Source organism: Streptomyces sp. NPDC048514, from assembly GCF_043199955.1.
Lineage (GTDB): Bacteria > Actinomycetota > Actinomycetes > Streptomycetales > Streptomycetaceae > Streptomyces.
The window spans coordinates 1-57,171 of record NZ_JBICWT010000016.1; the positions used below are offsets into that span (position 1 = coordinate 1).

The following is a 57,171-nucleotide window of genomic DNA, read 5'->3' on the forward strand; positions in this document are numbered from 1 at the left end:
TTTTGTGGCGCGGGGGGGGGGGGGGGCCCCCCGGCGGGGGGGGGCCGGGGGCCGGGGGGGGGGGGGGGGGGCCCCCCCCCCCGGCGACGGTGAGTCCGAGGGACGAGCAGGCAGCTGGCCGACCAGCGCCATCGTCGGCCGGCCGGGAGTCGAGCGGCCGGAGCGGGGCGCCAGGGAAAAGGGCCCGGAGCGTCGACGGCGATCTCGGGATGTGGGGCGGCGGTCAGGGATGTGGGGCGGCGGACTTGCCGGGCGCCGGGGTGGGCCTGGGATCACCGGCCTCGGGATCACCGGTCTCGGGATCACCGGTCTCGGGATCACCGGTCTCGGGATCACCGGTCTTGGGATCACCGGTCTCGGGATCACCGGTCTCGGGATCACCGGTCTCGGGATCACCGGTCTTGGGATCACCGGCCTCGGGAACACCGGCCCCCGTATCACCGGCTCCGGGATCGTCCCCCGGAGCCTCGCGAGCCATGTGTTCCGCCGGACCCACGTGAGGCACTCGTCCCGCCTGCCCCGCGGGTGCTTCCCCTCCCGCCGGATCCCGAGGAGCTGCCGGCCCCACCGGACCCACGGGAGCCACCCCGCCCATCGGACCCACCCGCCGTGCCCGCGCCACTCGATTTGCCCGCGCCACTCGACTTGCCTGCTCCACCGGGTTTGCCTGCGCCGTCCGGCACCCCTCGGGCACCGAGCCCACTCGACCCGACGAGCCCTCCCGGACCGCCGAGCCCGGCGAAGCCGAACCGCCCGGTGCCGACCGGGCCACCGAGACTGCGGAGGCGTTCGATTTCGCGGCGGTCTCGCTTGGTGGGGCGGCCGGCGCCGCGGTCGCGGACACCGGCGGGTCCGACGGCCTCGCGGGGCGGTGGCGGAGGGGAGTTGTCGATGTAGCACTGGGCGGCGACGGGGGCTCCGACCCGCTTGCGGATCAGGCGCTTGACGATCACGATCCGTTCGCGGCCCTCGTTCCGCAGGCGCACCTCGTCGCCGATGCGCACGGAGTACGCGGGCTTCACCCGCTCGCCGTTCACGTGCACATGCCCACCGCGGCAGGCGGCGGCGCCCAGGGAACGTGTCTTGATCAGGCGGACGGCCCAGATCCAGCTGTCGATGCGGACCGTTTCGCCGTTGGCCGGGCCCGCGGCCTCGGCGGCGGCCAGGGCAGCGGCGATGCCGGGATCGAGCGGTCGGGCGACTGAGTCGTCGGTGCCCTCGGCACCCGGGCCGGGGTTCGTCTCGTCCGGCCCGCCGGTCCCACGGTCCAGGTTCTCGTCCGCATCCTCGGAAACCATGCTCCGACCCTAACTCCCGGGGACGCGAGACCGGGACGAAATTCTCCGACGCCGCACCAGCACCCCGTCCCTCCCCACACCCGCGCCTCCGGGGCCTCCCGCTTCCATCACGGCGGTCCCGATCACTCCCCCACAACGGTCGTCCCGAGCCCTCCCGACCACGGTCGTCCCGGCCCCTCCTCACCCCTGGCCGCCCCGCCCCTCGCCCCCCGCTCCCTTCACTTCGTCCCCCGCGTCGGCCGGTCGGGCACAGAACCGCATCGGCTCCCGCGCGCCGGGGCATACGGTGGCGGTATGGACGACAGCAGCGCCCTCGCCCGGCTCGACCGGCGTGTAGCGGGCTGCCGGGCCTGTCCTCGGCTGGTCGAATGGCGTGAGGAGGTGGCCCGGACGAAGCGGGCCGCGTTCGCCGACTGGACGTACTGGGGGCGGCCGGTGCCCGGCTTCGGCCCGGCCGACGCCCGGCTGGTGATCGTCGGGCTGGCTCCCGCCGCGCACGGCGGCAACCGCACGGGCCGGATGTTCACCGGAGACCGGTCCGGCGACGTGCTGTATCAGGCGCTGTACGACGTGGGGCTCGCCTCGCAGCCCACTTCCGTGAGTATCGACGACGGCCTGGAGCTGTACGGCGTCCGGGTCACCGCGCCCGTGCACTGCGCCCCGCCCGCCAACAAGCCGACGCCCGGCGAGCGCGACACCTGCCGCCCCTGGCTGCTCCAGGAGCTGAAGCTGCTGCGTCCGACGCTGCGAGCCGCCGTGGTCCTGGGTGCCTTCGGCTGGCAGGCCGCGCTGCCCGCGTTCGACGGGGCGGGCTGGACCGTGCCCCGCCCCCGCCCGGCCTTCGCCCACGGTGCTCGGATCACCCTGGAGGCCACCGACGGCTCTGCGGCCCTGGGTGCCTCGGGTGCCGCGGGTGCCTCGGACGGTTCGGGTGCCGCGGGTGCCTCGGACGGCTTGGGTGCCGCGGGTGCCTCGGACGGCTCGGGTGCCTCGGGTGGTCTGGACGTCTTCGGCTGCTTTCACGTCAGTCAGCGCAACACCTTCACCGGCCGGCTCACCACCGAGATGCTGCGCGAGGTACTGCGCACGGCGGCGGACCAGGCAGGCCTGCCGTAGGCCGCACCGCACCCCCCCCCCGCACCTCGACCGGATCGCAGCTGACCGAGCCGCACCTGACCGAACCCGTCCCGTCCCGTTCCGTCCCCACGAGGCCGTTGCCGCCGGTGCCGTCAGGGGTGCCAGACGTAGCGCACGTCGGGCTCCCGCTCCTCGTTGCCGCCGCCGTCGGTGAACTCCACGGCGGCGAAGCCGTGCCGCTCGTAGAAGCGGTGGGCGGGCTTGTTGACCTGGAAGGTCCACAGGGCCAGCCCGCCAGGGCTGCGCTCCTTGGCCAGCGCGACGAGCCGGTCCCCGAGGCCACGCCCTCGCCAATCGGGAGCCAGGTACAGCTGTGACAGCGTTTCGCCGTCGAGGACCATCAGGCCGACGATCCCGGACCCGGACGCCTCCGCGACCCAGGTCTCCCGCACGGGCACCACGACGTCCCGGAAGTACTCCCGCACCTCGTCGTCGGTGTGCGGCCGGACGACCGTGGGCAGCGCGGCGGCGAACGAGCGCAGCCAGACGTCGGCGGCGGCACGGGCGTCGGCCGCGACGGCCCGGCGGAGTATGACCGCGTCCGTCACCGGTCGTCGTCCTTCTCCGGCACCACGGCCGTCGCCGTGGTCTCCACCAACTGCCCGATGTGGCCGGGGCAGGAGACGTGGAGAAGCTGGGAGGCGTGCGAGCGGGTGGGCGGCGGAAGGGGCCCGGGTGCGGTGGTCACACGTCGGATCATGGCGACTCCTGGGTCGGTTCGGGGAACAGGGCCTCAACTTCCCGATCATCCAGGGGCCGTTCGGCCACGCGCACCCCCTTTTCCGACCGGCGGGCCCCCCATCACCTGTCCGACCGCCGGCCTCGAAGCCCGTGCCACCGTCGGCCCCCTCGCCTGTCCGACCGGCGGGCCCGTCGCCGGCACCCCTCCACGCTTCCCCCCCCGCACGCCCACTCCATGCTCCGCGATCGCACGCCCACTCCATGCTCCCCGCCGGTCAGAATCAAGTCGCCCCCCGCCCGGCCCACCCCCTACGCTCCCTCCTCGCACCCCGACAGGAGGACCGATACATGCCCGACCTCCCCGACCCCGTCTTTCTCTCCACCACCGCCGACCTGCTCGCCGCGCTGCCCACCGTCGAAGCGGTGGCCCTCGGCGGTTCCAGGGCTCAGGGCACCCACCGGCCCGACAGCGACTGGGATCTGGCCGTCTACTACAGAGGCCCCTTCGATCCGGACGATCTGCGGGCCGCCGGCTGGCAGGGCGAGGTCTCCGAGATCGGCGGCTGGGGCGGCGGCGTCTTCAACGGCGGGGCCTGGCTGACCATCGACGGACGCAGGGTCGATGTCCACTACCGGGACCTGGACGGGGTCGAGCACGAGCTGGCGGAGGCGGTGGAGGGGCGGTTCCGGGTGGAGCCGCTGCTGTTCCACCTCGCCGGTATCCCCACCTACCTGATCGTGGCCGAACTGGCCGCCAACCAGGTCCTCCGGGGCACCCTGCCCCGCCCGGCGGAGTACCCGGCGAAGCTGCGCGTCACCGCCGCACGGCACTGGCACGGCACCGCCCAGGCCACGCTCGCCTACGCGAAGGCCAACCACGCCGCCCACGGTCGCCTCACGGAGACCGCCGGAGCCCTCGCCACGGCCACCACCCAGGCCGCACACGCCGTACTCGCGGCACGCGGGGAGTGGGTGACGAACGAGAAGCGGCTGATCGAGCGGGCCGGGCTGCGCAGGATCGACGGCGTGCTGGGTGCACTGCGAGCCACACCCGAGTGCCTCGTGGCCGCGGTGAGCGAGGCCGAGGAGATCGTGGCCGCGGCAGTGCGCCGATGAAGCCACGGCGGCCTTGGGAGGGCGGCTCCGAGAAGGTGCCCACGAGAAGACGACTCCGAGACGGCGGCCTTGGCAAGGAGGCCGGAAGCAAGAGGCCGGAGGCAAGACGCCCGAAGCAAGAGGTTCGGAGCACCGAGGTTGGGAGCACCGAGGCCCGGAGCACCGAGGCCCGGAGCACCGAGGCCCGGAGCACCGAGGCCCGGAGCACCGAGGCCGGTGAAGCCCGTCGGGAGACAGCGGGCGGCACTGCGTTCCTGCGCAGCCATCCGCCGGGGCACCTTTCACCTCCCCGAAACGTGATTCTCCCGTCTGTCCGGGGAACGCGCCCTACGCTGGGCGGCAGACCCCACCGCACCACCCGTGCCCCGTGGGGACTCCGCCCGGCCACCGTCGTCCGAAGGCGCACCCTGCCCTCGTATGAACTGGAGCCCCGTGTCCCGGCCCGCCGTACCCCCCTGGCTCGCCCACGCCCTCCGCGCCCAGCGCGGTCCCGTTCCCTGGAGCGCGATGACCCGGGGCGCGCTCGCCGCCGGACCGCTGCTGCTCGCCGGTGAGCTCGCCGGCCGGACCCCCGTCGGGGTGCTCGCCGCGGTCGCCGCGATGCTCGCCGGGATCAACGACCGGCCCGGCAGCCGACGTGCCTCCGTCAAGCGGCTCGGGGTCCCCGCACTGGCCGGGGCCCTGGGGCTGCTGGTGGGCACGTACGCCGGGCAGGAGATGGCAGCCGTACCGCTGACCCTGGCGCTCACGGCGCTCGGACTGGTCGCCGGAGGCGTCAGCGCGGTCGGCCCCGTCGCCTCCGCCGCGGGCACGCAGCTTCTCGTCGCCGCTGCCCTGGGAGCCGGTATGCCGGCGGCCGAGAGCGGCTGGCAGCGGGCCCTGGCCTTCCTCGCCGGCGCCGGCTGGCTGATCCTGCTTCGGCTGGCCCTGCCCACGCCGGGTTCGCTCACCGGGGACTTCCGCTTCGACGGCGAGCGGGAGGCGGTCGCCGGCGTGTACGAAGCGATCGCCGCACTCCTCGACGCCGTGGGCGGTACGCGGGCCCCGGACCGGAGGGCCGCGCTGACCGCCGCCCTCGACCACGCGCAGGACGCCCTCGCCGGTCCGCGGCTGCGCCGGTACGCAGGCTCCGCCGCCGAGCGCCGGCTGCGTGCCCAGTACGCCGCCGCGCTGCCCCTGGCCGAGGCCGCCACCGCCCTGCACTGGGCGGGGGAGCCCCTCGCGGCGCGCGCGGCTGAAGGGCCCCGGCGGCTCGCCTGCGCCGTCCGCGGCAACACGGGCCCCGGACCGCTCCCCGCCCCGCAGCGGTCCGCGTCCGCGCTGCGCGCCCTCGACGACGCCCTGCTGCGCGCGGCCGAGGCCTTCGACCGCGGCGAGGACGCGCGCCATCGACCGCCGGTCCGCCGCCGGAGTCTGCGCGACGCCGGGCGCGCCGCGTTCGGTGTCGGCGGACGCGAGTACGGGCTGCGGGTCGCCCTCTGCTTCGGCGGCAGTGCGGCCATCGCCCAGGCCCTGCACCACACGCGGTGGTACGGGCACCACGCCCATTGGTACTGGCTGCCCGCCACCGCCGTCTTCCTGGTCAAGCCCGACCTCGGGCCGCTGGCCTCCCGCGTGCTGTGCCGGGCGGCCGGAACCGTGCTGGGCGCGCTGGTCTTCGCGGGCCTTGCCGCGCTGCTGCCCCAGCCGGCGGGGCTGATCGTGCTGGTGGCGCTGTGCGGGGCGGCCATTCCGCTCGCCACCCGGCACTTCGCCGCGCTGACCGCCGTGGTCACGATCCTCGTGCTCGCCCTGCTGATGACCGGCGGGGAGCCGCAGGCCTCCGCCAGCCGGATCGGCGAGACGCTGCTGGCCTGCGCGCTCGTCCTCGTCGTCGGGCATCTGCCGATGCCGGGGCAGCGCGGTGGCGGCGTGCGGGCCCGGCTGTCCGTGGCCGAGGCGGCCGCGCGCGCCTACCTGCTGCACGTCCTCGGCGAGTCCGGTGATCGCGCCGAGCGGTGGGTGCTCCGGCGGGAGGCGTACCGGGCTCTTGCCGAGGCCCGTACCACCATCGCCCTCGCCGCCGCCGAACTCCCCGCCCTCGCCCGGCACACCGAGGGCACGGACGCCGTCGCGGACGTCCTGGAACGGCTCCTGGACACCACCACCGCCTGCGCCGTGCACCTCGACGACACCGGGCGGCTCACCCCCCGGCACGTCCGCCGGCTGCGGGAGGCGCTGGGGGAGCTGGAGATGCGGGGCGTACGGGTTCCGGTGCCGGTGGCGGCGTAGAACACCCTCCGCCGCACCTCCCGCACCGCGAAAGCGGGACCACGGGCGGCGCGTCCAGGAGTACGACACGTTAACCGGACCGGGTACGTCTGCGACGGCACCCCCGCGGCCGGAAAGTGCCGGAGGAACCGCCCCCCGGGGAAAGTGTCGGAAAAAAATCTCCGCGCGCAGCGATGAGTTCCGTATCCGACGGCGGTCACCACCGTGAACCGACCGTCGGACAGGAGGGCCCATGTCGCTACCGGAGATCGTCTCGCGCGAGCAATGGCGCGCGGCGCGCGAGGAGTTACTGCGCAAGGAGGAGGCGGTCAGGCGGGCCCACCAGGTACTGGGTGCCGAGCGGCGCGGGCTGCCCATGGTCGAGGTCGACCCGGAGTACGTCTTCGAGGGCGGCGACGGCAAGGCCACGCTCCTGGACCTCTTCGAGGAGCGGGCCCAACTCGTCGTCCACCACTTCATGTTCGCCCCGGAGTGGGAGGCCGGCTGCCCCTGTTGCGCGGCCTTCCTGGACCAGGTCGGCCACCTCGCCCATCTGCGCGCCCGCAACACCTCGTTCGCGGCCGTCTCCCGGGCGCCGTTCACCCGCATTCTGCCGTTCAAGGCGCGGATGGGCTGGGCCATGCCCTGGTATTCCTCGGCGCACAGCGACTTCAACGCCGACTTCGAGGCCACCGTGGAATCCGGCGGGAAAACGGTCGAACGGCCGGGCGTCAGCTGTTTCCTGCGCGATCGCGACCGCGTCTTCCACACCTATTCGGTGTACGACGACGGGCTGGACGGACTCGGTACCCTCGCCGGGCTTCTCGACCTCACCGCGCTGGGCCGCAGCCCCGTGGGCAGCGACCATCTGCGCCTTCACGACGAGTATGAATAACAGTGCGGAAGGTTACGCATCCTGATTCGGAAGATGAGGTTCGTGTCACCAAGTGAACGGATCCTCACGGTCCGCGCCGGACGGGTGTCGACAATGTCTCAGTACCGTCACCGAGCGAGCCTTTCCCTTCTCCAGAGCGTTGACTCCTTACAAGAGCAACGCTTTCTGGAGGTGCGAGATGGTGAACGGGCGAACAGTGCTCGAACGCTTTTCCGCCGGTGGCCCGCGGGGATCCTGGCCCGCGGAGGAGTTCGCGCACGCGCGGCGGCTGGAAGGCCTGCCCGCGGAGGTCGTCATGGACCTCGCGACGGACACGTTCCTGGTGATCGTGCGCGGAGCCGACGCCGCCGAGTAGCGCACCGAGCCGACGCCGCCGAGTAGCGCACCGAGCCGAGGTGCCGGGCACGGCACCGAGCCGACGCGCCGGGCACGGCACCGAGCCGCCGGGCGGAGGACCGAGCCGACGCGCCGGGCAGGGTGCCGAACCCGCGCCTCTGGACGCCGTGCGGAGCCGCTGCCGCGTGGAACGGCCGCCGGGCGAGGTGCCGGTGGGCGCCGTCGAGCCGGTCAGGCCGGCTTCGGCGCCGGGATCCTCTGGACGTCCGCCGTGAACTGCTGAGCCTGGAGCGCGTACAGCTCCGCGTAGACGCCGCCCTTGGCCAGCAACTCCTCCGGGGCGCCGGACTCCACCAGCCGCCCGTGCTCCAGCACGTGCACCAGATCGGCGTGCCGGACCGACGCCAGCCGGTGGGTGATCAGGACGACCGTCTGCCCGCTGCCGGCCAGCGCCCGGATCTTCTCGAACACCTCCAGCTCGGCCCGCGCGTCCAGCGCCGCGGTCGGCTCGTCCACGATCAGGATGTGCCCGCGCCGGTACGCGGCGCGGGCGATGCCGAGCCGCTGCCACTGGCCGCCGGACAGCTCGTGCCCGCCGCTGAAGACGCGGGCCAGCAACGTGTCCAGGCCGCGCGGCAGATCCGCGACCACGTCCTCGGCGCCCGCCTCGGCGATCGACGCGCTCAGCCGCTCCTCGGTCATGGGCGCGGAGGAGCGGCCGACGGCCACGTTCACCCGGGCGGTGAACGGCCACCTCTTGAAGTCCTGCGCGACCATCGCGACGCGCTCGGCGAGCAGCCGGCGGTCGGCCCGTCCGGCGTCGACCCCGTCCCACAGGATCTGACCCCGGTCCGGTGTGTACAGGCCGGCGAGCAGCTTGACCAGGGTGGTCTTCCCCGAGCCGTTCTCGCCGACGAGGGCGATGATCCGGCCCATCGGGAGCGTGAGGGTGACGTCGTCCAGGGCGGGCCGGGCCGCATCACCCGGGTAGCTGAACGAGACGTTCTCGAACCGGATCTCCTTCGGGTCCTCGGGAAGGGGCACCCCACCCGTCGGAATGGCCCGCTCGGCCGCCTCCACGTACATCCGCTGCAGATCGGCCACGAACAAGGCCTCCTCGTGCAGCTGGTTGATCTCCAGCACCAGCGTGTCCAGGCTCGCCGCGCCGGTACGGATCGCCAGCACCGCCGTACCGGCCACGGACAGGGCCATGGCGCCGGCCAGCAGCAGCGCGCCCAGCGTGGCGTACGTCGCGAGGGTGGCGAGCCCCGTCCACGCCGCGGCTATCAGACCGGTCCGGGCGGCGAGCCGGGACAGCCGGGCCTGCTCCGCCTCCGCCGTCTCCGACATCGAACGGAAGTGGCGCAGCAGGAACGGGCCCACTCCGTGCACCCTGATCTCCGGAGCGGCGCCCGGCTCGGTGAGCAGGTTGCTGATCAGCTGGCCGGCGCGGGCATGCTGCACCCACGTGTGGAACGATTCGTAATGGCGCCGGGCGTTGGTCAGTGCGCTCCAGGCGCTGGGCAGGGTCATGGTCATCAGCAGCGGCAGCAGCGCCGGATGCAGCACGGTGAGCACGCTCGCCGCCGCGATCAGCGAGATCATCGCGTTGATGACCCGGGCGCTGTAGGCGATCATGTGCCGGGCCGAACGGGCGCCGTACTGCGCCGTGTCCAGCAGTTTGTGGAAGGCGTGGTCCTCGATCGCGGCCAGTTCCACGTTCGCCGCGCGCTCCAGATACAGCTCGGTCGCCACCCGTTCCACCTTGGGTTCCAGCCGCCCGGTGGCATAGACGGAGGCGGCCCGCAGCAGGGCGGCCACCAGCATCACCACGGCCACGGCGACCAGGGCGGGGACGGCGGCGTGCAGCCGCTGCGCGATCTCCGGGCCGGTGAGCAGCTTGCCGAGTGCGCTGTTCACGGCCAGCAGGCTCACCGCCTGGGCGGCGCCCCGGCCCACTTCGGCGGCCAGTACGATCCACGCGGCCTGCCGATCGGCCTGCCGGGCCAGCCGCAGGCTCGACACCAGCATGCCGGGCAACCGGGACAACATCGCCCGGAAGTTCAGTTGCATGAAGGCGTCCGCGTGCTTGTTCCAGCCCGTGTCGTACCGCAGCGGCCCCCCGAACAGCAGCCGTTCCGACTCCGACACCGCGGACTCGGCCGCCCCCCGCCTCTTGTTCACCGTGACCTCCCGGACCGTGACGGAACGGCCACTATCGCGGAGCGCACAGCGCCTGGGCAGGGCGCGAGCGGACGCAAACGGGGCGCGGAGGGGGCGCGGTCCCTGGTGGGTGGACCGCCGGGGGCGATCGTTACGCCGACACGGCCCTCGACCAGTCGGGGCTGGTCCCCGTCGCCCGGCACAGGGCCAGGTAGAGCGGAATCGGCGGGGTGTACGGGACCGTGCCGGCCGGCCGGTGGATCAGCTGGGCGGTACCGGTGACCAGGGCGCCGGGCGCGTACTGGGCGGGAGACGGCCAGGGCAGGGCGTAGTCCGAGTCCGCCGGAACGATCCACCACCAGTGGGTGCCGTCCGCGTAGACGCAGCCCAGCCGGGGGAGTCGCGGTGCGATCAGGGGGCCGAGGCGGTCGGGTACCGCGACGGCGTCGCAGCCGAGCGGCGCGGTCATGCCGTCCGGCAGCGGCAGCCGGTGGGGCATGTCCGGCGCGGGGCGCCGGCGCTGCAGCCGCACCAGGGTGTCCAGACCGATCGGCCCTTCCGGACCACCGGGGCCACCACGTCCGGCACCGGTCGCCTCGTACCGGACGGAGCCTGTCCCCGCGCACCGGAAGGAGCCGGACTCGGCGGCCGCACCGCGCCCGTCGCACCAGTCGTACCTGTCATATGCGTCGTCGTGCGCGTAGTGCGCGTCGTGCGCGTCGTAAGGGTCGTGCCCGTCGAAACCGCTGATGCGCGTCATGCCTGCTCCCCGATGTGGTGCTGCTCCGGGGTCCGGCGCAGAGGCTGGGCCGGGGCGCCGAGCAGGGGCTGCTCCGCGCTGCGGCGCCGGTGCGGATCCGGGGCCGCCTGCGGGGACTGGTCGGGTGTTCGGTGCCGGTGGTGGTCCAGGCTTGCGTGACTGCCGTGACTGCCGTGACCACGCTGCTCCGGGGGCCGGTGCGCCGGCTGGCCCGGGCCGCGGTGCCGGTGCTGCTCCGGCGGCCGGCGGCGGGCCTCGGCCGGGTCGTCGTCGCCGGATTCGTCCGGGCGACCCGGCTTGGGGCGGGCCCCCCACCCCAGGTCGTCGCGCGGTTCGGCGGTGTCCTCGGCCACCTCGCTGCGGCGGGCCAACTCGGCCCAGACCAGCAGCCCGGCGCCGTGTTCCTGCGCACCCCAGGCGCGACACAAGGCCCCGACGAGGAGCAACCCCCTCCCGTGCTCCTCGTCGGGCCGCTGCGGGGAGGGGTGAGGTTCGCCGGGGGCACAGCCCTCGTCTCGTACGGCTATGCGCACCATGTCGTCATGGTCGTGCAGCTCGCACACCACGCGACTGCTCGCGGTGTGCACGATCGCGTTGGTGACCAGCTCGGACATGACGAGGGCCGCGCTGTCGCAGGTGTCCGCGCACACCGCCCAGCCGGTCAACCGGGCATGCGCAAGCCGTCTCGCCTGGGCGACGGAACCCGGATGTGCGGCCAGCTCGAAGCGGAACCGGCGCTGGGCGGCAACCCCTTGAGGAGCTGCTCCCGTTGCGGCACCGCGACCGGAACGGTCTGCGGCGGCGTCTGTTCCTAAGGGCGCGGACGGAATCACGCTTGCCACTATCTCCCCGCCGTGAACACTTGGCAAGTGTCACTCTGAAAATTGCAGAGTGCTGTGTGACTCTGCCGGAGGCCGTGGCAGACTGCTCGCAACAGCACCTCGCGCGGCGCCAATTGGGGTCATCGAGGACCGGTCGGTCTTCGAATGTGTCTTCGAATGGCGCCGTAGGGCTGTCAGGAAACTTTTGGTGAGCCGGTGGAGGTGGGAGCGTGAGTGAACCGCGGTCCGCGCCGACCGTGGGCCAGGTGGTCCTCGGCCGGCGCCTGCTGGACCTGCGGGAACGCGCCGGACTCAAGCGCGAGGAGGCCGCCCGTGTCCTCCGTGTCGCGCCCGCCACCGTCCGCCGCATGGAGATGGCCGAGGTCTCCCTCAAGATCCCGTACCTGCAACTGCTGCTGAAGGCCTACGGGGTTCCGGACGACGAGGCCGAGGTCTTCGTCCAACTGGCGGAGGAGGCCAACCGGCCCGGCTGGTGGCAGCGGTTCCACGACATCCTGCCGGGCTGGTTCTCGATGTACGTCAGTCTGGAGGGCGCGGCCGGACTCATCCGCTCCTACGAGCCGCACTTCGTTCCCGGACTGCTCCAGACCGAGGACTACGCGCGCGGTGTGCTCAGGTCCGGTGCCATCGGCCAGACGAGCCCGGAGGACATCGAGCGCCATGTCGCGCTGCGCATGCAGCGCCAGGACCTGCTCACCCGTCCCGACGCCCCCCGCTTCTGGGCCGTGATGGACGAGACCGCCCTGCGCCGCCCGGTCGGCGGACCGGAGGTGATGCGCGCGCAGATCGACAAGTTGCTCGAGGCCACGAAGCTGCCCCATGTGACGCTCCAGGTCGCCCCGTTCGTCAACGGGCCGCACCCGGGGACGTACGGGCCCTTCGTGCTGTTCCGATTCGCCATGTCAGAACTGCCGGACATGGTCTACAGCGAGTACCTGACCGGCGCCGTCTACCTGGACGCGCGCACCGAGGTGGCGACCCACCTGGAGGTCATGGACCGCATGGCGGCGCAGGCCGCTACGGCACAACGCACGAAGGAGATCCTCCGGGATCTCCGCAAGGAGCTGTGAATGGATCGCATCAAGCCGCGCGGCCGCGTCTACAACGGCATGCCCGCGGGGGATTTGGGCAGCGAGGGGTGGCACAAGCCCTGGAGCGGCGGCAACGGCGGGAACTGCCTGGAGGCGATGAAGCTGGCCGACGGCCGGATCGCGGTGCGCCAGTCGACGGACCCGGACGGGCCTGCGCTGATCTACACCATGGACGAGATGACCGCGTTCATCGAGGGCGCCAAGGCGGGGGAGGCCGACTTCCTGCTCTCCTGAACGTGCCGACGGCGCGGCCGACCCGAGCCGGCGGATTTGTCTATGGCTGGTTTGTCCTCCTCATCTTGACCTTGACTGCGACTTGACCCGATCGACGCGTCCGGCACCCACGAAGTGCCGCAGGACGGAACAGGATCCGACGAACACCGAGACCGGCACCGGACGAGTCGGGCACCGGACGGAGCCCGGCTACGGACCGGTGCCGGCCAGCCGTATCCCGCGCGCAATGGGAGCCGCCGGCTCGCAGCCGGAGCGGTCGGGAGCCGCCGGCACGCATCCCGCGCGGTGGGAAGCCGCCGGCTCGCACCCCGCGCGGTGGGAAGCCGCCGGCTCGCATCCCGCGCGGTGGGAAGTCGCCGGCCGCCTCCGATCACGCCACCGCGTCCGTCACTCCGGTGGCAGCACCCCGCACAACGCCTCCAGGGCGGCCTCGTAGGCGTGTTCGGCGGTGGCCGCGTACCCCACCACCACCCCGTCGCCCGCCGTCATGGGCGACTGCGGATGCCGGAACGCGGCGAGGCCGTCGAGCGCGATGCCCTGCCACGCTGCGGCCTTCACGGTGGACCGCTCGGTGCCGGGCGGCAGCCGCAGCACCGCATGCAGCCCGGCCGCGATCCCCGTCGCCTCGATGTGCGGGGTGTGCGCGGCGAGCGCGGCGACGAGCCGGTCACGGCGCCGCCGGTACCGCTGCCGCATACGCCGCACATGGCTGTCGTACGACCCCGAGACCACGAAGTCCGCGAGCGCGAGCTGGTCCGGCACGCTCACCCATGCCTCCCGCTCGCCCTTCGCCGCGAGCACGGACCCCACGTACCGCTCCGGCAGGACCATCCAGCCCAACCGCAGCGCCGGTGACAGGCTCTTGCTGACCGAGCCGATGTGGATCACCCGCTCGGGATCGAGGCCTTGGAGCGCGCCGACGGGCCGCCGGTCGTAGCGGAACTCGCCGTCGTAGTCGTCCTCCAGCACCACCGCCCCCCGCGCACGGGCCCAGTCGATCACCGCGGCTCGGCGCTCCGGATGCAACGGACCGCCGGTGGGGAACTGGTGCGCCGGCGTGAGGAGTACGGCCCGCTCCCGATCGAGCGCGGTCACCCGCGCGCCGTGCTCGTCCAGCGGCAGCGGCACCGTCCGGACACCGGCCGCCGCGAGCAGTCCCCAGTGGAAGCCCAGCCCGTACGCCTCCACCCCCAGCGGACCACGCAGCACTCCACCGGTGCGGGCGGTACCCCCGGCACTGCCGGTGGCGCGCGAACCGCTGGTAGCGCCGGTACCGCCCGTACTGCCGGTACCGCCCGGACTCTGGCCGAAGAGCAGCCGTAGCGCATGAGCGAAGCCCGAACAGATCACGATCCGGTCCGGCTCGGTGCGCACCCCCCGCGCGCGTGCCAGGTATTCGGTCAGCGCCTCCCGCAACTCCCGGCGGCCGGCCGGGTCGCCCGGTCCGAACGCCTCGCTCGGCGCCGCCTGTAGCGCCCGCCGGTACGAGGTGGCCCAGGCGGCACGCGGAAACGCCGACGCGTCCGGCGCGCCCTGGCGCAGGTCGTGCCGCGGCCCGCGTGCGCGGTGAGGCGCCTTCACGGGCGTCCGTCCGGCCGGTCGCAGCGGCTCGGCCCGCGCCGCGACCCGCGTTCCCGAGCCCTGCCGGGCGGTCAGCCAGCCCTCCGCCACGAGTTCCGCGTAGGCGTCGGCGACCGTGTTGCGGGCCACGCCGAGGTCGGCCGCCAGCGAGCGGTACGGCGGCAGCCGGGTGCCCGGAGCCAGGCGCCCGCTGCGCACGGCCTCTCGCAGCGCCCGGATCAGCGCCGCCCGCCGCCCGCCCGGCCCCGGCAGCTCCAGGTGCAGGTCAGCGCCGATCCGCTCGGCGGAATTGACCCATGATTCCGTCATGGAAATGCACCCTACAGCCGGTCTTTGCGCGCCGTAGATTACAGACATGACGACGAACACGACAGCAACTCTCCCGGTCGGCACCACCGTTGCCACCCCCGCCGGCACGCACACCGCGGGCACGAACACCGCCGGCACGACGGCCGTCGACACCACCTCCGCGGTCGCCGCGGCCGACGCGGCCCGGACCCGCCTGGAGCTCGCAAAGGCCGCCCCCAAGGTCTTCCGCGCCCTGATCGGCTTCGACGCCGCCGCTCGCACGGGCCTCGACCCCGCGCTGGTCGAGCTGATCCAGATCCGCGCCTCGCACCTCAACCACTGCGCGTACTGCCTGCACATGCACACCAACGACGCCCGCAAGGCCGGTGAGAGCGAGGACCGGCTCCACATGGTCGCCGTCTGGCGCGAAGCCCGTCACTTCTTCACGCCGAAGGAGCAGGCGGCCCTCGCCCTGACGGAAGCGGTGACGCTGGTCGCCGACGCGGGCGTCCCCGACGCCGTCTACGCAGAGGCCGCCGCCCACTTCGAGGATGAGGAACTGGCCCACGTCCTCGCGCTGATCCTCGCCATCAACACGTGGAACCGGGTGGCCCTGGCGACGGGAAAGGTGGCGGGGACGGACGAGAGGCGCAACTGACCTCGACGCCCCTCCACCCGAAACCGTCCCAGTCACCGGTCCCGGCCGGCCGTCTGTCCCGGCCGGCCACCTGTCCCACCGTCGCGGCCGGTTCCGTGGTTCGGCCGACACGGGACCAGGCGGCCGGCCGCGGCCCCGAACACCGGCTGCGCCAAGTGGCGACCGGGGGACCTGCCGGACCGGAGGTCGCGGTGGGGACCCGCCCCGGAAAAGATCACGGCGCCCGACCCACCGTACCCACCGCTACCGTGCCGGCGCCCTCACACCCTCATCGGCCGATCCCTCGGAGAGACCGGCGCCGGCAGCCGTGAACTCCCCGTGAGATACCGGTCGACGGCCGCGGCCACGGCCCGTCCCTCCGCTATCGCCCACACGATGAGCGACTGCCCACGCGCCGCGTCACCGGCGGCGAACACCCCTGGGACGTTGGTCGCGAAGCCGTCGTCCCGGGCGAGCGTGCCGCGCGGCTCGAGCTTCAGCCCCAACTGCTCGATCAGCCCGTCCTCCTGGTCGGGCCCGGAGAACCCGAGCGCGAGCAGCACGAGGTCGGTGGGGAGCGTCCGCTCGGTGCCCGGCACCGGCACCCGCCGCTCGTCGACCTCCACGAGACGCAGCGACGCGACGTGTCCGCCGTCGTCGCCGGTGAAGTGGAGCGTGGACGCCGCGAACAGCCGCGCGTCCGCGTCCGCCGCCGGTGCCGTACACAGATCGCGCGCCTCTTCGTGCGCGGGCGACAAGCGGTAGATCTTCGGGTACGTCGGCCACGGCTCGGTGTCCTCGTCGCGCCCGGCACCCGGCTGGGCGTAGATGTCCAGCTGGGTCACGGACGCGGCTCCCTCACGCAGCGCCGTCCCCAGACAGTCCGCCCCGGTGTCCCCACCGCCGATGATCACGACGTGCCGGCCGGCCGCCGACAGCGGTGAGGCCTCCAGATCCCCCTCACGCACCCGATTGGCCAGCGGCAGATACTCCATCGCCTGATGTATCCCATGCAACTCCCGGCCCGGCACCGGCAGTTCCCGCCACGCCGTCGCTCCCGTGGCGATCACCACCGCGTCGTATCGTGCCCGCAGATCCGCCGCCGGCAGGTCCCGCCCCACCACCGTCGACGGACGGAACTTGGTCCCCTCGGCCCGCATCTGCTCGATCCGCCGCTCCAGATGCCGTTTCTCCATCTTGAACTCGGGAATGCCGTACCGCATCAGCCCGCCGAGCCGGTCGTCCCTCTCGAACACGGCGACCGTGTGCCCGGCCCGCGTCAGCTGCTGCGCCGCGGCGAGGCCGGTGGGCCCGGATCCGATGACCGCGACCGTCTTCCCCGAAAGCCGCTCGGGCGGCCGCGCCGCGGTGAAGCCCTCCTCCCACGCCCGGTCGGCGATCGCGCACTCGACGTTCTTGATGGTGACGGCAGGCTGGTTGATCGCCAGCACGCACCCCGCCTCACAGGGCGCCGGACACAGCCGCCCGGTGAACTCGGGAAAGTTGTTGGTCGCGTGCAGCCGGTCGCTCGCGTTCCGCCAGTCCTCCCGCGAGACCAGGTCGTTCCATTCGGGAATGAGATTGCCCAGCGGGCAGGCGTCGTGGCAGAAGGGGATGCCGCAGTCCATGCACCGGTCGGCCTGCTTGCTGATGATCGGCAGCAGCGCCCCCGGGACGTACACCTCGTCCCAGTCCCGCACCCGCTCCTCGACCGGCCGCCGTGCCCACTCCTCGCGCGGCGTGGTCATGAACCCCTTGGGATCGGCCATGGTCGTCTTCCTCGCGAACGGGCACCGGTGACACCGGGTGTACGACGGGCCGTGCGTCATCGGGCGGCACTCCTGCGGCCACGATACGTCCGCGCCGACAGCCGCGCAGAAGGGCGGACAGCGGCGAAGATCAGGTGAGTGCCGGCATGCGGACCACGGCGGACGCCGCCGAGGCGACCGTGCCGGCGTGTGGTTCCGGAACGCCCACTCGCGCCCCTACCCGGCCGGTGCACGGCCGCCTCCGGGGCGCCCCCGGCGGCCGGGCAGGCCGGCCACGGGCGGCACGTTCGCGACCGGCGTCGGCACGTCCGGGCCGAACAGACACAGCGCGCCGGCCACCGGCGCTCCACCCTGCCGTCGTCGGGCCGGGCCACGAACGTCACCACCGCGGTCAGCGCGGTCGATACCGCCGAACCGGTGACACCGGCATGAAGGCGGCCCGTGCCGCCGCCACGCCGATCGCGTTCGCCGCCGCCGGACCCCGCCGCCGGACCCCGCCGCCGGACCCCGCCGCCGGACCCCGCCGCCGGACCCCGCCGCCGGACCCCGCGCCGGACCCCGCGCCGGACCCCGCGCCGGACCCCGCGCCGGACCGGCGGCACCGCGGCCGGGCCCCGCATCAGGACGACGAGAGCCCGCGGAAGTCCTCGTCCTCGCCTTCGTCCTGCCCGGCCCCGTGCCAGGCCCGCAGTACGTTCCCCACGGCCGGGGCGATCCGGCGCCGGGCCTCGTAGCGCGACACCCCGCTCATCAGCAGCCGGTCGTACGCCGTGTCCACATGCCGCACGGCCGCCACGACCGCCGAGATCACCGCACTCTCCGACAGCGTCCGCCCGGCCGCGCTGCGCCCGACCCGCCCGCTGCCCCGCTCGGACGCGTGCGCTGCGATCGCGCGGGCCCGCTCGGCCGGGCAGCCCGGAAAGAGCCGGATGATCTCCGAGGCGAACGCCGCCACGAACCGCTCGTCCTCCACTTCCCGTCGCCGCGCGTCCCGCGCCCGCCGACGACGCCGGGCCTCGGCGTCCGCCAGGCACCGCTCCTCGGCCCTGGCCAGCGCCGCCTCCTCCACTAGGACGCCCTGCCGTTCGTAGCGGCTCTTTCGCCGGTTGAACCGGACGACCACCACCGACAGCGTGCTCAGCTCCCGGGACCTGCGGGTCAGCGCCGTGTCACCGCGCGGCAGGAACACCAGATGCCCGAGATCGGCGCAGTCCAGGCAGCGCGGTACCCCGTCCTCCAGCACCAGCAACGACAGCGGGCCGCGCCGGCAACCGGCACAGCGCTTCTTCCTGAGAGGCTGGATGGCGACAAGCCGGCCGGGGGAGTGGGGAGTTGCGGGAAGCGCCATACGCGGTACCTTCCCCGCCGCGGCCCACGTCTCCCATCGTCCCGCGTCGTCTCCCCACCCCCGCCCACGCCCTCTCCCCCCTCCCGCTCGCGCCACCCGGCATCATGGGCGGTGTGCAACTCGAAGCGATCACCTGGGACCGGCTCGCCGAACTGCTCGCCGATCGCCTGACCGGCCTGGAGCCGGCCGACGGGAGTGCCTGGCCGCGCGTCGGCTTCGACGGGGCACCGGCCGCGCGTCCCGGAGACCTCGCCGAGCGGGTCGGGCAGGCACTGCGCGTGCGTGGCCGGCCCTCGCTCGTGATCGGCACCGAGGGATTCCTGCGCCCCGCCTCGCTGCGCCTGGAACACGGCCGGCGGGACGCCGAGTCGTACTACAGCGGATGGTTCGACACCGGAGCCCTGTGGCGCGAGGTCTTCGGCCCGCTCGAACCCGGAGGCAGCGGTCGGCTCCTGCCCGACCTGTGGGATCCGGCCACCGACCGGGCCACCCGTACGCCCTACGTCCGGCTTCCGCCCGGCGGAATCCTGTTGCTCCATGGGCCGCTCCTGCTGCACCACTGGTTTCCGTTCGACCTGACCGTGCACGTCCTCCTGTCCTCGGGCGCGCTCCATCGCCGGACCCCCGAGGCCGACCGCTGGACGCTCCCCGCCTTCGAGCGCTACGAGTCCGAGACCGACCCGGCCGGCACGGCGGACGTCCTGGTGCGCGCCGACGACCCGCGCCACCCCGCGTGGGGCGGCTGACCCGAGGCCGAGTCCGGTCCGCAGCCCCCGGCGACTGTCCGCCCGTCCGCGTCAGAGCCAGCCGTTGCGCCGGAAGCCCCGGTACAGCGTCAGACACGCCCCCGCCATCACGGACATGACCAGCGGGTAGCCGAAACTCAAGTGCAGCTCCGGCATGTGATCGAAGTTCATGCCGTAGACCCCGCACACCATCGTCGGTACGGCGACGACCGCGGCCCAAGCCGTGATCTTGCGCATGTCCTCGTTCTGCGCGACGGTCACCTGCGCCAAGTGGGCCTGCAGAATGGAGTTGAGCAGTTCGTCGAACGCGGCGATCTGGTCCTTGGCCCGTATCAGATGGTCGAGCACGTCCCGGAAGTATGCCTGTATCTCCGGGGCCACGACCCGTATGGGCCGGGTGGCCAGGTCCTCCACCGGCCGGCCCAGCGGCACCACCGCCCGCTTGAGTTCCAGCAGTTCCCGCTTCATCTGGTAGATGCGGCCCGGGTCGAGTCGTGCGCCCATCTCCGAGAACACCTCCGTCTCCACCAGGTCGATGTCGGCCTGTACCGCGTCCGTGACGTTCAGGTAGTCGTCGACGACATGGTCGGCGATCGCGTGCAGCACCGCCGCCGGCCCCTTCGCGAGCTGCCGGGCATCCGACTCCAGCTCCTCCCGCAACGGCCCAAGCGAGCCGTGCCGGCCGTGGCGCACCGTGATCACGAAGTCCTCACCGACGAAGGCCATGATCTCGCCGGTGTCCACCACTTCGCTGGTCGCCGTCAGCTGTTCGTGCTCCACGTAACAGACGGTCTTGAACACCGCGAAGAGCGTGTCCCCGTAGTGCTCCAGCTTCGGACGCTGGTGCGCCTCGACCGCGTCCTCCACGGCCAGCGGATGCAGGTCGAACAGCTCCGCGATACCGGTGAACTCGCGGGCCGTCGGCTCGTGCAGCCCGAGCCAGACGAACCCCTCACCGGTCTTGCGCACGCGCCGCACGGCCTCCACCAGGTCGGCGCAGTCCGGCACGCGCACACCGTCCTGGTACATCACGCAGTTCACCACCGACGAGCCCAGCGGTGACCTGGCGGGGTGGCTCAGGTCCACCCGCGGCCGCCGCCGGGCCAGCCGCGCCACCTTGCGCAGGCCACCGACCCTGCCCAGCCCCGTGACCTTCCGCAGATTCCCTGCCATGGACATCTGGATCTCCTCGCGTGGATCTCCTCGCTCACCGCTTTCGCGCCGTGCCCGGCAAGTCTGCCAGTCCCGGGCGCGGTCCGGGAAAGCCTGTGGGAACAGAGGGTTCCGCTTGGCTGCCGCCTGTGGAAAACGCCTGGACGGCGGGTGAGGGGACAGCCGGGCCGGGGTGATCCGGGCGACTGGAATGATGCGTGGCATGACGCGAGACGACGGATACCTGCTGGACAACCGGCAGAGCGAGGCGGGCCGGCGTTTCGACGCCTTCGCCACCCTCTTCGACCCCACGACCTTCCGGCACATCGAGGCGTCCGGCATCCAACCCGGCTGGCGCTGCTGGGAAGTGGGGGCCGGCGGACCCTCCGTGGTGTCCTGGCTCGCGGCGAAGGCGGGCCCGGCCGGCCAGGTCGTCGCCACCGACATCGACACCTCGAGGCTCGCGCACCTGGCCGATCGGCGGGTGGACGTCCGGGTCCACGACGTGGGGGCCGAGGAACCGCCGGGGGAGGACTTCGACCTGGTCCACGCCCGGCTCGTCCTGGTCCATGTCCCGGACCGGGAGGCGGCGTTGCGGTCCATGGTGCGGGCGCTGCGGCCCGGTGGACGGCTGCTGATCGAGGACGCCGACCCCGCTCTGCAGCCGCTGATCTGCCCCGACGAGCACGGCCCCGAGCAGCGGCTCGCCAACCGGCTTCGCCAGGGCTTCCGCGAACTGCTCGCGGCGCGCGGCGCCGATCTGTCTTACGGCCGCAAGCTCCCGCGGCTGCTGCGTGAGGCCGGGCTGCAGGAGGTCGAGGCCGACGCCCACTTCCCCATGACGTCGCCCGCATGCACCGCACTGGAGGCCGCCACGGTCCGTCAGATCCGCGACCGGCTCGTCACCGCCGGGCTGGCCACGGATGAGGAGATCGACCAGCACCTGGCCCACGTCGAGTCCGGCCGTATGGACCTGGCCACCGCGCCGATGATCTCCGCGTGGGGCAGGAAGGCGTAACCGACGACCGTCCGCAGGTACAGCCGTTCACAGCCCCTTCGTGACCATCCGGCCGTCAGCGCGGCCTCTGCGTCACCGCCCGGCCGTCATCGCCCGGCCGTCATCGCGGCCTCTGCGTCATCGCTCGGCCGTTCATCGCCGCCTGTGCGTCATCGCCCGGCCGTCCCCACCTGCCCGTCCCCACCTGCCCATCACCACCTGCCCATCGACGTATGACCGTCACCGCTCCCCGAGAGCGACGGCCTTCCGCCTACTTGCCGCACCGCCTCCGCCCCGGCCATGCATCCGTGTCGCGCCGCGTCCTCCGGCTCCGCGCCGGAGACCAGGGCGGCGAGGAACGCGCCGGTGAAGGCGTCGCCAGCGCCGGTGGTGTCCCGGGGAGTCGACGGCACGGCCGGAATCCGGGCGCCCACGGTGCCGGAACGCGCCACCAGCGCCCCGTCGGCACCCGCCTTGGCCACCACCAGCGGGACCAGACGGCTCAGCTTGGCCGCGGCGTCCGCCGGGTCCGACAGCCCCGTCAGCAGACAGGCCTCGTCCCGGCTTGGCAGCAGCACGTCAAGCCCCTCCGCGAGCGCCAGGAAACGGTCCACCCCCAGCTCCACCAGGAAGCCCGCCGACGCCGGATCCAGGCTGACCGGCACACCGCGCGCGCGTGCATCCCCGAGCGCCAGCTCGGCGAGCGTCCGGCTGGGCTCGGAGAACAGCAGATAGCCCGACAGGTGCAACCGCGCCATGCCGTCCAGCAACGAGTCCGACCAGTCGCCGGGTTCGAGCCGCAGCGACGCCCCGCTGTCCGTGAGGAACGTGCGCTCGGCCGCCGCGCCCGTGTCGACGAGGCAGATCACCGTCCCGGTCGGGGTCTCCGGGTCGACCACCAGCCGGGGCCGCACCCCGGCCGCCACCAGTTCCCGCTCGTGCCATGCGCCCGCGTCCGCCCCCACCCGCCCCAGCAGCCGTACGTCCGCGCAGCCCGCGTGGGCGGCCCAGCACGCCACGTTGGCGCCCGCGCCCCCCGGCAGTGTCCGGATCGCGGCGGCCGTGTCGGTGCCGGCCGCCAGCGGGCCCCGATGCCGGGCGACCACGTCCGTGACGACGTCCCCGACGACTAGCAGCCCGCCGTTTCCGCCTCCCGCGGTCACCTCCCGGTCCACGCCGCCGCGATCCGGGCCGCCAGCCGGACATTGCCGCGCACGGCCGCCAGGTTGGCGCTCAGTGAGGCACCGTCCGTGTTCCGGACCAGGTGGTCCAGCAGGAAGGGGGTGACCGCCTGCCCGGTGACCCCCTGCTCCGCGCAGGCCGCGAGCGCGTCGGCGAGCACGCGTGCGTGCAGCTCGGGATCGAGCTGTTCCGCCTCCGGAACAGGATGGGCGACGATCAGCGCCGACTCCTGCCCGCCGAGCGCGTCCTGGACGCGCATCACCTCGGCGACCTGCTCGGGACTGCTCAGCGTCCAGTCGACCGGGTGGCCCGAGTCGGACAGGTAGAAGCCGGGGAAGCGGTCCGTGCCGTACCCGGCGACGGCCACGCCCAGCGTCTCCAGCCGCTGCAGGGTCGCCGGCACGTCGAGGATCGACTTCACTCCCGCGCACACCACCGTGATCCGGGTGCGTGCCAGCAGCCCGAGATCGGCGGACTCGTCCTGCGTGACCGTCCACTCCCGGTGCACACCGCCCAGACCGCCCGTGGCGAACACCCGGACACCCGCCAGCGCGGCCAGCTGCGCCGTCGCCGACACCGTGGTCGCCCCGCTCGCTCCCGCCGCCACGGCGAGCGGCAGGTCGCGGTGGCCGAGCTTGCGTATGCCCTCCTCGTTCGCCACCCGCTCGAGCTGCTCCTTGTCCAGGCCGACCCGTGGACGCCCGTCGAGCACGGCGACGGTCGCGGGGACGGCTCCCTCCCGCCGCACCACCTCCTCCAGCTCCAGCGCCACTTGCAGGTTGCGCGGGCGCGGCAGGCCGTGCGCGATGATCGTGGACTCCAGAGCCACCACCGGCCGCCTCGCGCCGATCGCCTCGCGGACTTCTTCCGACACCACCAGCACCACGTGCGCCTCCTGTCCGTCGGTCCCTTCCTCATCTCTGGCGGGCGCCGGCCGCCGTTAAACGCTTGCGCTCGGCCGGGGGAGGCCACCAGCCTGGTCGCATGATGACCATGAACGCACGCCTCGACCACATCGTCCTGTGGGTGGCCGATCCGGCCGCCGCCGCCCGCTTCTACGAAGACGCAGTCGGTCTGGAACCCATCAGGGTCGCCGAGTTCACCGAGGGAAAGGTGTCGTTTCCCTCCGTGCGTGTCAACGAGGAGACGATCATGGACCTGGCCCCGCACACCGCCGCGGAGCTCATGCGGATGCTGCCTGGTTCGGCGGACAGCGCGGGCCACCCCGTCAACCACGTCTGCCTGTCCCTGCCGGCAGACGACTTCGACGCACTGCGCGCCCGTCTTCAGGAACACGACGTCCCCGTGACCGACATCGGCCACGGCGCATTCGGCGCCCGCGGCGCGGCCGAACGCAGCTTCTACTTCCGGGACCCCGACGGCAACGTCTTCGAGGCCCGGCACTACGACGAGTAGCCGGCTCGGGCCCGGTCAGAACAGGGGCTCGGGCAGCACGCCCTCCAGCGCGAGCAGCTTTCGCTTGGTCTCCAGTCCGCCGCCGAAACCGCCGATACCACCATCGCTCTCCACCACCCGGTGACAGGGCACGACCAGCGGCAGCGGATTGGCGCCCATGGCCGCGCCGACCGCCTGCGCACCGCCGGGCTGCCCGACCCGCCCGGCCAGGTCGCCGTACCCCACCACGCTGCCGTACGGCACACCCGACGCCAGCTCACGGAGCACCTGCCGGTTGAACCCGGAGATCAGCGACCAGTCCAGCCGCAGGTCGAAGGCGTGCCGCTCGCCGGCGAAGTACGCCCGCAGCTGGCGTGCCGCCTCGGCCAGCAGGGGCGAGTCCGGGTCCTGCACAGGCTCGCCGCCCAGCCGGCCCGCCAGCCGCTCCAGGGCCCGGTCGCGCACGGCGTCCGTGGCATGGAAGACGACGTTGACCAGGCCGTCGGCGGTCGCCGCCAGCATCAGAGGGCCGATGTCGCTGTCGATCACGGCCCAGACGACCCGCTGTTCATCCTGCCCGGAGCTGTCCATGCGCCCACGGTACGACCCGCCACCGACAACGACCGTCCGGCTCAGCCCGAGCCCACCGCCGACCGCACCACGTCGGGCTTGTTGCTGATGATCCCGTCGACGCCGTACCCGGCGACCTTACGGGCGGTGGCCGCGTCGTTCACCGTCCACGCGAACACGCCGAGGGGCCTGCCGTGCGGCCCCTCGAAGGCGTGCACCGCCGCGACGTAAGCCGTGGACAGCGAGTCGTAAGTGGGGTTGATCAGGTCGATGGACCGGGCGTACCGGTGCAGCTGCGCGACGGTGGGCCTGCCCAGGTAGGCGGTGGTGACCGCAGGCCTCAGATCGTGGACCGTCCGGACGCTGTCGGCGCTGAAGCTCTGCACGACGAGCCGGCCGACGTGGTCGCGGTCCAGCCAGCCCTCGTTGCCGAGCAGTTTCAGCGTCTGCTGCTCGATGCCCGGGTACAGCTCCGGGTTCTTGATCTCCAGGAGGAGTTTTTCGCGATTGTGGTCGACCCGGCGCATGTACTGAGTCAGCGTCGGCACGCGCGTGCCCGCGTACGTGCGGGAGAACCAGCTGCCCGCGTCCAGCCGGGCGATCTCGGCGGCGGTGAAGTCCTTCACCTTCCACGGCGCCCGGCCGGGGAAGAGGGCCTTCACGTTCGTGGTGCGCTGCAGGCTGTCGTCGTGGATGACGACCAGCTCCCCGTCCCTGGTGCGCTGGACATCGTTCTCGACCCAGGTCAGACCCAGCTGCGCCGCCTTGTCGATCGCGGCGAGCGTGTTCTCGGGGGCATAGCCGGAGGCTCCCCGGTGGGCGATCACCGTGGGCCGGCCGGCCTGGGCCGCCTCGCCGGCCCGGACGCCGGAGGCGGGGCTCAGCAGGGGCGCCGCGGTCCCCAGGACCGCGGCGGCCGTGGCGACGACCACGCGCGTGTGCATGCAGACTCCTCGCATCGAGCGAACACCGACAGCAACAGAGTGACAGCAGTACGTCACTGTCGCGTCGGGTGCACGATGGACACACATTGAAGCCGGATGTCCAAGTCCGCTCACCGGTGCCCCACAAGTGGGGCAAGGCCGTGTTTCTTTGCCGGAAAATCGTTCGACCATTCCGGTGGGGGTCATACTCTCTGCGACAACCCTGACCGCCCACGCGGTCCTGGGACGGGGGCACTCAACAGGTATTCCGGGACGCAAGAGGGCGGAAGGGCAGCCGCGCATGCAAGGCACGGTCGAGGGATTCAGCTACGGGGCCGTCACCCCGGTGGTGGCCTATCTCATGGCCTGCATCGGGAGCGCCCTCGGCCTGCGCTGCACCAGCCGCTCCCTGCTGGCCACGCACCCCCGGCGCCCTGTCTGGCTGGCCCTCGGCGCCGCCGCGATCGGCTCCGGCATATGGACGATGCACTTCGTCGCGATGATGGGCTTCACCATCGAGGAGACGTCGATCCACTACGACCAGCCGATCACGTACGCGAGCCTCGCCCTCGCGATCGTCATGGTCGGCGTCGGGATCTTCATCGTCGGCTACCGGGGGGCCACCGGTACCGCCCTGTTCACCGGCGGCACCATCACCGGGCTGGGCGTCGCCTCGATGCACTACCTCGGCATGGCCGGGATGCGTTTTCACGGCCGGTTCACGTACAACACGCTCACCGTCGCCGCCTCGGTCGTCATAGCGGTCGTGGCGGCCACCGCCGCCCTGTGGGCCGCGGGACGGGTCCGGGGCTTCCTGTGGAGCGTGGGCGCGAGCCTCGTCATGGCACTCGCGGTCACCGGCATGCACTACACCGGCATGGTCGCGCTCAGCGTCCAGCTCGACGGCACCTCGCATGCGGCCGGGAGCGGCCCCGAGGCGTCCGTGCTCGTGCCGATGCTGATCGGCCCGCTCGCCTTCCTGCTCCTCGCGGGCGCAGTCGTGGTCTTCGATCCGCTTATGGTCACGGGCCGGCCCGACCGCGCGCCCGTCGAGCGCAAGCCCGGTGTCCCGGCCGCCGCCGTCGCCTCCCACCCCGGTCGCCGCCCGGGCCGTGACCAGGGTCACGGCCCGGTCCGCCAGGCCGCGCCCCACCGCTACCGCACCCCGCAGAATCGCTGATCCGGACCCGTTGTCAGTGCGGGGTCGTACGGTGGATGACATGCGGCCCGTTTCCCACATCGAACGCACGGTGGCGCCCTTCGAGGTCGTCAGCTCCTACCAGCCCAGCGGCGACCAGCCGGCGGCCATCGCCGAGCTGGCCAAGCGCGTCGAGTCCGGCGAGAAGGACGTCGTCCTGCTCGGCGCGACCGGTACCGGCAAGTCCGCCACCACCGCGTGGATGATCGAAAAGCTCCAGCGCCCCACGCTCGTGATGGCGCCGAACAAAACGCTGGCCGCCCAGCTGGCCAACGAGTTCCGCGAGCTTCTGCCGAACAACGCGGTCGAGTACTTCGTCTCGTACTACGACTACTACCAGCCCGAGGCCTACGTCCCGCAGTCGGACACCTACATCGAGAAGGACTCCTCGATCAACGAGGAGGTGGAGCGCCTCCGCCACTCGGCGACGAACTCGCTGCTCACCCGCCGCGACGTCGTGGTGGTCGCCTCGGTGTCCTGCATCTACGGCCTCGGCACGCCGCAGGAGTACGTGGACCGCATGGTCCCCCTCCGGGTCGGCGACGAGATCGACCGGGACGAGCTGCTGCGCCGCTTCGTGGACATCCAGTACACGCGCAACGACATGGCGTTCTCCCGGGGCACCTTCCGGGTCCGCGGCGACACCATCGAGATCTTCCCGGTCTACGAGGAGCTGGCCGTCCGCATCGAGATGTTCGGCGACGAGATCGAGGCGCTCTCCACGCTCCACCCGCTCACCGGCGAGATCATCAGCGACGACCAGCACCTGTACGTCTTCCCCGCCTCGCACTACGTCGCCGGCCCCGAGCGCATGGAGCGGGCCGTCAACGACATCGAGAAGGAGCTGGGGGAGCGGCTGGCCGAGCTGGAGAAGCAGGGCAAGCTCCTGGAGGCCCAGCGCCTGCGGATGCGCACCACGTACGACCTCGAAATGCTGCGCCAGATCGGCACCTGCTCCGGCGTGGAGAACTACTCCATGCACTTCGACGGCCGCCTGCCCGGCTCCCCGCCCAACACCTTGCTGGACTACTTCCCGGACGACTTCCTGCTCGTCATCGACGAGTCGCACGTCACCGTGCCGCAGATCGGAGCCATGTACGAGGGCGACGCCTCCCGCAAGCGCACCCTCGTCGACCACGGCTTCCGTCTGCCGTCGGCCCTGGACAACCGTCCGCTGAAGTGGGAGGAGTTCCAGGGGCGCATCGGGCAGACCGTCTACCTGTCGGCCACCCCGGGCGCCTACGAGCTGTCCCGCTCCGACGGCTTCGTGGAGCAGATCATCCGCCCGACCGGCCTGGTCGACCCGGAGGTCGTGGTCAAGCCCACCGAGGGCCAGATCGACGACCTGGTGCACGAGATCCGCGAGCGCACCGACAAGGACGAGCGCGTCCTGGTCACCACGCTGACCAAGAAGATGGCCGAGGACCTCACCGACTACTTCCTGGAACTCGGCATCCAGGTGCGCTATCTGCACAGCGACGTCGACACCCTGCGCCGTGTCGAGCTGCTGCGTGAACTACGCGCCGGTGAGTACGACGTCCTGGTCGGCATCAACCTCCTGCGTGAGGGTCTCGACCTGCCCGAGGTGTCCCTGGTGGCGATCCTGGACGCCGACAAGGAAGGCTTCCTGCGTTCGGGCACCTCGCTGATCCAGACCATCGGCCGCGCGGCGCGCAACGTCTCCGGTCAGGTCCACATGTATGCCGACAAGATCACTCCCGCGATGGAGAAGGCCATCGACGAGACCAACCGGCGCCGGGAGAAGCAGATCGCGTACAACACGGCCAACGGCATCGACCCGCAGCCGCTGCGGAAGAAGATCAACGACATCGTCGCGCAGATCGCCCGCGAGGAGGTCGACACCGAACAGCTCCTCGGCTCCGGGTATCGCCGGACGAAGGACGGCAAGGGCGCCAAGGCACCCGTTCCGTCGCTCGGCGACAAGGCGGCCAAGGGCGCGAAGGCCGGCAAGGCGGCCAAGGGCGCGAAGGGCAAGACGGTGCCCACGGACCGTCCGGCGGCCGAACTGGCCGAGCAGATCGAGGAGATGACCGAGCGGATGCGTGCCGCCGCCGCGGAGCTGCAGTTCGAGATCGCCGCCCGGCTGCGCGACGAGGTCTCCGAGATGAAGAGGGAACTGCGGCAGATGCGCGAGGCGGGAATCGCCTGAGCCCGCCTCCACCGTGCCGGACCTCGGTATGGGTGCCAAGTGTTGCAACACCGACACAAAGCCCGGACCGGGGTTCGGCACTGTCGGTGCTCCTGCGTAGGGTTCTGGACAACCGTGCAGTGCGCGGCAACAGGGGACGTCGAGAGGGGAACCAGCCGTGTCCGTCAACTTGACCAAGGGTCAGGCCATCAGTCTGGAGAAGAAGGACGGGGCCACCCTGACCGCGGTCCGCATGGGACTCGGCTGGCAGGCGGCGAAGCGGCGCGGCCTGTTCGGCTCCCGCACGCGCGAGATCGACCTGGACGCCTCGGCCGTCCTCTTCGCCGAGAAGCAGCCGGTCGACGTCGTCTTCTTCCGTCACCTGGTGAGCGACGACGGTTCCGTGCGCCACACGGGCGACAACCTGGTGGGCGGCGTCGGCCAGGGCGGGGACGACGAGGCGATCCTCGTCGACCTGCAGCGTGTCCCGGTGCACATCGACCAGATCGTCTTCACCGTGAACTCCTTCACGGGACAGACCTTCCAGGAGGTGGAGAACGCGTTCTGCCGCCTCGTGGACGAGACCAACGGCCAGGAACTCGCTCGCTACACGCTGGCCGGCGGCGGCCAGTACACCGCCCAGATCATGGCCAAGGTGCACCGGGCGGGCTCCAGCTGGACGATGACCGCCCTGGGCGCCCCGGCCAACGGCCGCACCTTCCAGGACCTGATGCCGTCGATCCTCCCGCACCTGTAGGACCAGGACCGCACCGCCCGCCCCTCGAGGGCGGGCGTACGACAGCACGACACGGGGGGCGACGGCGATGACGGCCGAACTGGTGCGGGGACAGAACCACCCGCTGCCCCAGGTCCGGCTGACGATCCGGATCTCGGCCGGGGTGCCGGTCCTGGCCGGAGCCGCACTCGGCGACGAGAACGGCACCGTGCACGGCCCCCAGTGGGTGGCCCACCCCGCGGCCCCCGCACTGCCCGGCGTCGAAGTGTCCCGGCAGGCCGATGCCGAACACCGCCTAGCCGTCGACCTGGCCGCCCTGCCCGAGGGCGTGCACCGCGTCGGCGTGTTCCTCGCGCTGCCCACCGGGACCGCCGGGCCGCTCCGGTTCGGCGGCGCGCCCGCCCCCCACACCACGGTCGAGGGGCCCGACGGTACCGAGCTGGCCAGCTACACCCTCACCGGCCTGGACGCCGAGACCGCCGTGATCGCCCTGGAGGTCTACCGCCGGCAGGACGCCTGGAAGGTCCGGGCGATGGGCCAGGGCTACGCGGGCGGCCTACCCGAGCTCTTCACCGATCAAGGACTGCGCGAGGCCGGAACGCTCGCCGCCGAGGTCCAGGAGGCGGCGGCCCAGAGCCTTGCCAGCGCCGTCCCGGCCCCGCCCCCGGTACCCACCCCGCAGGACGCCACCACGCCCCAGAGCTTCTCCGCGCCCCGGGATTTCCCCGCGTCCCAGGACCCCTCGGCGCCCCGGGGCCTCTCCATGCCCCGGGACCTGCCGGCGCCCCAGGACTTCTCCGCCTCAGGGGCTACCGAGCCGGCGCTCCCGCACGATGCGCCGCTCCCCGGCGATGCTCAGTCCTCGCACGCTCCGCACTCCACGTCCCGCGACGGCCGCAACCCGTACGAGGCCCAGGCCCCCGACGGCGAACCCCGGCCGCAGAGCGCGGACGGCCCGATCGACTACACCCACCCCCGCCGCCACACCGCGCCGCCCCCGCCACCGCCCTCGGCGGCCCCGGCGACCGATGGGCGGCCCGCCCGGCCGGTCGCGGGCGACGCGGTGGGCTGGTCGATGGAGGAACGTCTCTACAACCAGGTGTGGGGCATGTTCGAGGACCTGGCCCGGACCACGGCCGCCTACCGCAGCGCCGTCGACTTCGCCGACTCCCGCCTGGAGAAGGAGATCGACCAGGCCCTCGCCGACCCCCGCCGCCGGCTCGGCACCTCGGGCGAGGTGGCACGGGAGGCCGCGTACGCCCGCCGGACCCAGCTGGTCGACCAGGCACGCGTGGTCTTCGACCGCGACCTCGCCCAGCTCGCCGCCGAGTCGGAGGTGGTCGAGCCCGCGCTGCCGCCCGCGTACGCGGGGTGGGACAGCCCCGTCTGGCACGGCTACCGTCCGCCCGCCGATACACCGATGGCGCTGCGACTGGGGGAACTGCACCTGCCCGAAAGCGCGCCGCTGCGCATCCCGATGCTGGTCAGACTGCCGCTGGAGCGGGGCCTGTGGATCGACAGCGGTCCGGCCGGAGCGCTCGACGACTCCTTCGCGGACTCGGTCGAGCTGCGCCGGCTGGCCCTGGAAGCGGCCGTCGCGGTCGCCGCCCGGCTGCTCGCCGTGCATCCGGCGGGGGAGTTCGCCGTGCACGTCGTCGACCCGGCCGGCGCCGGGACCGGGGCACTTCGGCCGCTGACGGAAGCCGGAGTGCTCGCCGCTCCGCCGGCGAGCGGAGCGGCGGGGGTCACGGAGGTGCTGGAGAGGCTCACCCGGCGCGTCGATCTGGTGCAGATGGCGGTGCGTGGCGGCGCGGCGGGATCGCTGCCGGCCGACGTCGACACCGTCCGGCAGCTCCTGATCGTCAACGACTTCCCGCACGGATTCGACGACCGGTCGGTGACCCGGCTGCGTTACCTCGCGGACGAGGGCCCGGCGGTCGGCGTCCACCTGCTGATGGTCGCGGACCGTGAGGACGCGGCGGCCTACGGCCCCCTGCTCGACCCACTGTGGCGTTCGCTGATGCGACTCACCCCTGTGCCAGACGATCACCTGGCCGATCCCTGGGTCGGTCACGCCTGGACGTACGAACCCTCGCTCGTGCCGACCGGCAGCCATATCGTCCAGCACGTGCTCGCCGAGGTGGCGAGAGCGCAGGTCAAGCACAGGTAAAGACTCCCCGAACAGGCAAGTTGACCTTTTCTTTACCTAACCCTTTACCAATGCTTGGTGATTGAGGTACTGTTTTCCGTGCGGAGGGGAGTACTCCCTGATTGCGGCGCACCCGTCAGTACGGACCGTTCCGGTCCCGGGGCGTCGGCCCCCGTGCGGGTGGAAGAGACCTCCGGCAGCGACGACGCTGACAGTGTTTGCCGTTTCGAATGCCGGAGGAACAGTGGAAGTCACCATGGGCCTGTGGGTCCTGACCATCGTGGGTCTCGCGGCCCTGATCGCCGTCGACTTCTTCATCGGGCGTAAGCCCCACGACGTGTCGATCAAGGAAGCGGGCATCTGGACCGTCGTCTGGATCGCCCTGGCCGGACTCTTCGGCCTGGGTCTCCTCGTCTTCGGCGGTGGGCAGCCCGCCGGTGAGTTCTTCGCCGGCTTCATCACCGAGAAGTCGCTGAGCGTCGACAACCTGTTCGTCTTCGTCCTGATCATGGCGAAGTTCGCGGTACCTACGCAGTACCAGCAGCGTGTCCTGCTCGTCGGCGTTCTCATAGCCCTGGTCCTGCGGGCCGTCTTCATCGCCGCGGGAGCCGCGATCCTCGCCAGCTTCTCCTGGGTGTTCTTCCTGTTCGGCGCCTTCCTGATCTGGACCGCCTGGAAACTCGTCCAGGAGGCCCGCGCCGACCACGAGGACGAGGAGTACGAGGAGAACAAGCTGCTGAAGGCCGCCGAGCGCAGGTTCGGCGTGGCCGACCGGTACCACGGCACCAAGCTGTGGGTCGAGCAGAACGGCAAGCGGATCATGACTCCGATGCTGGTCGTGATGCTCGCCATCGGCACCACGGACGTCCTGTTCGCCCTCGACTCCATCCCCGCGATCTTCGGCCTGACCCAGGACCCCTACATCGTCTTCACCGCCAACGCCTTCGCCCTCATGGGGCTGCGTCAGCTGTACTTCCTCATCGGCGGCCTGCTGAAGAAGCTGGTCCACCTGTCGTACGGTCTGTCGATCATCCTCGGCTTCATCGGCGTCAAGCTGGTGCTGCACGCCCTGCACGAGGCCGGCGTCCATGTCCCCGAGATCAGCATCCCGGTCTCGCTCGGCGTGATCTGCGCCGTCCTGATCGTCACCACGATCACCAGCCTGATGGCCACCAGGAAGCAGGCGGCCGCCGAGGCGGGCGGCGACGGCGCGGGCACCCGGAAGAACAGCGTCGACGTCTGACCGAGCCGGGCGCCACGATGCGGGGCCCGGTCCGCCGGAGCTGGGCCCCGCACCGGAGAGGATGAAAGGCATCCGAAAAGAACGGAATGCGAACCCTGTATGTCTCTGCGACGATCACGGCATGATCACTCGCCTGAGGTCACTCACCCGTCGATGGACGACGCTCGTGCCGGTGCTCGCGATGATCCTGCTGGCCTTCACCTGGGGCCGGGACCTGCCCGGCGCGGTCGTCGCCCTGGTGACGCTGGTGCTCGCCGGCTCCGTTCTTGCGGCGGTGCACCACGCCGAGGTGGTCGCCCACCGGGTCGGTGAGCCCTTCGGCTCCCTGGTGCTCGCCATCGCCGTCACGATCATCGAGGTCGCTCTGATCGTGACCCTCATGGCGGACGGCGGCGACAAGAGTTCCACGCTCGCCCGGGACACCGTCTTCGCCGCCGTGATGATCACCTGCAACGGCATCGTCGGGCTCTGTCTGCTCGTCGCCTCCCTGCGGCACGGCACCGCGGTCTTCAACCCGGAGGGCACCGGCGCCGCCCTGGCCACCGTGGCGACGCTGGCCACGCTCAGCCTGGTACTGCCGACCTTCACCACCAGCAAGCCCGGACCCGAGTTCTCCACCGTCCAGCTGACGTTCGCCGCGGTGTCCTCACTGCTCCTGTACGGCCTGTTCGTGGCCACCCAGACGGTGCGCCACCGGGATTACTTCCTGCCGATCACCCGGCAGGGCGACGTCATCACCATCGACGACCACGCCCGGCCCCCGTCCGCGCGCACCGCCCGGATCAGCCTCGGGCTGCTCGGGCTGGCTCTGGTCGGCGTGGTCGGTCTGGCCAAGAGCGTGTCGCCCACCATCGAGTCGGGCGTGAAGGCGGCGGGCCTGAACCAGGCCGTCGTCGGCGTGGTCATCGCCTTGCTCGTCCTGCTTCCCGAGACGATCGCCGCGCTGCGCTCGGCCCGCCGTGACCGGGTGCAGACCAGCCTCAATCTCGCACTCGGCTCGGCCATGGCCAGCATCGGCCTGACCATCCCGGCCGTGGCACTCGCCTCCGTCTGGCTGTCGGGGCCGCTCGTCCTCGGTCTTGGCTCGACCGACATGTTGCTGCTCGCGCTCACCGTCGTCGTCAGCTCCCTGACGGTCGTGCCGGGGCGGGCCACACCCCTGCAGGGCGGTGTCCACCTGGTGCTGTTCGCGGCCTACCTGGAGCTGGCCGTCAATCCGTAGCCGGTCAACCGTGTCCGGTCATCCCGTGGCGGGCTCCGCCGACGGCACGGGGACCGGCCGGGTCTCCGGCAGCAGCGCGAAGCATCCCAGGCTGAGCAGTGCGATGCCCGTGAGATAGACGCCCACACCCCACGGGACGCGCCCGCCCTGGTCCGCGAGTGCCGTGGCGATGATCGGAGTGAGGGCGCCGCCCAGGACCCCGCCGAGGTTGTAGCCGACGGCCGCACCCGTGCAGCGCACCCGCGGCTCATACAACTCCGGCAAGTAGGCGGCGATCACGGCGAACATGGTGACGAAGGCGAGCAGTGCGCCCAGAATGCCGAGGAACATCAGCAGCGGCTCGCCGGTGGCCAGCAGGGCGATCATCGGGAACATCCACAGGGCGCAGGCGGCGCATCCCGTCAGGCACATCGGCCGGCGTCCGTAGCGGTCGCCGAGCAGGGCCATGAGGGGAATGAGCGACGCCTTCACCACCACGGCGGCCATGACGCAGGTCAGCATCACCGTCCGGCTCACCCCGAGCCGTTCCGTGGCGTACGCCAGCGACCAGGTCGTCACCGTGTAGAACACGGCGTACCCGACGGCCAGCGCCCCGGCGGTCAGCAGCACCAGCCGACCGTGGTGCCGCACGACTTCGACGAGGGGCACGCGCGCGTGGTCCTCGATCTCCAGGAACCGAGGGCTCTCGGTGAGCGAGGAGCGCAGCCACAGCCCGGTCAGGGCCAGCGCTCCGGCAGCCCAGAAGGGCACGCGCCATCCCCAGCGCGTGAACTCCGCCTCGGGCAGCGCCGCCGACAGGGCGAGCATCACCCCGTTGGCGAGCACGAAGCCGACCGCGGGCCCCACCTGCGGGAAGCACGACCACAGGGCACGCCGTCCCGGGGGTGCGTGCTCGGCGGTCAGCAGCACGGCCCCGCCCCACTCCCCGCCGAGCCCCAGTCCCTGCAGGAAGCGCAGGACGAGCAGCAGCACGGGCGCAGCGACGCCGATCGTGCCGTAGGACGGCAGACAGCCGACCGCGACCGTCGAGGCGCCGGTCAGCAGCAGCGAGAGCACGAGCACCGGCCGCCGTCCGCGCCGGTCGCCGAGGTGCCCGAACAGCGCCGCGCCCAGCGGACGGGCGACGAAACCCACCCCGAACGTCGCGAACGCCGCCAGCGTCCCCGCCAGCGGGGAGAACGTCGGGAAGAACAGTGGCCCGAGGACCAGGGCGGCGGCCGTCCCGTAGACGAAGAAGTCGTAGAACTCGATCGCGGTCCCGGCGAGGGAGGCGGCCGCGAGCCGGGGCATGGACGGTGCGCTCACTGCGCGTACATCGTGCATGCAGCGTCAACTACCCAAAGTGATCGCCAGTTACGGGGGTGTGCGGTGGTGATCGACTTCTCCGGAGCGCGCGCCCGTGCGGTGGAGCGCGCGGCCCACGGCCCGCTCGGGCCGGCGTGATAGACCGGGTGCGAGCAGCGGTTGTCGACCGACCGCTCCGAACGGACCGGAGGAACCGTGCCCCGCACCCTGGCGAACGCCCCGATCATGATCCTCAACGGGCCCAACCTGAACCTGCTCGGCCGGCGCCAGCCCGAGATCTACGGCAAGGACACGCTGGCCGACGTGGAGGCGATGTGCGCCGAGGCGGCGGCCGCGCACGGCGGCACCGTGGACTTCCGGCAGTCCAACCACGAGGGCGAACTGGTCGACTGGATCCACGAGGCACGCCTGGGCCACTGCGGCATCGTCATCAACCCCGCCGCCTACTCGCACACGTCGGTCGCGATTCTGGACGCACTCAACACCTGTGAGGGGATGCCGGTGCTGGAGGTACACATCTCCAACATCCACCAGCGTGAGTCGTTCCGGCACCACTCCTACGTCTCGCTGCGCGCCGACGGCGTGATCGCGGGCTGCGGAGTGCAGGGCTACGTGTTCGGGGTGGAGCGGGTAGCCGCCCTGGTGGGCGCGGCGCGGGCCGACGCGTAGCCCCGGCCCTACAGGAGGCCGGCCTCCACGACCCGCCGCAGGAAGCGCCGCGTCCGCTCCTGCCCCGGGTCACCGAAGACCTGCTCGGCGGTGCCACGCTCCAGCACCACGCCACCGTCCAGAAAGCAGACCTGGTCGGCGACGTCCCGGGCGAACCCCATCTCGTGCGTCGCCAGCACCATGGTCATGCCCTCGTCCTTCAGGCCCCGGACCATTTCCAGTACCTCGCCCACCAGTTCGGGATCGAGCGCGGCCGTGATCTCGTCCAGCAGCAACAGCCGCGGTCGTACGGCAAGAGCCCGTACGATCGCCACGCGCTGCTGCTGGCCGCCGCTGAGCCGGTCCGGATAGGTGCCCGCCTTTCCGGCCAGCCCGAGCCGTTCCAGCAGCTCCCTGGCCCGCTCCTCGGCCTCCGCGCGCGAGACGCCGTGCACCCGGCGCGGAGCGAGGGTGATGTTGTCCAGCACGGTCATGTGCGGGAAGAGGTTGTACGCCTGGAAGACCGCGCCGATCCGGCGCCGTACCGCGTCCTGGTCGACGCGGGGATCGGTGATCTCCCTGCCGTCCAGCCAGATCGCGCCGTCGTCGATCTCCTCCAGCAGGTTGGCGCAGCGCAGCAGCGTGGACTTGCCCGAGCCGGAGGCGCCGATCAGGGCGGTCACCGTGTGCGGGGCGACCGCCAGATCGACGTCCCGCAGCACGACGGAGCCGCCGAAGGTCTTGCGGACCGATTCCAGGCGCAGGACAGGCGCGTCGCTCATAGCGATCCTCCCTGGGCCCGCTGCCGGTCCATCCGGGCGGTCACCCAGTCCGTGAAGCGGGTCATCGGGATGGTCAGCGCCACGAACACCAGTCCCGCGACGATGTACGGCGTGTAGTTCAGACTGCGGCCCACGATGATGTCGGCCGCCCGTACGGCGTCCACCGCGCCGCCGATCGACACCAGACCGGTGTCCTTTTGCAGTGACACCAGGTCGTTGAGCAGTGGCGGCACCTGCCGGCGTACCGCCTGCGGCAGCACGACGTGGCGCAGGGCCTGCCGGTTGGTCAGGCCCAGCGAGCGTGCCGCCGCCCGCTGGGAGGGATGGACGGACTCGATGCCGGCCCGGAACACCTCCGCCACATACGCCGAGTACGTCAGTGTCAGCGCCGTGCCGCCGAGCAGCACCGGATCGACCGTGACGCCCTGCAGGCGCAGCGCGGGCACGCCGAGGACCACGATCATCAGGTTGATGATCAGCGGCAGTCCGCGGAAGAAGTCGGTGTACGCCGCCGCCAGCACCCGCAGCGGGAAGAACACCGGCCCGCGCAGCGTCCGTGCGACGGCGATCAGCATCCCCAGAACCAGGACGGCGGCGCCGCAGACCAGGAGCAGACGGACGTTCAGCCACAGCCCTTCGAGGACCTTCGGCAACGCCTCGCGCGCGTACTGCGCGCTGAAGAACGTCTCCTTGGTGCGCGGCCACCCCGGCGCGTGGACGACGACCAGGTAGAGCACGACGGCGGTGGCCAGGGTGGACAGCGACGCGACGGCCGTGGCGCGGCGGGCTCGCGTGCGCCGGAGGCGTTCGCGCTCCAGGCGCCGCTCGGAGGGTACGTAGCCGTCGTCGGCCGCGTCCCCGCCGGCGCCGCTCGTCGAGTCGCGCTCGTCGCCCGCTCTCTCCGGCGCCGAGTCGCCCTTGGTGACCGTCATTTGAGCACCGGCGCGTCGACGGCGTCGGAGAGCCATCGCTTCTCGAGCCTCGCCAGGGTGCCGTCCTTGCGCAGGGCGTCGACGGCGCCGGTCACGCACGAGGTGAGCGAGCTGCCCTTGTCCAGCACGAGCCCGAACTGCTCGGCCGTGCCGCCCCGGTTCTCGAACTGGCCGACGATCCTCGCGTCCGTCACCTCGGCCGCAGTGATGTAGAACGCGGTCGGCAGGTCGGTGACGACGGCGTCCACCTGGCCGTTCCTCAGGGCCGACTTGGCCTGGTCGTTCTTGGCGTAGACGGCGGCCTCCCGCTTCGGCTTCACCACGTCGGTGATGTAGTCGAGGCTCGTCGTGCCCACCTGGGCGCCGAGCTTGAGGTCCTTCAGGTCCGCCACGCTCGTCGCCTCGGCGGCCTTGCCGTCCTTGAGCGCGATGACGGCCTGGCGCACGTCGTAGTACCCGGAGGAGAAGTCCACGGCCTTCCTGCGCTCGGCGCTGATCGACACCTGGTTGATGTCGAGGTCGAAGGTCTTCGCGCCGGGGGCGAACGCCTTGTTGAACGGCACGCTCTGCCACACGACCGCGCTCTCGCGGTATCCCAGCCGCTTCGCCACGGCGTATGCGACCGCCGACTCGAAGCCCTTGCCGTTGGCGGGCTTGTCGTCCTGGAACCACGGTGCGTACGCCGGCTCGTCGGTGGCGATCGTCAGCTTGCCGGGCGTTCTGGTGGCCAACTCGCCCTGTCTGCAGCTCCTAGAGGCCGTGCCGGACGGGGCGGCCGACGCCTTCTCCTCGGGTTGCGGAGCGCAGCCGACGGCAGTGGCGAGCAGGACCAGGGCGGCGGCTACCGCGCGGCGCAGGGCGCGGGAGGAAGGATGCATGGCGGGAGAGTCGCAGCGAACGCCCCCTCTGTCCAGGTCACCTCGGCGTTTGTCCGCATGGTGGGAACGGGTGTTGCGGCCGCGTGAACTGCGGCCGTGTCCTGCGTCCAGCCCGGGCCGCCGGCCGAGGGCGGGGTGAGGAGGCCGGCGGCCCGTACCGCGCGGGAGCCGTCGTCCTGCGCGGGGCTGCTGCCAGTTGACCGCTCGGCACCGGGCGGCGGGAGCGCGCACGCGCGTCGAACGCGTGCGAAGCGTTCACACGGGGCGCGCGAACTGTGGTGTGCGCAGGGCGCGAGCGCGGGGCGTGCGCCGGGAGCCGGGAATCGTTCCGGCGGGCTCGGCCGGTTCACCAACCGCGCGCGTGCCACTCCGGCAGATGCGGACGCTCCGCGCCCAGGCTGGTGTCGTCGCCGTGGCCCGGATAGACCCAGGTCTCGTCCGGCAGCACGTCGAAGATCTTCGTCTCCACGTCATGGATCAGGCTGGCGAACGCCTTCGGGTTCTTGCGGGTGTTACCGACGCCCCCCGGGAAGAGGCAGTCACCGGTGAAGACGTGCGGATGGCCGTGCGGGTCGTCGTAGACCAGCGCGATCGAGCCCGGGGTGTGCCCGACGAGGTGGCGCGCGGTGAGTTCCACATGTCCCACCCTGATGACGTCGCCGTCGTCGACGAGGACATCGGTCGGCACGGGAATGCCGGGCGCGTCCTCGCGGCCGGCGTAGGTGCGCGCACCGGTGCCGGCGACGACCGCGGCGAGCGCCTGCCAGTGGTCGCCGTGCTGGTGCGTGGTGACGACGGACGCGATGCCGTCGTCACCGATCATGCCGAGGAGCCTGGCCGCCTCGTCCGCGGCGTCGATCAACAGCTGCTCGTCGGTGGCCCGGCAGCGCAGCAGATAGGCGTTGTTGTCCATCGGGCCGACCGCGATCTTGGTGATCATCAGGTCTTTCAGCTCGTGCACGTCCGCCGGTCCGCCGACCGTGACCTCTCCGGTGTACGTCATGCTGATCAGCCTATAGCGGCGGAGCCCCGGCGGAACGCCGTCCGGCCAGGGCGGCGCGACGCCGTCGCGTCACAGCGCCGGCAGCTTCGGAAGCGCGCCGCCGCGCACGTCCAGGGCCGCACCGTCGCGGCGCCCGGCGAGCCACCCCACCAGTTCGGCGGGCCGGCCGCTGACCGTCACCTCGGGTTCGTCCGCCGTGCGGCCCGTGCGCCACGTGTGCGTGCCGTCCGTGACGAGGGTCGCCGGAACGCCGGCATGCCCGGAGAACCGCCGTGCGAGGAAGTCCGTCTCCCGCCGCGTGAACTCCTCCGGGAGATCCTCCAGCTCGTATCCGATCCCGAGGTCCACGTGATGCAGCTCCACCTCGGCCCAGCGCCGGAACGGCACCCGGGACGCGGAGTCGGTGACTCCGTTGCGCAGCTCCACCGTGCGCGCCCAGTCCGCCGGAGCGTCCCCCACCGCCCTGAAGCGGGCGGCGCTCTCCCGCAGATCGGCGAGCTGCACGTCGAGCGGGCGCGGGGCGTCGCGCTCGATGTCCGCGTCACGGCCCTCGGCGCTCGCGTACATGGGACGGCCCTGCAGGACGTTCACCAGAGCGTCCGCGTTCCGGGCGAGGTGGGCGAGGACATGCCCCCGGCTCCAGCCGGGCAGCCGTGACGGCTCGGCGAGCGAGACGTTGTCCATTTCGGCGACTGCGGTCAGGAGCCCTTCGGTCGCTTCACGTACACATGCCAGGTCATGAGCGTGATCAATCATGGTGCTGACCCTAGCCGGGCCACACCTTCGGGTGAAGGTGGTGAACCTCATCCGCAAATCGAATGCGCGTGCTATACCGTCGAGAGCGGCGTCGGGCATGCTTGATGGCCTGAAGTTGTTATGCGACCGGGCAATCCGACCGGCGTTGTCAGTGGCTCCCCCTAGTGTGAAGAAGCGCGGGGGCCCCGCCCCTGTCACTTCTCTCAAGAAAGGTGCGGACCGGCGTGGCCGACCGTCTCATCGTCCGTGGCGCGCGCGAGCACAATCTCAAGAATGTCTCGCTCGACCTGCCTCGTGACTCGCTCATCGTCTTCACGGGCCTGTCCGGGTCGGGCAAGTCCTCCCTGGCCTTCGACACGATCTTCGCCGAGGGCCAGCGCCGCTACGTGGAGTCACTCTCCTCGTACGCCCGGCAGTTCCTCGGCCAGATGGACAAGCCGGACGTCGACTTCATCGAGGGCCTGTCCCCGGCGGTCTCCATCGACCAGAAGTCGACCTCGCGCAACCCGCGCTCGACCGTCGGCACCATCACCGAGGTCTACGACTACCTGCGCCTGCTCTTCGCGCGCGTCGGCAAGCCGCACTGCCCCGAGTGCCGGCGCCCGATCACGCGCCAGTCGCCGCAGGCCATCGTCGACAGGGTCCTGGAACTGCCGGAGGGGAGCCGTTTCCAGGTGCTCTCGCCGCTGGTGCGCGAGCGCAAGGGTGAGTTCGTCGACCTCTTCGCCGACCTGCAGACCAAGGGCTACTCCCGCGCGCGTGTGGACGGGCAGACCGTCCAGCTCTCCGAGCCGCCGACGCTGAAGAAGCAGGAGAAGCACACCATCGAGGTGGTCGTGGACCGCCTCACGGTGAAGGACTCCGCCAAGCGCCGCCTCACCGACTCCGTGGAGACCGCCCTCGGCCTGTCCGGCGGCATGGTCGTGCTCGACTTCGTGGACCTCGCCGAGGACGACCCCGAGCGCGAGCGCATGTACTCGGAACACCTTTACTGCCCGTACGACGACCTCTCCTTCGAGGAGCTTGAGCCCCGCTCCTTCTCCTTCAACTCGCCCTTCGGCGCCTGCCCCGAGTGCACCGGCATCGGCACGCGCATGGAGGTCGACCCGGAGCTGATCGTCCCGGACCCGGACAAGTCCCTGGACGAGGGCGCCATCCACCCCTGGTCGCACGGGCACACCAAGGACTACTTCGGCCGCCTGATCGGTGCCCTCGCCGACGCGCTCGGCTTCCGCACGGACATCCCCTTCGCGGGCCTGCCGCAGCGCGCCAAGAAGGCACTGCTGCACGGCCACAAGACCCAGATCGAGGTGCGGTACCGCAACCGCTACGGCCGCGAGCGGGTGTACACCACGCCTTTCGAGGGCGCTGTGCCGTTCGTCAAGCGCCGCCACAGCGAGGCCGAGAGCGACGCCAGCCGCGAGCGCTTCGAGGGCTACATGCGCGAGGTGCCCTGCCCCTCCTGCGAGGGCACGCGCCTGAAGCCGATCGTCCTCGCGGTCACGATCATGGAGAAGTCCATCGCCGAGGTCTCCGCCATGTCGATCAGCGACTGCGCGGACTTCCTGGGCAAGCTGAAGCTGAACGCCCGCGACAAGAAGATCGCCGAGCGAGTGCTGAAGGAGGTCAACGAGCGGCTGCGCTTCCTGGTCGACGTCGGCCTGGACTACCTCTCGCTGAACCGCGCGGCCGGTACCCTCTCCGGCGGCGAGGCCCAGCGCATCCGCCTGGCCACGCAGATCGGCTCCGGCCTCGTCGGCGTCCTGTACGTGCTGGACGAGCCGTCCATCGGCCTGCACCAGCGGGACAACCACCGGCTGATCGAGACCCTGGTCCGGCTGCGCGACATGGGCAACACGCTCATCGTCGTGGAGCACGACGAGGACACCATCAAGGTCGCCGACTGGGTCGTCGACATCGGCCCCGGCGCCGGCGAGCACGGCGGCAAGGTCGTGCACAGCGGCTCCCTGAAGGAGCTGCTCGCCAACCCCGAGTCGCAGACCGGTGCCTACCTCTCGGGCCGCAAGGCGATCCCGCTCCCGGACGTGCGCCGGCCCCACGACCCGTCCCGGCGGCTCACCGTGCACGGCGCTCGTGAGAACAACCTGCAGGACATCGACGTGTCCTTCCCCCTGGGCGTGTTCACGGCCGTCACGGGAGTGTCCGGATCCGGCAAGTCGACGCTGGTCAACGACATCCTCTACACGCACCTGGCGCGCGAGCTGAACGGCGCGCGCAGCGTTCCCGGACGCCACACGCGCGTGGACGGCGACGACCTGGTCGACAAGGTCGTGCACGTCGACCAGTCGCCGATCGGCCGCACCCCGCGGTCCAACCCGGCGACGTACACGGGTGTCTTCGACCACGTCCGCAAGCTGTTCGCCGAGACCACCGAGGCGAAGGTCCGCGGCTACCTGCCCGGCCGCTTCTCCTTCAACGTCAAGGGCGGCCGCTGCGAGAACTGCGCGGGCGACGGCACGATCAAGATCGAGATGAACTTCCTCCCGGACGTCTACGTCCCGTGCGAGGTCTGCCACGGTGCCCGGTACAACCGGGAAACCCTGGAGGTCCACTACAAGGGCAAGTCCATCGCCGATGTGCTGAACATGCCGATCGAGGAGGCCACCGACTTCTTCGAGGCCGTCCCGGCCATCTCCCGGCACCTTCGGACGCTCAAGGACGTCGGACTCGGCTATGTCCGCCTCGGCCAGTCCGCGACCACCTTGTCCGGCGGCGAGGCACAGCGGGTGAAGCTCGCCAGCGAGCTGCAGAAGCGATCCACCGGACGCACGGTCTACGTCCTGGACGAGCCGACCACCGGTCTGCACTTCGAGGACATCAGCAAGCTGCTGACGGTCCTCGGCGGCCTGGTCGACAAGGGCAACACGGTCATCGTCATCGAGCACAACCTCGACGTGATCAAGACCGCCGACTGGATCGTGGACATGGGCCCCGAGGGTGGCGCCGGCGGCGGCCTGGTGGTCGCCGAGGGCACCCCCGAGGAGGTGGCCGGAGTCCCGACGAGCCACACCGGAAAGTTCCTGCGCGAGGTCCTCGGCGCCGACCGCATCAGCGACGCGGAGCCCGTGAAGGCCCCGCGCGCCAGGACGGCCGGGAAGACGGCCGCTGCCAGGTCGGCGGCGAAGAAGACGGTGACGGCCAAGGCCGACAACACGGCGACGAAGAAGGCCGCCGCGGCCACGAAGAAGGCGACGCCCGCGAAGAAGACGACGCGGGCCCGCAAGGCCTGAGGCGCGTCCGGCCGCCGGCAGACCTACCGGCGCCGGCAGACCTACCGGCACCAGCAGACCTACCGGCACCGGCAGACCCACCGGCACGGCAGAGCCACCGGCCGCCGGTGGTCACCAGGCACGGGCTGCGCCGGACACCGACGAAGCCCGTGCCTGACACAACATCAAAGAATCGGCGCCCCGCGGGAACTGTCCGCGGGGCGCCGCTCGTTCAACCATCAGCCAGCCCGGCCCGGCGGTCCCGCAGCCCCGACCGCTCGACCGGCCGCACCTTGACAAGACCACAGGGAAGTCGGACCGCTCACCATTCACCCAACTCGGCCGCGTACGGCGGCTCGGCCCCCGCCCGCGCGCAGGTGATCGCCGCCGCGCGTGCCGCGAACCGCAGCAACCGCGCCCAGCCCTCCGTCCCGAGGGCGGCAAGCGCCTGCGGAGACAGCGCGTCCTGGACGGACAGACCGTGCAGCAAGGCCGCGTTCACCGTGTCACCGGCGCCGATGGTGTCCACCACGTCGACCTTCGCACCCGGCACGGAAAGCTCCCCGCCGTCCCGGGTGAACACGGTCAGTCCCTCGCCGCCCCGGGTGACCACGACGGCCGACGGGCCCGCCGCCAGCCACTCGCCGGGAGTGCCGCCCAGCCACCCGGCGTCCTCGGCGGAGAGCTTCAGCAGGGTGACCGAGGGCAGCCAGCTCTTGAAACGCGCCCTGTAGGCGTCCGGATCCGGGATCAGCCCTTCCCGGACATTGGGGTCCAGCGCGGTGAACAGCCCCTGCCCGGCCGCCGTGCGCATCAGTTCCTCATATGCGCTCGCCCCCGGTTCCAGGACGAGCGAGCAGGTACCGAAGGACACCGCGCGGGTGCCGGCGGGAAGCGCGGCCGGGGCGGTGAACAGGCGGTCGGCGGTGCCGTCCACGTAGAAGGAATACGCGGCCGAACCACCCGGGTCGATCGTGGCCACCGCAAGGGTCGTCGGCTCCGGTCCGCGCGCCACCTCCGACACATCGACCCCGGCCCGCCGCAGCCCGTCGAGCAGGGCCTCGCCGAAGGCGTCGGAGGACGTCCGGGAGCAGAACGCGGTGCGGGAGCCGAGCCGGCCCAGGGCCACCGCGGTGTTGTACGGGCCGCCGCCGAGCGCCGGCTTCAGGTCCGCCAGGGCGCCGGGCCCCTGCGGTACCAGGTCGATCAGTGCCTCACCGGCGACGACGATCACGAGACGGTTCCCTTCTCGGACAGTGCTGATGGTGCGGCCGGCCCGGTCGGTTCGGTCCCGGCGCCTTCCTCCGGGCACCCGCACGAGGTGCGGTGCACGAACGTGCTCGCCGCAGATAGCCGACCAGATCGGGAGGTCACCAGGGAGCGGGCCAGGGTGTTGGGCGTGTAGCCGAGGGTGTCGACCGCGTTCAGCACGGCCTGGCGGGTGTGCGGCAGCACGGGGCGCGTGCCGTTGAGCACGTGGGAGACGGTCGCCACCGATACCCCGGCGCAGCGGGCGACGTCCGCCATGGTGGGCATGGTGCTCCCCTCCGGGTCGGGCTGGGCCGTGCTGTTTCGGCCTACGGGCTACTCGGGCCTGCGGGCGGGCGCGCGCGGTCGGCCGAGCGGTTCCGTGGGCTGCCGGCAGGCTCCCGGCGGGGAAGCTATCTCATCGGCCGCTCGCGCGTAAACGCTTACGCGAACGTTGACGTGCGCAGTCTGCGAGACTGACGCGCAGTGCTGGCCCCGACGGAGCGCCTCCGGAGAGTCGCCCGCCAAGAGTCGCCCACCAAGAGTCGCCCTGCCCCTGCGAGGGGGCCCCGCGGGCTGCCCCTGCGAGGGGGCCCCGCGGGTCGGCCCCTCGGCCCGCGTTCACCTCCGGCCGCCCCGAACTCCAGATCAACCCCTGGACCCCTGGGCCCTCGCCCCCTCGGCCCTCGCCCCCTGGACCCCTGAGCCCTCGCCCTCTCAGTCCTCGCCCCTCAGCTCCACACGTCCCGTCCCGCCCCGGACCGACCCGGCCCCATCTGCCCGGGTATCGTCGCCCTGCATACCCCTTGACCTGTGGAGTCTCAGATGCCCGCCCGACCGTCCACCAGCCGCCGCACAGTTCTCCGAGGGGCCGCCGTGGTGCCGGTCGCCGGGCTCGGCCTGGCCGCGTGCGCGGCTCCGGACGGTGGCGCCTCGGCCACCCCGACCGCACCGGTCGACCTCGGTGCGGAGAAGGAGGTGCCGAAGGGCGGCGCCAAGCTCTACCGGGACCACAACGTGGTGGTCAGCCGTGCCGAGGACGGCACCCTGAAGGCGTACAGCACGATCTGCACGCACGCGGGCTGCCCGATCAACAAGCTGCAGGGCACGACGCTGGTCTGTCCCTGCCACGGAAGCCAGTTCGACGCCGTGACGGGCAAGGTGGTCCAGGCGCCGGCCACCGAGCCCTTGACCGTGCTGTCGGTGAAGGCCGCGAACGGCAGGATCGTCGCCGGTCCGGCCACCTGAGCCGGTGACGGCACGGGCCCCGGCCGTGGCCGCTCCACCCTTGAGCGGCAGCCGGGAAGGACGCGCTCTGAGCGGCAGCCGGGAAGGACCCGCCTGAGCGGCAGGTGGGAAAGACCTGCTCACTCCCAGTCCCAGGCGATGCCCACGATGCCGGGCCGGATGCGCGGCTCGACCACGTGGGCGCAGTGGTGCGGCTCCGTGACGGGCAGTTCCCGCCGGCCACTGCGGGGGGCCGCCGGCGACTGCTGGGCGAAGCGGTGGCAGCGGGCCGGCAGCGCGGCCGCGTCGAAGCACACCTGAAGGGCGTACTGCCCGCCGGGAAGGCCGAAACGGTGCAGGTACTCGCGGGAGGCCCCGGCAGTCCCGTCGTCGATGCCGTACCGGAAGAGGAAGGTGTCACCGGAGCGGAGCCGGGTGCCGAAGAGCAGCTCGGTCACCAGTACGCCGGAGTCCTGGTCCCAGCGGACACGGCCCGTGCGGCAGTTCTCCAGCGCCCGTACCCGCATGTCCACCGGGCTGCTGCCGGGGTCGCCGTGGTGCACGGCGACGAAGCGGTCGACGCCGTCGCGGTGGGCCCGCACGATGTGGTGGGCTTCGCGGCCCGCCAGCTCGCGCCGGGCGCCGATCCGGACGCGCTCGTGGTGGCCCAGGGTGTGCAGGCCGTCGTCCGGGGAGCAGTCCAGTTCGGCCCGGAGCCGGTCCAGGATGTCGGAGGCCGCGACCAGGGTGCGGTAGGAGCGGCCCGCCGGGCGGTCGGCCGCCGGCTGCTCGTCGGCCTCGGCGAGCAGCCGGATCAGCGACTCGTCCGGCAGCTGGAGTATCTCCTCCAGTGCCCGCACGGCGCGCAGCGACTCCGGGCGCTGTGGGCGGCGGGCACCCTGCTGCCAGTAACTCAGGCTCGTCACGCCGACTTTGACCCCGTGCCGCGACAGATGGTGCTGGACGCGCTGGAGCGGCAGCCCACGGGCGGCGATCGCGGCGCGCAGCGCCACGTGGAAGGGGCCGCCCCGCAGGGCGGTGCTGAGTTCCGCGGTGGGGAGGTCCGCGTGCTCTGTGGCATGCCGCATGCCGAGGGGCCCTTCTGTGAGGTGTCACTACGGCTGGTCAGACCGTCTGCGCGAGTGTGCGGGGCCACCCCCGTGGGCGCTGTGGACGCTCGTGGCTGCGCACACCGAACCCGTCCGCGTGTGTGTGCACGGCCCCGAGTTCCCGTGCATTGAAGCGTGTTGACCAGACCCCGACAACACCTGTGACTCGGCCGCAGCGCACTCCTGGCCGGACCGTGCCCTCGGGTACGCGGATGACGAGGGCGGTGCGGTCACCCGAGGGCTGCGTCCAGGAGGCTGTGCCGAGGCCGCGTCGAACGATGTCGGATGTCGGGCGGGTGGCGGCCGGAGGGTGGTCGCAGGGGCGGACGGTGAGCGGACGGCGGCCGAGGCGGGGCTCGGGCTCGGGCTCGGCCCGAAGGGACCGGTCGCGGCCAGAACGGACCGGTCGCGCTCCGAACGGACCGGTCGCGGCCCGTACCGTGGCCCCGGCGGGTGACGGAGCGCACACCGTCCACGGCCCGACGTGCCGGTGCGGGGGCCGTACGGGTGTGGGCGTTGTCCACAGGCCCGACGCGCTGTCGGTGCTCGCCAGTAGGGTGTGAGACATGGCCGATCCCTCCAGCTACCGCCCCAGGCCGGGTGAGATCCCGGACTCTCCCGGGGTGTACAGGTTCCGTGACGAGCACCGCCGGGTGATCTACGTCGGAAAGGCGAAGAGCCTCCGCCAGCGCCTGGCGAACTACTTCCAGGACCTGTCGGGCCTGCACCCGCGCACCCGGACGATGGTGACCACCGCCGCGTCCGTGGAGTGGACCGTGGTGTCCACGGAGGTCGAAGCGCTGCAGCTGGAGTACTCCTGGATCAAGGAATACGACCCCCGGTTCAACGTCAAGTACCGCGACGACAAGAGCTACCCGTATCTCGCGGTGACGATGAACGACGAGTTCCCGCGCGTACAGGTGATGCGCGGTCACAAGAAGAAGGGCGTCCGGTACTTCGGTCCGTACGCGCATGCGTGGGCCATCCGGGACACCGTCGATCTGCTGCTGCGCGTCTTCCCGGTGCGCACGTGCTCGGCCGGCGTCTTCAAGAACGCAGCCCGCACCGGCCGCCCCTGCCTGCTCGGCTACATCGGCAAGTGCTCCGCCCCCTGCGTCGGCCGGATCACCCCGGAGGACCACTGGGAGCTGGCCGACGAGTTCTGCGACTTCATGGCCGGCCGGACCGGCACCTACCTCCGCCGTCTGGAGAAGCAGATGGTGGAGGCGGCCGAGGAGATGGAGTACGAACGGGCCGCCCGCCTGCGCGACGACATCGAGGCCCTGAAGAAGGCCATGGAGAAGAACGCGGTCGTCCTCGCCGACGCCACGGACGCCGACCTCATCGCCGTCGCCGAGGACGAGCTGGAGGCGGCCGTGCAGATCTTCCACGTGCGCGGCGGCCGGGTGCGCGGCCAGCGCGGCTGGGTGACCGACAAGGTCGAGGAGGTCACTACGGGCGCCCTGGTCGAGCACGCCCTGCAGCAGTTGTACGGCGAGGAGAGCGGGGACGCGGTGCCGAAGGAGGTCCTGGTCCCGGCGCTCCCCGAGCCGGTCGAGCCGGTCCAGGAGTGGCTGACCGGCCGCCGTGGGTCGATCGTCTCGCTGCGCATTCCGCAGCGGGGCGACAAGAAGGCGCTCATGGAGACCGTGCAGCGCAACGCCCAGCAGGCCCTGGTGCTGCACAAGACCAAGCGCGCCTCCGACCTGACCACGCGGTCACGCGCGCTGGAGGAGATCGCCGAGGCGCTCGACCTGGACAGCGCTCCGCTGCGCATCGAGTGCTACGACATCTCGCACCTCCAGGGGGACGACGTGGTCGCCTCCATGGTGGTCTTCGAGGACGGCCTGCAGCGCAAGAGCGAGTACCGGCGCTTCCAGATCAAGGGGTTCGCCGGGCAGGACGACGTCCGCTCCATGCACGAGGTGATCACCCGCCGCTTCAAGCGTTACCTCGCGGAGAAGCAGAAGACGGGGGAGTGGGCCGAGGGGGCGGACGCGGAGAACGGCCTCACCGCCGTCGACGGCCCCGCCACCGGCGACCAAGCGGCCATCGCCGCCGGCGGCCAAGCGGTCACCGGCGACCAAGCGGCCACCGCCACCGGCGGCCAAGCGGTCATCGGCGACCAAGCGGCCACCGCCACCGGCGGCCAAGCGGTCACCGGCGACCAAGCGATCACCGGCGGCTTGGCGGCCACCGGCGGTCAGGTGCTCACCGACGGGCAGGACGACACCGGGACGCACCGGGTCGACGGCACGGACGGCTTCACCGGGGCGCCTACGGGGGAGGGGGCCACCGGCAGCCTCGAGGAGGACGTAACCCTCGACAGTCCCGGAGAGGACGGGAGCTCCGGTGCTCTCAAGGACGAGGACGGCCGGCCCAAGAAGTTCGCCTACCCGCCTCAGCTCGTGGTCGTCGACGGCGGTCAGCCGCAGGTCGCGGCGGCCCAGCGTGCCCTGGACGAGCTGGGCATCGACGACATCGCCGTCTGCGGTCTCGCCAAGCGCCTGGAGGAGGTCTGGGTACCCGGCGAGGACGACCCGGTGGTCCTGCCGCGCACCAGCGAGGGTCTCTATCTGCTCCAGCGCGTCCGTGACGAGGCCCACCGCTTCGCCATCACCTACCAGCGCACCAAGCGGGCCAAGCGCTTCCGGTCCGGCCCGCTGGACGACGTCCCCGGTCTCGGTGAGACCCGCAAACAGGCGCTCATCAAGCATTTCGGTTCGGTGAAGAGGCTGCGGTCCGCCACAATCGAGCAGATCCAGGAAGTGCCCGGGATAGGCCGGAAGACGGCCGAGACGATCGCCGTGGCCCTCGCCCAGGCGGCCCCGGCCGCACCCGCCGTGAACACGGCGACCGGAGAGATCATTGAGGACGAGGAACCCGATACGACGGGGGGTTCCTCGGGGGAGCCCGTGACCGCGGGCCACCCGGACGAACGACGGGGGCAGGAGACATGAGCGAGCACGACGCACAGCCCACAGCGCGGCGAGATCAGACGCACGGCGACCCGGGCGACGACGTCCTACGGCACGACGCAGGCCAGGACGCCGGCCGGGACACGGGCCAGGACACCGGCCGGGACACGGGCCACGACGCCGTCCACGGCGCGGGCCACGACGCCGGCCAGGACACGGGCCAGGACGACGGAGCACAGGTGAGTACGGGCAGCGACACAGCCGGGGTCCCGGAAGCGGCCATCCCGGAGCTGGTGATCATCTCCGGGATGTCCGGAGCGGGCCGGTCGACGGCCGCCAAGTGTCTGGAGGACCTCGGCTGGTTCGTCGTGGACAACCTCCCGCCCGCGCTCATCCCCACCATGGTGGAGCTGGGCGCCCGCTCCCAGGGCAATGTGGCGCGCATCGCGGTCGTCGTGGACGTGCGGGGCCGCCGCTTCTTCGACAACCTGCGCGAGTCCCTGGCCGATCTGGAGGCGAAGAACGTCACCCGGCGGATCGTCTTCCTGGAGTCCTCCGACGAGGCGCTCGTGCGCCGCTTCGAGTCGGTGCGCCGTCCGCACCCCCTGCAGGGCGACGGCCGCATCGTGGACGGTATCGCCGCGGAGCGCGAGCTGCTGCGCGAGCTGCGCGGGGACGCCGACCTGGTGATCGACACCTCCAGCCTCAACGTGCACGAGCTGCGGGCCAAGATGGACGCCCAGTTCGCCGGTGAGGAGGAGCCCGAGCTGCGGGCCACGGTGATGTCCTTCGGCTTCAAGTACGGCCTGCCGGTCGACGCCGACCTCGTGGCGGACATGCGGTTCCTGCCCAACCCGCACTGGGTCCCCGAGCTGCGTCCGTACACCGGGCTCAACGAGGAGGTCGCGGCCTACGTCTTCAACCAGCCCGGCGCGAAGGAGTTCCTCGACCGGTACGCCGAACTGCTGCGGCTGATCGCCGCCGGCTACCGCCGCGAGGGCAAGCGGTACGTGACCATCGCCATCGGCTGTACCGGCGGCAAGCACCGCTCGGTCGCGATGTCGGAGAAGCTCGCCGCGCGCCTCGCGGCCGAGGGCGTGGAGACGGTGGTCGTGCACCGGGACATGGGACGGGAATGACGGACCGTACACGGCGGCTGAGCAGGCTGCGCCGGGTGGTGCCGGAAGGGCGCGCGGGCCGCGCCGCGGCCGAGGGCGGCGCCGCCAGGCCCGCCGCGGCCCGCGGCGGGCGCGCCCGGCGCCGGGGCGCCCAGCCCAAGGTCGTCGCCCTCGGCGGCGGGATGGGGCTGTCCGCCTCGCTCGCCGCGCTGCGCCGGATCACCGGCGACCTCACCGCCGTCGTCACCGTGGCCGACGACGGCGGCTCCAGCGGCCGGCTGCGCGACGAGCTGGGCGTGTTGCCGCCCGGCGACCTGCGCAAGGCGCTGGCCGCGCTGTGCGGCGACGACGACTGGGGCCAGACCTGGGCCCGGGTCATCCAGCACCGCTTCAAGTCCAAGGGCGACCTGCACGACCACGCGGTGGGAAACGTGCTGATCGTCGCCCTGTGGGAGCAGCTGGGCGACCATGTCCAGGCCCTGGACCTGGTGGGCAAGCTGCTCGGTGCGCACGGACGCGTGCTGCCCATGTCCGCCGTGCCGCTGGAGCTGCAGGCCCTGGTCAAGGGGCACGATCCGGAGCGCCCGGACGACGTGGACACCGTGCGCGGTCAGGCGACCGTCGCGCTCACACCGGGCGAGGTGCAGTCGGTGCACCTCGTGCCCAACGACCCGCCCGCCGTCCCCGAGGCGGTCGCCGCGGTGCTGGACGCGGACTGGGTGGTGCTCGGGCCCGGTTCCTGGTTCTCCTCGGTGATCCCGCACCTTCTCGTGCCGGATCTGCTGGACGCACTGACCGAGACGAAGGCCCGCAAGGTCCTCTCCCTGAACCTCGCTCCCCAGCCCGGAGAAACCGAGGGCTTCTCCCCGCAACGTCATTTGGAGGTTTTGGGGCGACACGCCCCTAAACTCGCCCTGGACGTGGTGCTGGCCGACGAGGCCGCCGTGCCCGACCGCGACTTGCTCACCGAGGCCGCCAAGCGGCTGGGAGCCGCGGTCGAGCTGGCGCCGGTCGCCCGGACCGACGGAAGCCCCCGGCACGACCCGGAGCTGTTGGCCGCCGCGTACGACCGTATTTTTCGGATGCATGGAAGGATCGGCCCATGGCGATGACGGCAGCGGTGAAGGACGAGATCTCTCGGCTCCCCGTCACCCGGACCTGCTGCAGGAAGGCGGAGGTCTCCGCCATTCTGCGGTTCGCCGGCGGCCTCCACCTGGTGAGCGGGCGCATCGTGATCGAGGCGGAGCTGGACACCGCGATGGCCGCCCGCCGCCTCAAGCGGGACATCCTGGAGATCTTCGGCCACAGCTCCGAGCTGATCGTGATGGCGCCCGGCGGCCTGCGCCGCGGCTCGCGGTACGTCGTGCGGGTGGTCGCGGGCGGTGACCAGCTGGCGCGCCAGACGGGCCTGGTGGACGGCCGGGGACGGCCGATCCGCGGGCTGCCCCCGCAGGTGGTCTCCGGGGCCACCTGTGACGCGGAGGCGGCCTGGCGCGGGGCGTTCCTGGCGCACGGTTCGCTGACCGAGCCGGGCCGTTCCTCCTCCCTGGAGGTGACCTGCCCGGGCCCCGAGGCGGCGCTGGCGCTGGTCGGTGCCGCCCGCCGGCTGTCGATCGCCGCCAAGGCCCGCGAGGTCCGCGGTGTGGACCGGGTGGTCGTCCGTGACGGTGACGCGATCGGCGCGCTGCTGACCCGGCTCGGCGCGCACGAGTCCGTGCTGGCCTGGGAGGAGCGCCGGATGCGGCGCGAGGTGCGGGCCACCGCCAACCGGCTCGCCAACTTCGACGACGCCAACCTCCGCCGCTCGGCGCGCGCCGCCGTGGCCGCAGGTGCCCGGGTGCAGCGGGCCCTGGAGATCCTGGGCGAGGAGGTGCCCGAGCACCTCGCCGCCGCCGGGCGGCTGCGCATGGAGCACAAGCAGGCCTCGCTGGAGGAGCTGGGCGCGCTCGCCGACCCGCCGCTGACGAAGGACGCGGTCGCGGGCCGGATCCGCCGGCTGCTGGCGATGGCCGACAAGCGCGCCTCGGACCTGGGCATCCCCAGCACGGAGGCCAACCTCTCGGAGGAGCTGGCGGACAACCTGGCCGGCTGACCGTCCCACGTCGACACGCCGGTGCCGACGGCCACTCGGGCCGTCGGGCACCGGCCCCCCCCGTCCGGCCGAACCTGGTTTGCCTGTCCGCGAGGCGCTCTTGACTCGATCAAGAAGTGACATGAGCCTGGCAACCTGTTCGCCGCTGTGGCGGACCACCGCTAGGGGGGTTCATGCGACACAGAGCGAGATCGATCCTCGCTGTCGGCGCGCTTCTGATCGGCGGAGCGAGCCTTGCACCCGTAGCCCAGGCACAGAGCGTAAACCCGGCGAAGCCCGACCCCGGTGAGGTCAAGGTCTTCCGTGCCGACGTCACGAAACAGCAGGTACCCCTGCTCCTCGAGGCCGGCCAGGACAGCCGTGAACTCGGCGAGCAGGTCAAGGGGGGCGGCAGGACCGAGGTCGAGGTCTACCTCACCGACCGGCAGGCGGCGAACCTCCGAAAGCGGGGCGTCGACCTCACCGAGCACACCCTCGCGGCGAAGGCGAAGGCACGCGCCGAGGACGCCGCCCAGGGCGTGTTCCGGCCGTACAGCGGAAGCGGCGGGCTCCGGGAGGAGATCCTGCGGACGGCCCGGGACAACCCCGGCCTCACCAAGGTCGAGTCCATCGGCAAGACGCTCAAGGGCCAGGACATCCTCGCGCTCAAGCTGACCCGTAACGCGAAGAAGTCCAAAGACGGTTCCAAGCCGTCCGTGCTGTACATGTCCAACCAGCACGCGCGCGAGTGGATCACGCCGGAGATGACCCGGCGGCTGCTCCACTACTACCTGGACCACTACGGGACCGACCGGCGGGTCAAGAAGATCGTCGACTCGACCGAGCTGTGGTTCGTGCTCTCGGCCAACCCGGACGGCTACGACTACACCTTCCAGGACCCGGGCAACCGCCTGTGGCGCAAGAACCTCCGGGACGTCAACGGCGACGGCGTCATCGGCACCGGGGACGGCGTCGACCTGAATCGTAACTTCGCCTACAAGTGGGGTTACGACGACGAGGGTTCGTCCCCCAACCCCACCAGCGAGACCTACCGCGGCGCGAGCCCCGCGTCGGAGCCGGAGACCAGGGCGCTGGACGCCTTCGAGAAGCGCGTCGGCTTCGCCTACGGCATCAACTACCACTCGGCAGCCGAACTCCTCCTCTACGGCGTCGGCTGGCAGGTGGCCACCCCGACCCCGGACGACGTCCTCTACAAGGCGCTCGCCGGCACCCCTGGGAACCCGGCGATCCCGGGCTACCGCTCGCAGGTCTCCTCCGAGCTGTACACCACCAACGGCGAGGCGGACGGCCACGCGTCGAACGTCAACGGGATGGCGATGTTCACCCCCGAGATGTCGACCTGCCAGACCGCCTCGGACATCGACCCGAACGACGCCTGGAAGGCCGGGGACTGCCAGTCGGTCTTCAACTTCCCCGACGACGAGAAGCTGATCCGGCAGGAGTTCGAGAAGAACGTCCCGTTCGCGCTCTCCGTCGCGGAGACCGCGGTACATCCGGACAAGCCGGTCTCCTCCGTCGGCCTGAGCGCCGCCGACTTCACCCCGGCGGCCTTCACCACGTCGTACTCGCGGGGCGCGGACCAGGAGGTCTCGGTCGTCGTCCGCAAGGCGGTCCGGGACAAGGAGCTCAAGTACCGCGTCAACGGCGGCCGTACGCTCGACCAGACGCTCAGGCACTTCAACGGCGGCCGGGTCTACGGCGGTGAGGACGATCTCTACTTCGACGAATACCGGGCCAGGGTGCAGGACGGCGAGCCGGGCGACGAGGTCGAGGTGTGGTTCACGGGCGAGACGAAGGCCGGCAGGAAGGTCTCCAGCGCCCACTTCACCTACACGGTCGCCGAGCGGCCCAAGGCGGACACCCTCGTGGTCGCCGAGGAGGGCACGGCCGCCACGCAGGCGCAGACGTACGTGGACGCGCTGAAGGCGGCCGGGCACCGGGCGATCGTCTGGGACGTGGCCACCCAGGGCGCCCCGGACGCGCTCGGCGTGCTCGCGCACTTCCGCACGGTCGTGCACTACTCCGGCGCCAAGGGCCCGGCCAACCCCACCCAGCTCCAGCTGCGCGCCTACCTCAACGAGGGCGGCGGCCTGATCGAGGCCGGCGAACTGTCCGGCGGCAGCGTCGACCTCGGCGACGGCACCCCGTCGAACGACTTCAGCCAGTACTACCTGGGCGCCTACAGCCGCACGTCGACAAAGGGCGCCACCGGGCTGACCGGCTCCGGCGCGCTGGACGGCTTCGCCGGCGCCCTCGGCGACGCGCCCGGCAACCCGCTGGACAAGGCCGGTACCTACGGCGTCACCTCCGAGGAACTGCCGGTGGCCACCTACCCGCAGTTCAGGAGCGCCGGCGCGGGCCGGTTCGCCGGGACCGTCAACCCCTACGGGCCGTACGCGGGATCCGCGATGGCCGCCGCCGTACACACCGACGACTCCTACAAGCGACTGACCCGCACGATCGACCTCACCGGCGTCGGCGCCGCCGACAAGCCGGCCCTGAGCACCCGGCTGCTGTGGGACACCGAACCCGGCTACGACCACGCGGTGGTGGAGGCGCACACCGTGGGGGCCGACGACTGGACGACCCTGCCCGAGGTCTCGGGCGCCACGAAGACGGCCGTACCGGCCGAGTGCGGCGCCGGATTCCTGATCGGCGAGCACCCCTGGCTCGAGCACTATCTGACCCTCAAGGGCAACGAGTGCACCGCGACCGGCACCACCGGCTCCTGGAACAGCCTCACCGGCAGTTCCGCCGGGTGGCAGCAGGTCGCCTTCGACCTGAACCCCTACGCCGGCAAGTCGGTCGAGGTCTCGATCAGCTACGTCACCGACCCCGGCAGCGGGGGACACGGTGTCCTCGCCGACGACGCCTCGCTGGTCGTCGGCGGCGCGGCGAAGGAGACCGAGGGATTCGAGACGTCCCTCGGTGCCTGGAGGGTGGCCGGCCCGCCCGCCGGCAGCCCGGCGGCCCTGAAGGACTGGACGCGCACCGGGACCCTGTTCCAGACGTACGGAGCGGTCACCACGGAGGACACGGTGCTGCTCGGCTTCGGTCTGGAACAGGTGCCGTCGGCGGCCGATCGGGCGGTCCTGCTGAGGAAGGCGTTCGCCTCCCTCGACAGGTGAGCGGAACCCCCTCTCAACGGTGCAGAGAAGGGGTAGTCGACAGGTGAGCCGACCCGCTCACGAACGAGTGAAAACGCCGTCAGCAAGGGGCGGCATTACATAACAAATACGGGTGAAGCCACTGCCGATCCCTGGCGGTCCGTACCCCTACTGGTGGGTACGGACCGCCTGCCCTCTATGCGGCATCTCGATGTCACTCCGGGGGCCTCAGAGAGGTAGGGTCGGTGGTGGTCGGGGACATCCCAAATACAGCTCGCCGGCACCGCATGGCCGGCGTACCAACGAGGAGATCGGTTCGTGACGATCCGCGTAGGCATCAACGGCTTCGGCCGCATCGGCCGTAACTACTTCCGCGCGCTGCTGGAGCAGGGTGCAGACATCGAGGTTGTGGCTGTCAACGACCTGGGTGACACGGCGACCACCGCCCACCTGCTGAAGTACGACACGATCCTGGGCCGCCTCAAGCAGGAGGTCTCGCACACCGCCGACACGATCACCGTCGACGGCCGCACCATCAAGGTGCTCTCGGAGCGCAACCCGGCCGAGATCCCCTGGGGCGAGCTGGGCGTCGACATCGTCATCGAGTCGACCGGCATCTTCACGAAGAAGGACGACGCCGCGAAGCACATCGCGGGCGGCGCCAAGAAGGTCCTCATCTCGGCTCCGGCCAAGGACGAGGACATCACGATCGTGATGGGCGTCAACCAGG

Annotated in this window: 47 protein-coding genes and 3 pseudogenes (1 of these 50 only partly in view); 26 read left to right on the top strand and 24 right to left on the bottom strand. The window is 71.9% G+C overall.

All coding sequences use genetic code 11. The annotated features are described in order from the left end of the window. Positions 1 to 223 precede the first annotated feature (223 nt). Positions 224 to 478, bottom strand: a complete 255-nt coding sequence (locus ACGFT2_RS30915; RefSeq protein ID WP_393285163.1) for a hypothetical protein — start codon at positions 476 to 478, stop codon at positions 224 to 226. An 85-nt stretch (positions 479 to 563) separates the two neighbouring features. After that, positions 564 to 1,298: pseudogene (locus ACGFT2_RS30920) on the bottom strand (RNA-binding S4 domain-containing protein); the annotation flags it as partial. Positions 1,299 to 1,592: 294 nt separating this feature from the next. Between ACGFT2_RS30920 and ACGFT2_RS30925 the strand changes: the two are divergent. Continuing rightward, a complete protein-coding gene (locus ACGFT2_RS30925; protein ID WP_393284656.1) occupies positions 1,593 to 2,414 on the top strand; it encodes a uracil-DNA glycosylase in 822 nt (273 codons plus the stop codon). A gap of 113 nt (positions 2,415 to 2,527) precedes the next feature. Here ACGFT2_RS30925 and ACGFT2_RS30930 read toward each other — a convergent pair whose 3' ends face one another. Continuing rightward, on the bottom strand, positions 2,528 to 2,983 hold the full coding sequence (locus ACGFT2_RS30930; RefSeq protein WP_393284659.1) for a GNAT family N-acetyltransferase: 456 nt from the start codon (positions 2,981 to 2,983) through the stop codon (positions 2,528 to 2,530). Beyond that, the gene (locus ACGFT2_RS30935) at positions 2,980 to 3,135 is read right to left on the bottom strand and encodes a hypothetical protein (protein WP_393284660.1); all 156 of its coding nucleotides are present in this window, start codon (positions 3,133 to 3,135) and stop codon (positions 2,980 to 2,982) included. Before ACGFT2_RS30935 ends, ACGFT2_RS30930 begins: the two co-directional genes overlap by 4 nt. 329 nt (positions 3,136 to 3,464) lie before the next feature. Here ACGFT2_RS30935 and ACGFT2_RS30940 point away from each other — a divergent pair, with 329 nt between their 5' ends. From ACGFT2_RS30940 to ACGFT2_RS30955, 4 genes are all read left to right on the top strand, one after another. Next, the gene (locus ACGFT2_RS30940) at positions 3,465 to 4,232 is read left to right on the top strand and encodes a nucleotidyltransferase family protein (RefSeq protein WP_393284662.1); all 768 of its coding nucleotides are present in this window, start codon (positions 3,465 to 3,467) and stop codon (positions 4,230 to 4,232) included. Between the two features lie 417 nt (positions 4,233 to 4,649). Then, positions 4,650 to 6,503, top strand: a complete 1,854-nt coding sequence (locus tag ACGFT2_RS30945) for an FUSC family protein (RefSeq protein WP_393284665.1) — start codon at positions 4,650 to 4,652, stop codon at positions 6,501 to 6,503. A 232-nt stretch (positions 6,504 to 6,735) separates the two neighbouring features. Beyond that, a complete protein-coding gene (locus ACGFT2_RS30950) occupies positions 6,736 to 7,377 on the top strand; it encodes a DUF899 domain-containing protein (RefSeq protein WP_393284668.1) in 642 nt (213 codons plus the stop codon). Positions 7,378 to 7,555: 178 nt separating this feature from the next. Further along, positions 7,556 to 7,732 carry a hypothetical protein gene (locus ACGFT2_RS30955; protein ID WP_393284670.1) on the top strand — a complete coding sequence of 59 codons (177 nt, stop codon included), beginning with the start codon at positions 7,556 to 7,558 and terminating at the stop codon, positions 7,730 to 7,732. Between the two features lie 212 nt (positions 7,733 to 7,944). On the opposite strand, the gene ACGFT2_RS30960 is transcribed toward ACGFT2_RS30955, so the two are convergent. The 3 genes and pseudogenes from ACGFT2_RS30960 to ACGFT2_RS30970 all read right to left on the bottom strand — a co-directional run. Further along, positions 7,945 to 9,897 (bottom strand): ABC transporter ATP-binding protein, encoded by a 1,953-nt coding sequence (locus ACGFT2_RS30960; RefSeq protein WP_393284673.1) that lies wholly within the window; start codon positions 9,895 to 9,897, stop codon positions 7,945 to 7,947. Between the two features lie 130 nt (positions 9,898 to 10,027). Beyond that, the gene (locus tag ACGFT2_RS30965) at positions 10,028 to 10,426 is read right to left on the bottom strand and encodes a hypothetical protein (protein WP_393285143.1); all 399 of its coding nucleotides are present in this window, start codon (positions 10,424 to 10,426) and stop codon (positions 10,028 to 10,030) included. A gap of 428 nt (positions 10,427 to 10,854) precedes the next feature. Next, a pseudogene (locus tag ACGFT2_RS30970) lies at positions 10,855 to 11,478 on the bottom strand (ATP-binding protein); the annotation flags it as partial. A gap of 209 nt (positions 11,479 to 11,687) precedes the next feature. On the opposite strand from ACGFT2_RS30970, the gene ACGFT2_RS30975 reads away from it, so the two are divergent. Beyond that, entirely contained in the window at positions 11,688 to 12,548 is an 861-nt protein-coding gene (locus tag ACGFT2_RS30975; protein ID WP_393284676.1) for a helix-turn-helix transcriptional regulator, read from the top strand. Further along, a complete protein-coding gene (locus ACGFT2_RS30980) occupies positions 12,549 to 12,803 on the top strand; it encodes a DUF397 domain-containing protein (RefSeq protein ID WP_393284679.1) in 255 nt (84 codons plus the stop codon). Between the two features lie 387 nt (positions 12,804 to 13,190). Here the strand turns inward: ACGFT2_RS30980 and ACGFT2_RS30985 are convergent, their stop codons facing one another. Next, entirely contained in the window at positions 13,191 to 14,693 is a 1,503-nt protein-coding gene (locus tag ACGFT2_RS30985) for a PLP-dependent aminotransferase family protein (protein WP_393284680.1), read from the bottom strand. A gap of 46 nt (positions 14,694 to 14,739) precedes the next feature. Between ACGFT2_RS30985 and ACGFT2_RS30990 the strand changes: the two genes are divergently transcribed. Then, complete coding sequence (locus tag ACGFT2_RS30990) at positions 14,740 to 15,330, top strand: carboxymuconolactone decarboxylase family protein (protein ID WP_393284683.1); 591 nt, start codon at positions 14,740 to 14,742, stop codon at positions 15,328 to 15,330. A gap of 260 nt (positions 15,331 to 15,590) precedes the next feature. Here ACGFT2_RS30990 and ACGFT2_RS30995 read toward each other — a convergent pair whose 3' ends face one another. Together ACGFT2_RS30995 and ACGFT2_RS31000 are read right to left on the bottom strand one after the other, a co-directional pair. Then, positions 15,591 to 17,078 (bottom strand): glutamate synthase subunit beta, encoded by a 1,488-nt coding sequence (locus ACGFT2_RS30995; protein WP_393284685.1) that lies wholly within the window; start codon positions 17,076 to 17,078, stop codon positions 15,591 to 15,593. Positions 17,079 to 17,697: 619 nt separating this feature from the next. After that, positions 17,698 to 18,426, bottom strand: coding sequence for a DUF2293 domain-containing protein (locus ACGFT2_RS31000; protein ID WP_393284688.1), 729 nt, complete (start codon positions 18,424 to 18,426; stop codon positions 17,698 to 17,700). A 113-nt stretch (positions 18,427 to 18,539) separates the two neighbouring features. Here ACGFT2_RS31000 and ACGFT2_RS31005 point away from each other — a divergent pair, with 113 nt between their 5' ends. Further along, positions 18,540 to 19,172 carry a uridine kinase gene (locus ACGFT2_RS31005; protein WP_393284691.1) on the top strand — a complete coding sequence of 211 codons (633 nt, stop codon included), beginning with the start codon at positions 18,540 to 18,542 and terminating at the stop codon, positions 19,170 to 19,172. 51 nt (positions 19,173 to 19,223) lie between these two features. Here the strand turns inward: ACGFT2_RS31005 and ACGFT2_RS31010 are convergent, their stop codons facing one another. After that, a complete protein-coding gene (locus ACGFT2_RS31010) occupies positions 19,224 to 20,351 on the bottom strand; it encodes a magnesium and cobalt transport protein CorA (RefSeq protein ID WP_393284693.1) in 1,128 nt (375 codons plus the stop codon). 196 nt (positions 20,352 to 20,547) lie between these two features. Between ACGFT2_RS31010 and ACGFT2_RS31015 the strand changes: the two genes are divergently transcribed. Continuing rightward, entirely contained in the window at positions 20,548 to 21,342 is a 795-nt protein-coding gene (locus ACGFT2_RS31015) for a class I SAM-dependent methyltransferase (protein ID WP_393284696.1), read from the top strand. A gap of 191 nt (positions 21,343 to 21,533) precedes the next feature. On the opposite strand, the gene ACGFT2_RS31020 is transcribed toward ACGFT2_RS31015, so the two are convergent. Both ACGFT2_RS31020 and ACGFT2_RS31025 read right to left on the bottom strand, forming a co-directional pair. Continuing rightward, positions 21,534 to 22,496 carry a carbohydrate kinase family protein gene (locus tag ACGFT2_RS31020; protein ID WP_393284699.1) on the bottom strand — a complete coding sequence of 321 codons (963 nt, stop codon included), beginning with the start codon at positions 22,494 to 22,496 and terminating at the stop codon, positions 21,534 to 21,536. Next, positions 22,481 to 23,386 (bottom strand): pseudouridine-5'-phosphate glycosidase, encoded by a 906-nt coding sequence (locus tag ACGFT2_RS31025; protein WP_393285146.1) that lies wholly within the window; start codon positions 23,384 to 23,386, stop codon positions 22,481 to 22,483. The genes ACGFT2_RS31020 and ACGFT2_RS31025 overlap by 16 nt, the downstream gene beginning before the upstream one ends. A gap of 104 nt (positions 23,387 to 23,490) precedes the next feature. Between ACGFT2_RS31025 and ACGFT2_RS31030 the strand changes: the two genes are divergently transcribed. Continuing rightward, positions 23,491 to 23,919 (top strand): VOC family protein, encoded by a 429-nt coding sequence (locus ACGFT2_RS31030; protein ID WP_393285148.1) that lies wholly within the window; start codon positions 23,491 to 23,493, stop codon positions 23,917 to 23,919. A 15-nt stretch (positions 23,920 to 23,934) separates the two neighbouring features. On the opposite strand, the gene ACGFT2_RS31035 is transcribed toward ACGFT2_RS31030, so the two are convergent. Further along, positions 23,935 to 24,489 (bottom strand): methylated-DNA--[protein]-cysteine S-methyltransferase, encoded by a 555-nt coding sequence (locus tag ACGFT2_RS31035; protein ID WP_393284701.1) that lies wholly within the window; start codon positions 24,487 to 24,489, stop codon positions 23,935 to 23,937. A 41-nt stretch (positions 24,490 to 24,530) separates the two neighbouring features. Next, complete coding sequence (locus ACGFT2_RS31040) at positions 24,531 to 25,412, bottom strand: glycerophosphodiester phosphodiesterase (protein WP_393284704.1); 882 nt, start codon at positions 25,410 to 25,412, stop codon at positions 24,531 to 24,533. Positions 25,413 to 25,692: 280 nt separating this feature from the next. On the opposite strand from ACGFT2_RS31040, the gene ACGFT2_RS31045 reads away from it, so the two are divergent. From ACGFT2_RS31045 to ACGFT2_RS31070, 6 genes are all read left to right on the top strand, one after another. After that, the gene (locus ACGFT2_RS31045; RefSeq protein ID WP_393284707.1) at positions 25,693 to 26,571 is read left to right on the top strand and encodes an MHYT domain-containing protein; all 879 of its coding nucleotides are present in this window, start codon (positions 25,693 to 25,695) and stop codon (positions 26,569 to 26,571) included. 40 nt (positions 26,572 to 26,611) lie between these two features. Continuing rightward, positions 26,612 to 28,759: an excinuclease ABC subunit UvrB gene (gene uvrB / locus ACGFT2_RS31050; protein ID WP_393284710.1), complete on the top strand. Its 2,148-nt coding sequence runs from the start codon at positions 26,612 to 26,614 to the stop codon at positions 28,757 to 28,759. Between the two features lie 157 nt (positions 28,760 to 28,916). After that, positions 28,917 to 29,495: a TerD family protein gene (locus ACGFT2_RS31055; RefSeq protein ID WP_393284713.1), complete on the top strand. Its 579-nt coding sequence runs from the start codon at positions 28,917 to 28,919 to the stop codon at positions 29,493 to 29,495. Between the two features lie 67 nt (positions 29,496 to 29,562). Then, positions 29,563 to 31,644: a TerD family protein gene (locus ACGFT2_RS31060; RefSeq protein ID WP_393284716.1), complete on the top strand. Its 2,082-nt coding sequence runs from the start codon at positions 29,563 to 29,565 to the stop codon at positions 31,642 to 31,644. A 223-nt stretch (positions 31,645 to 31,867) separates the two neighbouring features. Next, complete coding sequence (locus ACGFT2_RS31065) at positions 31,868 to 32,866, top strand: TerC family protein (protein WP_393284719.1); 999 nt, start codon at positions 31,868 to 31,870, stop codon at positions 32,864 to 32,866. A gap of 121 nt (positions 32,867 to 32,987) precedes the next feature. Further along, positions 32,988 to 34,088, top strand: coding sequence for a calcium:proton antiporter (locus tag ACGFT2_RS31070; RefSeq protein ID WP_393284722.1), 1,101 nt, complete (start codon positions 32,988 to 32,990; stop codon positions 34,086 to 34,088). A gap of 18 nt (positions 34,089 to 34,106) precedes the next feature. On the opposite strand, the gene ACGFT2_RS31075 is transcribed toward ACGFT2_RS31070, so the two are convergent. Continuing rightward, positions 34,107 to 35,378, bottom strand: coding sequence for an MFS transporter (locus ACGFT2_RS31075; protein ID WP_393285150.1), 1,272 nt, complete (start codon positions 35,376 to 35,378; stop codon positions 34,107 to 34,109). A gap of 210 nt (positions 35,379 to 35,588) precedes the next feature. Between ACGFT2_RS31075 and aroQ the strand changes: the two genes are divergently transcribed. Next, complete coding sequence (gene aroQ / locus ACGFT2_RS31080) at positions 35,589 to 36,062, top strand: type II 3-dehydroquinate dehydratase (RefSeq protein WP_393284725.1); 474 nt, start codon at positions 35,589 to 35,591, stop codon at positions 36,060 to 36,062. Positions 36,063 to 36,070: 8 nt separating this feature from the next. Here the strand turns inward: aroQ and ACGFT2_RS31085 are convergent, their stop codons facing one another. From ACGFT2_RS31085 to ACGFT2_RS31105, 5 genes are all read right to left on the bottom strand, one after another. Continuing rightward, positions 36,071 to 36,823, bottom strand: a complete 753-nt coding sequence (locus ACGFT2_RS31085) for an amino acid ABC transporter ATP-binding protein (RefSeq protein ID WP_393284728.1) — start codon at positions 36,821 to 36,823, stop codon at positions 36,071 to 36,073. Next, positions 36,820 to 37,755 (bottom strand): amino acid ABC transporter permease, encoded by a 936-nt coding sequence (locus tag ACGFT2_RS31090; protein WP_393284730.1) that lies wholly within the window; start codon positions 37,753 to 37,755, stop codon positions 36,820 to 36,822. Before ACGFT2_RS31090 ends, ACGFT2_RS31085 begins: the two co-directional genes overlap by 4 nt. Next, positions 37,752 to 38,633, bottom strand: coding sequence for an ABC transporter substrate-binding protein (locus ACGFT2_RS31095; RefSeq protein ID WP_393284732.1), 882 nt, complete (start codon positions 38,631 to 38,633; stop codon positions 37,752 to 37,754). Before ACGFT2_RS31095 ends, ACGFT2_RS31090 begins: the two co-directional genes overlap by 4 nt. Positions 38,634 to 38,979: 346 nt before the next feature. Further along, complete coding sequence (locus ACGFT2_RS31100) at positions 38,980 to 39,636, bottom strand: MBL fold metallo-hydrolase (RefSeq protein WP_393284734.1); 657 nt, start codon at positions 39,634 to 39,636, stop codon at positions 38,980 to 38,982. Positions 39,637 to 39,705: 69 nt separating this feature from the next. Then, positions 39,706 to 40,392, bottom strand: a complete 687-nt coding sequence (locus ACGFT2_RS31105) for a maleylpyruvate isomerase family mycothiol-dependent enzyme (RefSeq protein ID WP_393284736.1) — start codon at positions 40,390 to 40,392, stop codon at positions 39,706 to 39,708. A gap of 224 nt (positions 40,393 to 40,616) precedes the next feature. Here ACGFT2_RS31105 and uvrA point away from each other — a divergent pair, with 224 nt between their 5' ends. After that, positions 40,617 to 43,643 (top strand): excinuclease ABC subunit UvrA, encoded by a 3,027-nt coding sequence (uvrA, locus tag ACGFT2_RS31110; protein WP_393284738.1) that lies wholly within the window; start codon positions 40,617 to 40,619, stop codon positions 43,641 to 43,643. 301 nt (positions 43,644 to 43,944) lie between these two features. Here the strand turns inward: uvrA and ACGFT2_RS31115 are convergent, their stop codons facing one another. Further along, positions 43,945 to 44,856: a carbohydrate kinase gene (locus ACGFT2_RS31115; RefSeq protein WP_393284741.1), complete on the bottom strand. Its 912-nt coding sequence runs from the start codon at positions 44,854 to 44,856 to the stop codon at positions 43,945 to 43,947. Positions 44,857 to 44,963: 107 nt separating this feature from the next. Further along, positions 44,964 to 45,158, bottom strand: a pseudogene (locus tag ACGFT2_RS31120) (LacI family DNA-binding transcriptional regulator); the annotation flags it as partial. Between the two features lie 537 nt (positions 45,159 to 45,695). Here ACGFT2_RS31120 and ACGFT2_RS31125 point away from each other — a divergent pair. After that, positions 45,696 to 46,118: a Rieske (2Fe-2S) protein gene (locus ACGFT2_RS31125; protein WP_393284744.1), complete on the top strand. Its 423-nt coding sequence runs from the start codon at positions 45,696 to 45,698 to the stop codon at positions 46,116 to 46,118. A gap of 119 nt (positions 46,119 to 46,237) precedes the next feature. Here ACGFT2_RS31125 and ACGFT2_RS31130 read toward each other — a convergent pair whose 3' ends face one another. After that, complete coding sequence (locus ACGFT2_RS31130; RefSeq protein WP_393284747.1) at positions 46,238 to 47,185, bottom strand: hypothetical protein; 948 nt, start codon at positions 47,183 to 47,185, stop codon at positions 46,238 to 46,240. A 587-nt stretch (positions 47,186 to 47,772) separates the two neighbouring features. Here ACGFT2_RS31130 and uvrC point away from each other — a divergent pair. The 6 genes from uvrC to gap all read left to right on the top strand — a co-directional run. Next, a complete protein-coding gene (gene uvrC, locus ACGFT2_RS31135; RefSeq protein ID WP_393284749.1) occupies positions 47,773 to 50,166 on the top strand; it encodes an excinuclease ABC subunit UvrC in 2,394 nt (797 codons plus the stop codon). Beyond that, on the top strand, positions 50,163 to 51,263 hold the full coding sequence (gene rapZ, locus ACGFT2_RS31140) for an RNase adapter RapZ (RefSeq protein ID WP_393284752.1): 1,101 nt from the start codon (positions 50,163 to 50,165) through the stop codon (positions 51,261 to 51,263). The genes uvrC and rapZ overlap by 4 nt, the downstream gene beginning before the upstream one ends. After that, complete coding sequence (gene yvcK / locus ACGFT2_RS31145) at positions 51,260 to 52,354, top strand: uridine diphosphate-N-acetylglucosamine-binding protein YvcK (RefSeq protein ID WP_393284754.1); 1,095 nt, start codon at positions 51,260 to 51,262, stop codon at positions 52,352 to 52,354. Before rapZ ends, yvcK begins: the two co-directional genes overlap by 4 nt. Continuing rightward, positions 52,345 to 53,334, top strand: coding sequence for a DNA-binding protein WhiA (gene whiA / locus ACGFT2_RS31150; protein WP_030809753.1), 990 nt, complete (start codon positions 52,345 to 52,347; stop codon positions 53,332 to 53,334). The genes yvcK and whiA overlap by 10 nt, the downstream gene beginning before the upstream one ends. Before the next feature lie 173 nt (positions 53,335 to 53,507). Beyond that, entirely contained in the window at positions 53,508 to 56,462 is a 2,955-nt protein-coding gene (locus tag ACGFT2_RS31155) for a M14 family zinc carboxypeptidase (protein ID WP_393284757.1), read from the top strand. 297 nt (positions 56,463 to 56,759) lie between these two features. After that, positions 56,760 to 57,171: the 5' portion of a type I glyceraldehyde-3-phosphate dehydrogenase gene (gene gap / locus ACGFT2_RS31160; RefSeq protein WP_393284761.1), read on the top strand. It continues 599 nt past the right edge of the window; the window shows 412 of its 1,011 coding nt (coding positions 1-412); its start codon is at positions 56,760 to 56,762; its stop codon lies off the right edge, out of view.

Bases quoted from the DNA above. Each gene is read 5' to 3' on its own strand.
- ACGFT2_RS30935 (WP_393284660.1), bottom strand. From the start codon at position 3,135: ATGATCCGACGTGTGACCACCGCACCCGGGCCCCTTCCGCCGCCCACC.
- ACGFT2_RS30995 (WP_393284685.1), bottom strand. From the start codon at position 17,078: ATGGCCGATCCCAAGGGGTTCATGACCACGCCGCGCGAGGAGTGGGCA.
- ACGFT2_RS31095 (WP_393284732.1), bottom strand. From the start codon at position 38,633: ATGCATCCTTCCTCCCGCGCCCTGCGCCGCGCGGTAGCCGCCGCCCTG.
- ACGFT2_RS31070 (WP_393284722.1), top strand. From the start codon at position 32,988: ATGATCACTCGCCTGAGGTCACTCACCCGTCGATGGACGACGCTCGTG.
- ACGFT2_RS31130 (WP_393284747.1), bottom strand. From the start codon at position 47,185: ATGCGGCATGCCACAGAGCACGCGGACCTCCCCACCGCGGAACTCAGC.
- whiA (WP_030809753.1), top strand. From the start codon at position 52,345: ATGGCGATGACGGCAGCGGTGAAGGACGAGATCTCTCGGCTCCCCGTC.
- rapZ (WP_393284752.1), top strand. From the start codon at position 50,163: ATGAGCGAGCACGACGCACAGCCCACAGCGCGGCGAGATCAGACGCAC.
- ACGFT2_RS31035 (WP_393284701.1), bottom strand. From the start codon at position 24,489: ATGGACAGCTCCGGGCAGGATGAACAGCGGGTCGTCTGGGCCGTGATC.
- ACGFT2_RS30985 (WP_393284680.1), bottom strand. From the start codon at position 14,693: ATGACGGAATCATGGGTCAATTCCGCCGAGCGGATCGGCGCTGACCTG.
- ACGFT2_RS31125 (WP_393284744.1), top strand. From the start codon at position 45,696: ATGCCCGCCCGACCGTCCACCAGCCGCCGCACAGTTCTCCGAGGGGCC.
- ACGFT2_RS31010 (WP_393284693.1), bottom strand. From the start codon at position 20,351: ATGTCCATGGCAGGGAATCTGCGGAAGGTCACGGGGCTGGGCAGGGTC.
- ACGFT2_RS30955 (WP_393284670.1), top strand. From the start codon at position 7,556: ATGGTGAACGGGCGAACAGTGCTCGAACGCTTTTCCGCCGGTGGCCCG.
- ACGFT2_RS30915 (WP_393285163.1), bottom strand. From the start codon at position 478: ATGGCTCGCGAGGCTCCGGGGGACGATCCCGGAGCCGGTGATACGGGG.
- ACGFT2_RS30940 (WP_393284662.1), top strand. From the start codon at position 3,465: ATGCCCGACCTCCCCGACCCCGTCTTTCTCTCCACCACCGCCGACCTG.
- ACGFT2_RS31060 (WP_393284716.1), top strand. From the start codon at position 29,563: ATGACGGCCGAACTGGTGCGGGGACAGAACCACCCGCTGCCCCAGGTC.
- ACGFT2_RS31155 (WP_393284757.1), top strand. From the start codon at position 53,508: ATGCGACACAGAGCGAGATCGATCCTCGCTGTCGGCGCGCTTCTGATC.
- ACGFT2_RS30990 (WP_393284683.1), top strand. From the start codon at position 14,740: ATGACGACGAACACGACAGCAACTCTCCCGGTCGGCACCACCGTTGCC.
- ACGFT2_RS30980 (WP_393284679.1), top strand. From the start codon at position 12,549: ATGGATCGCATCAAGCCGCGCGGCCGCGTCTACAACGGCATGCCCGCG.
- yvcK (WP_393284754.1), top strand. From the start codon at position 51,260: ATGACGGACCGTACACGGCGGCTGAGCAGGCTGCGCCGGGTGGTGCCG.
- ACGFT2_RS31085 (WP_393284728.1), bottom strand. From the start codon at position 36,823: ATGAGCGACGCGCCTGTCCTGCGCCTGGAATCGGTCCGCAAGACCTTC.
- ACGFT2_RS30925 (WP_393284656.1), top strand. From the start codon at position 1,593: ATGGACGACAGCAGCGCCCTCGCCCGGCTCGACCGGCGTGTAGCGGGC.
- ACGFT2_RS31030 (WP_393285148.1), top strand. From the start codon at position 23,491: ATGACCATGAACGCACGCCTCGACCACATCGTCCTGTGGGTGGCCGAT.
- uvrC (WP_393284749.1), top strand. From the start codon at position 47,773: ATGGCCGATCCCTCCAGCTACCGCCCCAGGCCGGGTGAGATCCCGGAC.
- ACGFT2_RS30950 (WP_393284668.1), top strand. From the start codon at position 6,736: ATGTCGCTACCGGAGATCGTCTCGCGCGAGCAATGGCGCGCGGCGCGC.
- ACGFT2_RS31040 (WP_393284704.1), bottom strand. From the start codon at position 25,412: ATGCACACGCGCGTGGTCGTCGCCACGGCCGCCGCGGTCCTGGGGACC.
- ACGFT2_RS31105 (WP_393284736.1), bottom strand. From the start codon at position 40,392: ATGATTGATCACGCTCATGACCTGGCATGTGTACGTGAAGCGACCGAA.
- ACGFT2_RS31100 (WP_393284734.1), bottom strand. From the start codon at position 39,636: ATGACGTACACCGGAGAGGTCACGGTCGGCGGACCGGCGGACGTGCAC.
- ACGFT2_RS31015 (WP_393284696.1), top strand. From the start codon at position 20,548: ATGACGCGAGACGACGGATACCTGCTGGACAACCGGCAGAGCGAGGCG.
- ACGFT2_RS30945 (WP_393284665.1), top strand. From the start codon at position 4,650: ATGAACTGGAGCCCCGTGTCCCGGCCCGCCGTACCCCCCTGGCTCGCC.
- ACGFT2_RS31090 (WP_393284730.1), bottom strand. From the start codon at position 37,755: ATGACGGTCACCAAGGGCGACTCGGCGCCGGAGAGAGCGGGCGACGAG.
- ACGFT2_RS31045 (WP_393284707.1), top strand. From the start codon at position 25,693: ATGCAAGGCACGGTCGAGGGATTCAGCTACGGGGCCGTCACCCCGGTG.
- ACGFT2_RS31000 (WP_393284688.1), bottom strand. From the start codon at position 18,426: ATGGCGCTTCCCGCAACTCCCCACTCCCCCGGCCGGCTTGTCGCCATC.
- uvrB (WP_393284710.1), top strand. From the start codon at position 26,612: ATGCGGCCCGTTTCCCACATCGAACGCACGGTGGCGCCCTTCGAGGTC.
- ACGFT2_RS31075 (WP_393285150.1), bottom strand. From the start codon at position 35,378: ATGCCCCGGCTCGCGGCCGCCTCCCTCGCCGGGACCGCGATCGAGTTC.